This window comes from Chromobacterium piscinae (genome assembly GCF_021129175.1).
Lineage (GTDB): Bacteria > Pseudomonadota > Gammaproteobacteria > Burkholderiales > Chromobacteriaceae > Chromobacterium > Chromobacterium piscinae.
This window is the reverse complement of the sequence record NZ_JAJOHV010000049.1, coordinates 1-55,704: the sequence shown is the minus strand read 5'-3', so window position 1 is coordinate 55,704 and position 55,704 is coordinate 1. Positions and strand designations below refer to the sequence as shown.

At 62.7% G+C, this 55,704-nt stretch carries 46 protein-coding genes and 1 pseudogene; 11 read left to right on the top strand and 36 right to left on the bottom strand.

Going from position 1 to position 55,704, the window contains the following annotated elements; genetic code table 11:
- Nucleotides 1-263: 263 nt before the first annotated feature.
- Complete coding sequence (locus LQR33_RS13285; protein WP_231178842.1) at nucleotides 264-2,834, bottom strand: TonB-dependent receptor; 2,571 nt, start codon at nucleotides 2,832-2,834, stop codon at nucleotides 264-266.
- 733 nt (nucleotides 2,835-3,567) lie between these two features.
- On the opposite strand from LQR33_RS13285, the gene LQR33_RS13280 reads away from it, so the two are divergent.
- The 3 genes from LQR33_RS13280 (at nucleotide 3,568) to LQR33_RS13270 (ending at nucleotide 7,774) form a co-directional block, all read left to right on the top strand.
- Nucleotides 3,568-5,202, top strand: a complete 1,635-nt coding sequence (locus tag LQR33_RS13280) for a S53 family peptidase (RefSeq protein WP_231469292.1) — start codon at nucleotides 3,568-3,570, stop codon at nucleotides 5,200-5,202.
- A gap of 232 nt (nucleotides 5,203-5,434) precedes the next feature.
- Complete coding sequence (locus tag LQR33_RS13275; protein WP_231469290.1) at nucleotides 5,435-7,048, top strand: S53 family peptidase; 1,614 nt, start codon at nucleotides 5,435-5,437, stop codon at nucleotides 7,046-7,048.
- Nucleotides 7,049-7,141: 93 nt separating this feature from the next.
- Nucleotides 7,142-7,774: a CREG family protein gene (locus tag LQR33_RS13270; RefSeq protein WP_231469289.1), complete on the top strand. Its 633-nt coding sequence runs from the start codon at nucleotides 7,142-7,144 to the stop codon at nucleotides 7,772-7,774.
- A gap of 7 nt (nucleotides 7,775-7,781) precedes the next feature.
- On the opposite strand, the gene LQR33_RS13265 is transcribed toward LQR33_RS13270, so the two are convergent.
- The 13 genes from LQR33_RS13265 to LQR33_RS13205 all read right to left on the bottom strand — a co-directional run bounded on the left by LQR33_RS13265 (nucleotide 7,782) and on the right by LQR33_RS13205 (nucleotide 25,754).
- Nucleotides 7,782-9,242 (bottom strand): PhoPQ-activated protein PqaA family protein, encoded by a 1,461-nt coding sequence (locus tag LQR33_RS13265; RefSeq protein ID WP_221667087.1) that lies wholly within the window; start codon nucleotides 9,240-9,242, stop codon nucleotides 7,782-7,784.
- 168 nt (nucleotides 9,243-9,410) lie between these two features.
- The gene (argS, locus tag LQR33_RS13260) at nucleotides 9,411-11,129 is read right to left on the bottom strand and encodes an arginine--tRNA ligase (RefSeq protein ID WP_221664488.1); all 1,719 of its coding nucleotides are present in this window, start codon (nucleotides 11,127-11,129) and stop codon (nucleotides 9,411-9,413) included.
- 279 nt (nucleotides 11,130-11,408) lie between these two features.
- The gene (locus tag LQR33_RS13255) at nucleotides 11,409-12,929 is read right to left on the bottom strand and encodes a DUF3138 family protein (protein ID WP_231469287.1); all 1,521 of its coding nucleotides are present in this window, start codon (nucleotides 12,927-12,929) and stop codon (nucleotides 11,409-11,411) included.
- Between the two features lie 101 nt (nucleotides 12,930-13,030).
- Entirely contained in the window at nucleotides 13,031-13,870 is an 840-nt protein-coding gene (locus LQR33_RS13250) for an ABC transporter permease subunit (protein WP_166440501.1), read from the bottom strand.
- The gene (locus LQR33_RS13245) at nucleotides 13,867-14,775 is read right to left on the bottom strand and encodes an ABC transporter permease subunit (RefSeq protein WP_231150768.1); all 909 of its coding nucleotides are present in this window, start codon (nucleotides 14,773-14,775) and stop codon (nucleotides 13,867-13,869) included. Before LQR33_RS13245 ends, LQR33_RS13250 begins: the two co-directional genes overlap by 4 nt.
- 192 nt (nucleotides 14,776-14,967) lie before the next feature.
- Complete coding sequence (locus LQR33_RS13240; protein ID WP_021477937.1) at nucleotides 14,968-16,068, bottom strand: polyamine ABC transporter substrate-binding protein; 1,101 nt, start codon at nucleotides 16,066-16,068, stop codon at nucleotides 14,968-14,970.
- A 742-nt stretch (nucleotides 16,069-16,810) separates the two neighbouring features.
- Complete coding sequence (trhP, locus tag LQR33_RS13235) at nucleotides 16,811-18,157, bottom strand: prephenate-dependent tRNA uridine(34) hydroxylase TrhP (RefSeq protein ID WP_231469296.1); 1,347 nt, start codon at nucleotides 18,155-18,157, stop codon at nucleotides 16,811-16,813.
- A 24-nt stretch (nucleotides 18,158-18,181) separates the two neighbouring features.
- Nucleotides 18,182-18,601 (bottom strand): hypothetical protein, encoded by a 420-nt coding sequence (locus tag LQR33_RS13230; RefSeq protein WP_021477935.1) that lies wholly within the window; start codon nucleotides 18,599-18,601, stop codon nucleotides 18,182-18,184.
- A gap of 159 nt (nucleotides 18,602-18,760) precedes the next feature.
- Nucleotides 18,761-18,976 carry a hypothetical protein gene (locus LQR33_RS13225; RefSeq protein ID WP_021477934.1) on the bottom strand — a complete coding sequence of 72 codons (216 nt, stop codon included), beginning with the start codon at nucleotides 18,974-18,976 and terminating at the stop codon, nucleotides 18,761-18,763.
- 21 nt (nucleotides 18,977-18,997) lie between these two features.
- Entirely contained in the window at nucleotides 18,998-19,825 is an 828-nt protein-coding gene (locus LQR33_RS13220; protein WP_221667090.1) for a ferritin-like domain-containing protein, read from the bottom strand.
- Nucleotides 19,826-19,900: 75 nt separating this feature from the next.
- Nucleotides 19,901-23,791 (bottom strand): ATP-binding protein, encoded by a 3,891-nt coding sequence (locus tag LQR33_RS13215; protein WP_231469284.1) that lies wholly within the window; start codon nucleotides 23,789-23,791, stop codon nucleotides 19,901-19,903.
- A 2-nt stretch (nucleotides 23,792-23,793) separates the two neighbouring features.
- Nucleotides 23,794-24,528 (bottom strand): response regulator, encoded by a 735-nt coding sequence (locus tag LQR33_RS13210; protein WP_166440497.1) that lies wholly within the window; start codon nucleotides 24,526-24,528, stop codon nucleotides 23,794-23,796.
- Nucleotides 24,525-25,754, bottom strand: a complete 1,230-nt coding sequence (locus LQR33_RS13205) for an EAL domain-containing response regulator (RefSeq protein WP_221664492.1) — start codon at nucleotides 25,752-25,754, stop codon at nucleotides 24,525-24,527. The genes LQR33_RS13210 and LQR33_RS13205 overlap by 4 nt, the downstream gene beginning before the upstream one ends.
- A gap of 279 nt (nucleotides 25,755-26,033) precedes the next feature.
- On the opposite strand from LQR33_RS13205, the gene fliW reads away from it, so the two are divergent.
- The gene (gene fliW, locus LQR33_RS13200; protein ID WP_166440495.1) at nucleotides 26,034-26,477 is read left to right on the top strand and encodes a flagellar assembly protein FliW; all 444 of its coding nucleotides are present in this window, start codon (nucleotides 26,034-26,036) and stop codon (nucleotides 26,475-26,477) included.
- Nucleotides 26,474-27,043: a DNA-3-methyladenine glycosylase I gene (locus LQR33_RS13195; RefSeq protein WP_269326250.1), complete on the top strand. Its 570-nt coding sequence runs from the start codon at nucleotides 26,474-26,476 to the stop codon at nucleotides 27,041-27,043. Before fliW ends, LQR33_RS13195 begins: the two co-directional genes overlap by 4 nt.
- A gap of 73 nt (nucleotides 27,044-27,116) precedes the next feature.
- Here the strand turns inward: LQR33_RS13195 and clpB are convergent, their stop codons facing one another.
- Nucleotides 27,117-29,696 carry an ATP-dependent chaperone ClpB gene (clpB, locus tag LQR33_RS13190; protein WP_166440493.1) on the bottom strand — a complete coding sequence of 860 codons (2,580 nt, stop codon included), beginning with the start codon at nucleotides 29,694-29,696 and terminating at the stop codon, nucleotides 27,117-27,119.
- Between the two features lie 158 nt (nucleotides 29,697-29,854).
- Here clpB and LQR33_RS13185 point away from each other — a divergent pair, with 158 nt between their 5' ends.
- Both LQR33_RS13185 and mnmC read left to right on the top strand, forming a co-directional pair.
- Nucleotides 29,855-30,328 carry a hypothetical protein gene (locus LQR33_RS13185; RefSeq protein ID WP_231469282.1) on the top strand — a complete coding sequence of 158 codons (474 nt, stop codon included), beginning with the start codon at nucleotides 29,855-29,857 and terminating at the stop codon, nucleotides 30,326-30,328.
- Between the two features lie 100 nt (nucleotides 30,329-30,428).
- Nucleotides 30,429-32,408 (top strand): bifunctional tRNA (5-methylaminomethyl-2-thiouridine)(34)-methyltransferase MnmC2/FAD-dependent 5-carboxymethylaminomethyl-2-thiouridine(34) oxidoreductase MnmC1, encoded by a 1,980-nt coding sequence (gene mnmC / locus LQR33_RS13180; RefSeq protein WP_166440491.1) that lies wholly within the window; start codon nucleotides 30,429-30,431, stop codon nucleotides 32,406-32,408.
- Between the two features lie 6 nt (nucleotides 32,409-32,414).
- Here mnmC and LQR33_RS13175 read toward each other — a convergent pair whose 3' ends face one another.
- Complete coding sequence (locus LQR33_RS13175) at nucleotides 32,415-32,840, bottom strand: acyl-CoA thioesterase (RefSeq protein WP_231178833.1); 426 nt, start codon at nucleotides 32,838-32,840, stop codon at nucleotides 32,415-32,417.
- A gap of 377 nt (nucleotides 32,841-33,217) precedes the next feature.
- Here LQR33_RS13175 and crcB point away from each other — a divergent pair, with 377 nt between their 5' ends.
- From crcB to LQR33_RS13160, 3 genes are all read left to right on the top strand, one after another.
- Nucleotides 33,218-33,598: a fluoride efflux transporter CrcB gene (gene crcB, locus LQR33_RS13170; protein WP_166440490.1), complete on the top strand. Its 381-nt coding sequence runs from the start codon at nucleotides 33,218-33,220 to the stop codon at nucleotides 33,596-33,598.
- A gap of 136 nt (nucleotides 33,599-33,734) precedes the next feature.
- The gene (locus tag LQR33_RS13165) at nucleotides 33,735-34,184 is read left to right on the top strand and encodes a hypothetical protein (protein ID WP_221664496.1); all 450 of its coding nucleotides are present in this window, start codon (nucleotides 33,735-33,737) and stop codon (nucleotides 34,182-34,184) included.
- A gap of 70 nt (nucleotides 34,185-34,254) precedes the next feature.
- A complete protein-coding gene (locus tag LQR33_RS13160; protein WP_231469277.1) occupies nucleotides 34,255-35,670 on the top strand; it encodes a Dyp-type peroxidase in 1,416 nt (471 codons plus the stop codon).
- A 66-nt stretch (nucleotides 35,671-35,736) separates the two neighbouring features.
- Here LQR33_RS13160 and gltX read toward each other — a convergent pair whose 3' ends face one another.
- Both gltX and LQR33_RS13150 read right to left on the bottom strand, forming a co-directional pair.
- On the bottom strand, nucleotides 35,737-37,125 hold the full coding sequence (gene gltX, locus LQR33_RS13155; RefSeq protein WP_221664536.1) for a glutamate--tRNA ligase: 1,389 nt from the start codon (nucleotides 37,123-37,125) through the stop codon (nucleotides 35,737-35,739).
- Nucleotides 37,126-37,211: 86 nt separating this feature from the next.
- Complete coding sequence (locus LQR33_RS13150; RefSeq protein ID WP_231469276.1) at nucleotides 37,212-37,838, bottom strand: LysE family translocator; 627 nt, start codon at nucleotides 37,836-37,838, stop codon at nucleotides 37,212-37,214.
- A 224-nt stretch (nucleotides 37,839-38,062) separates the two neighbouring features.
- On the opposite strand from LQR33_RS13150, the gene LQR33_RS13145 reads away from it, so the two are divergent.
- Nucleotides 38,063-39,490 (top strand): aminotransferase-like domain-containing protein, encoded by a 1,428-nt coding sequence (locus LQR33_RS13145; protein ID WP_231469274.1) that lies wholly within the window; start codon nucleotides 38,063-38,065, stop codon nucleotides 39,488-39,490.
- Nucleotides 39,491-39,505: 15 nt separating this feature from the next.
- Here the strand turns inward: LQR33_RS13145 and LQR33_RS13140 are convergent, their stop codons facing one another.
- From LQR33_RS13140 to LQR33_RS13055, 18 genes and pseudogenes are all read right to left on the bottom strand, one after another.
- Complete coding sequence (locus LQR33_RS13140) at nucleotides 39,506-40,189, bottom strand: hypothetical protein (RefSeq protein ID WP_166440484.1); 684 nt, start codon at nucleotides 40,187-40,189, stop codon at nucleotides 39,506-39,508.
- Nucleotides 40,190-40,529: 340 nt separating this feature from the next.
- Nucleotides 40,530-41,447 carry an EAL domain-containing protein gene (locus tag LQR33_RS13135; RefSeq protein ID WP_166440483.1) on the bottom strand — a complete coding sequence of 306 codons (918 nt, stop codon included), beginning with the start codon at nucleotides 41,445-41,447 and terminating at the stop codon, nucleotides 40,530-40,532.
- A 168-nt stretch (nucleotides 41,448-41,615) separates the two neighbouring features.
- Nucleotides 41,616-41,834, bottom strand: coding sequence for a phosphopantetheine-binding protein (locus LQR33_RS13130; RefSeq protein ID WP_231469272.1), 219 nt, complete (start codon nucleotides 41,832-41,834; stop codon nucleotides 41,616-41,618).
- Nucleotides 41,746-42,639 carry a hypothetical protein gene (locus LQR33_RS13125; RefSeq protein WP_231178845.1) on the bottom strand — a complete coding sequence of 298 codons (894 nt, stop codon included), beginning with the start codon at nucleotides 42,637-42,639 and terminating at the stop codon, nucleotides 41,746-41,748. Before LQR33_RS13125 ends, LQR33_RS13130 begins: the two co-directional genes overlap by 89 nt.
- 172 nt (nucleotides 42,640-42,811) lie before the next feature.
- Nucleotides 42,812-43,831, bottom strand: coding sequence for an IpaD/SipD/SspD family type III secretion system needle tip protein (locus LQR33_RS13120; RefSeq protein WP_231469270.1), 1,020 nt, complete (start codon nucleotides 43,829-43,831; stop codon nucleotides 42,812-42,814).
- Between the two features lie 87 nt (nucleotides 43,832-43,918).
- Nucleotides 43,919-44,920 carry an IpaC/SipC family type III secretion system effector gene (locus tag LQR33_RS13115; RefSeq protein WP_221667097.1) on the bottom strand — a complete coding sequence of 334 codons (1,002 nt, stop codon included), beginning with the start codon at nucleotides 44,918-44,920 and terminating at the stop codon, nucleotides 43,919-43,921.
- A gap of 20 nt (nucleotides 44,921-44,940) precedes the next feature.
- Nucleotides 44,941-46,689 carry a type III secretion system translocon subunit SseC family protein gene (gene sctE / locus LQR33_RS13110; RefSeq protein ID WP_231469268.1) on the bottom strand — a complete coding sequence of 583 codons (1,749 nt, stop codon included), beginning with the start codon at nucleotides 46,687-46,689 and terminating at the stop codon, nucleotides 44,941-44,943.
- Entirely contained in the window at nucleotides 46,686-47,189 is a 504-nt protein-coding gene (gene sicA, locus LQR33_RS13105; protein WP_166440477.1) for a type III secretion system translocator chaperone SicA, read from the bottom strand. The genes sctE and sicA overlap by 4 nt, the downstream gene beginning before the upstream one ends.
- Nucleotides 47,190-47,319: 130 nt before the next feature.
- Entirely contained in the window at nucleotides 47,320-48,381 is a 1,062-nt protein-coding gene (locus LQR33_RS13100; protein WP_221664505.1) for an EscU/YscU/HrcU family type III secretion system export apparatus switch protein, read from the bottom strand.
- Nucleotide 48,382: 1 nt separating this feature from the next.
- Nucleotides 48,383-49,156: a type III secretion system export apparatus subunit SctT gene (gene sctT / locus LQR33_RS13095; RefSeq protein WP_231469266.1), complete on the bottom strand. Its 774-nt coding sequence runs from the start codon at nucleotides 49,154-49,156 to the stop codon at nucleotides 48,383-48,385.
- Between the two features lie 4 nt (nucleotides 49,157-49,160).
- On the bottom strand, nucleotides 49,161-49,421 hold the full coding sequence (locus tag LQR33_RS13090) for an EscS/YscS/HrcS family type III secretion system export apparatus protein (RefSeq protein ID WP_166440474.1): 261 nt from the start codon (nucleotides 49,419-49,421) through the stop codon (nucleotides 49,161-49,163).
- 27 nt (nucleotides 49,422-49,448) lie between these two features.
- Nucleotides 49,449-50,108, bottom strand: a complete 660-nt coding sequence (locus tag LQR33_RS13085; protein ID WP_231469264.1) for an EscR/YscR/HrcR family type III secretion system export apparatus protein — start codon at nucleotides 50,106-50,108, stop codon at nucleotides 49,449-49,451.
- Nucleotides 50,098-50,994, bottom strand: coding sequence for a YscQ/HrcQ family type III secretion apparatus protein (locus tag LQR33_RS13080; RefSeq protein ID WP_231469262.1), 897 nt, complete (start codon nucleotides 50,992-50,994; stop codon nucleotides 50,098-50,100). The genes LQR33_RS13085 and LQR33_RS13080 overlap by 11 nt, the downstream gene beginning before the upstream one ends.
- A complete protein-coding gene (locus LQR33_RS13075) occupies nucleotides 50,994-52,517 on the bottom strand; it encodes a SpaN/EivJ family type III secretion system needle length determinant (RefSeq protein WP_231469260.1) in 1,524 nt (507 codons plus the stop codon). The genes LQR33_RS13080 and LQR33_RS13075 overlap by 1 nt, the downstream gene beginning before the upstream one ends.
- A pseudogene (locus LQR33_RS13070) lies at nucleotides 52,505-52,926 on the bottom strand (hypothetical protein). The gene LQR33_RS13075 and the pseudogene LQR33_RS13070 overlap by 13 nt, the downstream one beginning before the upstream one ends.
- Complete coding sequence (gene sctN / locus LQR33_RS13065) at nucleotides 52,910-54,202, bottom strand: type III secretion system ATPase SctN (protein WP_166440469.1); 1,293 nt, start codon at nucleotides 54,200-54,202, stop codon at nucleotides 52,910-52,912. Before sctN ends, LQR33_RS13070 begins: the two are co-directional and overlap by 17 nt.
- Complete coding sequence (locus tag LQR33_RS13060) at nucleotides 54,202-54,603, bottom strand: InvB/SpaK family type III secretion system chaperone (protein WP_166440468.1); 402 nt, start codon at nucleotides 54,601-54,603, stop codon at nucleotides 54,202-54,204. Before LQR33_RS13060 ends, sctN begins: the two co-directional genes overlap by 1 nt.
- 17 nt (nucleotides 54,604-54,620) lie before the next feature.
- Nucleotides 54,621-55,704, bottom strand: a 1,084-nt coding sequence (locus tag LQR33_RS13055; RefSeq protein ID WP_231469258.1) for an FHIPEP family type III secretion protein, incomplete at its 5' end; no start/stop codon positions are given.

Genomic DNA, 55,704 nt, shown 5'->3' with positions numbered 1-55,704 from the left:
CTGTCACCAGCGCGTAGATCAACAAGGCATGGAATACGATGACGCCCGCCAAGCCGGCCGAGCGGCGGCTAAGCATCCCGCTGTTGCGTTTGATGGAAACACTGCTCATTGCGATTACCTTCCCTGCTTGCATGCGCTTGCGAACCGGAAGCCGGCTAGCCGCCAGCCCCGACAACACAAAGTGAACTCCCATAACGGACTTGCCGCAATCCGTAATCACCCCCAGACGCCAGGCGGCGTCCGGGGGCCGCATGCCCTGCGGCTTACATCTTGTAGTTGAACTTCATGAAGTAAGCGCGACCCACCTGGTCAGCGAAGCGCGCATCGTAGTTGCCTTGGAACAGGTATTGCTGATTGCTCCACGGCGGCAGTTGGTCAAACAGGTTGCGCACGCCGGCGGTCAGGGTCAGCTGCTTGTTCACCTCATAACTGCCGGACATGTTCCAGGTGGAATACGGCTTGACCATATGATTGGTAGCAGCGAATGCAGCACCGGAGTTCTGATCGGTGTAACCCGACTTGTAGTTCTGGGACAGCAAGCCGCTCCAGGCGCCGCGGTTCCAATTCAGGGTCAGGTTATGCTGCCAGCGGAAGGTCGGCTCGTTTTGCGTGGCGACGTATTGGCCGAGATTGCTGTAATAAGCGCCGTTCTCCTCGATCTGATAGATATTTTTAGCGAGATAGGTGCCCGCCAGCTCTACCGTGAAGTTGCCGACCGAAGTTTTCGGCAGCGTCCAGCGGAAATCGACATCCAAACCAGCCGAGCTGGAATTGCCCATATTCTGGGTGGTGGAGATCGCCGTCAGGTTGCCGCCATTGTTCGGATCGTAGAACAGCAGGCTGTTGTGGTTGCCGTCAAACAGAGTCGCCTCGGACATCGTGCTGATCTGATGCTTGACCATCACCCACCACAGGTCCGCGCTGGCGGTGATGCTCTTTATCGGCTCGATCACGATGCCAACCGACAGCGAGGAGGACTTCTCCGGCTGCAGCTTGGTATTGCCGCCCACCTTGAGGTAGCGCTGCAGGCTCGGGCAGCTGGACGACAGGCTTGGGCAGCTCAGCGGATCCGCATAGAAGTTGCCGGTCAGCTGGCTCTGGTTGGGCTGGTACATGTCGTACAGCGACGGCGCGCGGAAGCCCGTGCTGGCGGAGGTGCGCAGCAGCACTTGCGGCGACAGTTCATAGCGCAAGGATACTTGCGGGCTGATCGAGTTGCCCACGTCATTGTAGTGGTCATAACGAACAGCTACCTTGCCGTCCAGATGCTTCACGATGGGCACGTCAGCCTCGGCGAACAGCGCCGACACACTCCGGTTTCCCTTGGTGTTCAAGGACTGGTTCATGCCAGGACCGATGGCGTCCTTGGAAATCGGATAGTTGAAGTTATGCTCCAGCGTGTCATGCCGGGTCTCTCCGCCGAATGCGACGGCGAGCGGACCTGCAGGCAACTGCAGCACTTCCTTGCTCAGGCTGAAGTCGGCGCTGGCAACGGTGTACTTGCCATCATCCAGGTGGCCCTTGACGCCGATCTGGCTCCAGACATTCGGATCCGTAGCCAAACCGGACACCAAGCTGATCTGGTTATTCAGATAGGCGTTAGCCACTTCCTTGTCGCCAGTGTAGCCGCTGACCAGCTCCTCGGTCGCATAGCTCTGGGAATATCCCAAGCCAGTCCTATAGTCCCAGCCGCCCAGTTGGCCTTCCAGATTCAGTTGGAGCTTCTGCTGAACATTCACCGCCTCAGTCACGCGATTGCCCAGGGGCATGGTGCGCAGGAAGGGAGAGATGGAAGCGCTGCCGTCAGCTGTGACGATGCCCTGCGTTCCGCTCGGCAGGAAAACCTCAAGTCCGGTCGGAGCAGGCGCCGAGATTGTCGTGTTCTTGTTGCGGGTGATGTTGTAGGTCACCGACAACTCGTGATTGTCGCCAATGCGGAGCGTACCCTTCGCCAGGCCAGACCACTGCTCCGTTTCCGGCTGAATCCCCACCATGGTGCCCGGGTACATTTTACAAGTGCCGCCCTTGGCAGTGGCCGCGCCGCAATTCGGATAACCGCTCGGCCCGATCAGGCTGTTGCCGCCATCGATGGTGTAATTGGCCGGATAGCTGTTGGAGCTGGCCTTCATCGCCGGCGTGATCGCGGATGCGAAGTTCCGCTGGCTGGCCATGATGGGATCAGTCTTGTGGTAGGAAGCTGTGGCGTAGACGTTGAAGCCGTCTTTGGACAAATTGCCGTAGCCATAAGAACCGTTCAGGTTCTTTTCATTGCCGCCGGAACGCTGCGGCGTCATGAAGTCGCCGCCGATGCTCAGGCCTTCGGAGGTCTTTTTCGTGATGAAGTTGATCACGCCGCCGATGGCATCGCTGCCGTAAATGGCCGCCGCGCCATCCGGCAACACATCCACTCGCTCGATGGCTGACAGCGGAATGGCGTTCAGGTCGGCTGCGGTGCCGTCGAAGGGGTGATAAGGCACGCGGCGGCCGTCCAGCAGCACCAGGGTGTATTGCTGGCCCAGGCCGCGCAAGTTGGCAAACGCGGCACCGCCGGTGGAAAGGCCGACGCTGGAGTTGGCGCCGATATTGGACTGGTTGGAAGCCAGAGCATTGACCACCTGCTCAACCGTATTCAGCCCCTGCTTGGCCAGATCGCTTACCTTGATCGTGGTGACCTCGGTAGCCTTTTCGCTTTTCAAGCGCTTGATGTGGGAACCGATCACGTCCACGCGCTGCAAGGAGTTGTCTCCTGAGTCATCGGCGTGGGCAAGCTGCGCGTATCCAACGCTGCCGACTAGCGACAGCGCCACCGCAAGCGCTTTTCTCTTGTAGTTCATCATTTCTCCAAATCCCTTGTAGAGGTACTGCCCGCCGCCTCGTGGGCGGCCGTCTTATCTATTTGTCGTGCCGATTAAAGGCAATTCGAGTGTGAAAGTTTGTAATGACTAACGTCAACAGCCATTTACTTTTGTCTATCGCCCCAAAAAGAAAGCAAACAAACACATTTAGATGTGTCATAGATCGTCACAAATAAATCAAACAAACAAGTAATAATTTCAGCGCAAATTCCATTGGCATGTCACAGTTCGTCACAAAGACAAATTGAGAAATACTTTTCAACACGCATAAATGATGTCTAATTTGTTGCATTTACGCAGTGCATTCATCTTTATGTTGTGCCATTCACACTCCTTGCCTGACAACCGCTTCTTGTTTGATTCATAAAAACTCATCACAGCCATGAGTAATGGTGGAATACAAAAAAACGAGCGAATAGTATAAATGCTCTATTTCGTCATTCATCAGCATTCAAAGACTTCCAAAAGGGGTAAATGTTTGCAAATTTGATTAAGCATCATTTCAAAGTATGAATTTATATTAAATTCATTTGGCATTTTCATTTTGAATGACCTATTGCGGAATAGTCGTATGAAATTACGGCATGCCTCGAACAATTCAGAGGCAACCACCGGCCAAGGGCGCGAACACAATTCGCAATACAAGCCCTGCCGCTATCAGGAAAAGGCATATCGTCTTTTCCTGTACTTAAACCGCAAGAGGAGAAACTGCATGTTTGCAAAACAGCACGCTATAGCACTGATCGTTGCCGGCGTATTCGCCGCCGGCGCCCAAGCAGGAGAAGCCTGGGTCAACACCGCGACCCAAGCCCACCCACTGGTCTCCACCCTGACCAGCGCCGCCGCCAAGAGCGTCGGCGAGCTCGCTGCCGGCCAATCGGTGCATGTAGCCGTGACCCTGAAGCTGCGCAACAAGGCCCAGCTGGACGCGCTGACCGACAGCCTGCTCGCCGGCACCAGCCACAAGACCCTGAGCCACGCCGACTTTATGGCCCAGTACGCGCCGACCCCGGCTCAGGTGCAAAAGGTGGTGGCCCACCTGCAAAAGAACGGCTTCCGCAACATCAAGGTGGCCCCGAACCGCATGCTGATCACCGCGGACGGCAGCGCCGCCACCGCCAAGACCGCATTCAACGCCACCCTCCACCACTTCAACGTCAACGGCCGCACTGCCTTCGCCAACGTGACCGCCGCCCAGGTGCCGCAATCGTTGGGCGACACCGTGCTGGCCGTTCATGGCCTGCAGAACGTCCACACCTTCCACACCACCCTGCAGAAGAGCGGCGTGAAGACCCTGGCCTCGGCCAAGACCAACAGCGTCACCGGCCACAACCCGACCGACTTTCCGCTGATCTACAACGCCAGCAGCCTGCCGGCCGCCAGCAATACCACCGTGGGCATCATCTCGGAAGGCGACCTGACCCAAACCTTGCAAGATCTGCAGCAGTTTGAAGACTCAGCCGGTTACAGCTATGTGCAAACCAACGTGATCAATGCCGGCGACGCTTCGTCCGACACCGATGGCGTAGGCGAATGGAACCTGGACAGCCAGGACATCCTGGCCGCCGCAGGCGGCGCGTTGCAGCAGATGAATTTCTACGTCGCCACCTCGATGACCAACGCCGACATCACTGCCGCCTACAACTCGGCAGTCAGCGACGGCTCGGCCAAGGTGATCAACGTGTCGCTGGGCGAGTGCGAACGCGACGCGCAAAGCGATGGCACCGTCGCCTCCGACGATCAGATCTTCCAGACCGCTGTGGCTCAGGGCCAGACCTTCTCGGTTTCCACCGGCGACTCCGGCTCCGCCGAATGCGGCAGCACCTCGGGCCAGAGCTACCCGGCGACTTCGCCCTACGTGATCGCCATCGGCGGCACCACGCTGAGCACCAGCGGCACCAAGTACTCGTCGGAATCGGTATGGAACGGCGGCGGCGGCGGCCCGAGCGTCATCGAAGCGGCTCCGTCTTGGCAAACCAAGGCCGGCGTGCTGACCACGTCCAAGACCAAGCGCGGCGTGCCGGACGTGTCCTTCGACGCGGATCCGAACAGCGGCGCGCTGGTCGTCGTGAACGGCAGCAATCAGCAAATCGGCGGCACCAGCCTGGCCGCTCCGCTGTTCACCGGTTTCTGGGCCCGCATCCAGTCCGCGCACGGCAATAGCCTGGTTTCCCCGAATCCGGCCATCTATCAGTATTTCAAGGCCAACCCGTCGCTGTACCACGACGTGACCAGCGGCAACAACGGCGGCTACAAAGCCACCGCCAGCTGGGATTACGCCACCGGCTGGGGCAGCCTGAACGTCGCCAACCTGAATACCTTCATCAACAGCCACTCCGGCTTCTAAGAAGGCTTCAGGCAAAAAGGAAAGCCCCGGGCAACCGGGGCTTTTTCTGTTTTAGCGCGACACAAACCTGACCATGCGACGATGACAAATCTATTCAAATCATATAATTACAAATCAACCCGGCAATTAAAGAGTAAATACTTTACAAGCTAGAACAGACCCACTATCAAGGAAAAATGCGCGGACGATCGCCGCTCTGAATGCGCACGACGCGGTTTTCAGGAGAAATGGCATGCGGGTCAACAAACCGACTCTGTCTCTGTTCCTTGGCCTGTTCAGCCTCGCGGCGGACGCCGCCGGCTGGGCAAGCACCGGCACCCAGGCCCATCCCACCCAGCAACTGATCCCCGAGGCCCGCGACGCGGGAGAAGTGGCCGGCGGCGAGTTAGTGCACATCGCGGTCAGCCTGGCCGTGCGCAACAAGGCCGCCCTGGACGCGCTGACCGATAGCATCCAGACCGGACAAGGGCAGCCGATCACCGATGCCCAGTTCATCGCCCAATACGCGCCCACCCAGGCCCAGGTGCAACAGGTGGTCAACCATCTGCGGCAAAACGGTTTCCGCAATATCGCCGTTTCCTCCAATAACCTGCTGCTTACCGCCGATGGCAGCGCCGCCACCGTTTACGGTGCCTTCCAGACCAAGCTGCGTCGATACAACGTCAATGGCCGCCAGGCGGTGGCCAATGCGCAGGACGCCCAGGTGCCGGCGAGCCTGGCCGGCATCGTGCTGGCGGTTCACGGGCTGCAGAGCGCCCACCAATTCCATGCCGCCTTCCACGCCCAAAGCGTCAGCAAGGCCGCCGCCGGCGTCATCGCCCACAAACCGGCCGACTTCGCCTCCATCTACAACGCCGCCAGCCTCCCCTCCGCCAAGAACGGCGTGGCCGGCATCATCGCCGAGGGCAACCTGAGCCAGACGGTTGCGGACCTGAACAGTTACGCCAAGAGCGCGGGCTTCGCCGCGCCCAGCGTGGCCATCGTCAACGCCGGCGCGCCCAGTTCCGACACTTCGGGCATTCTGGAATGGAACCTGGACAGCCAGACCATGCTCGCCGCCAGCGGCGGCGCGCTGAAGCAGCTGCAGTTTTACGTCGCGCCGTCGATGAACAACGCCGACATCGCCGCGGCCATCAACGCAGCGGTAGCCGCCAACAGCGCCAAAGTGATTAATGTGTCGCTGGGCGAATGCGAGTTGGGCGCGAAAGCTTCCGGCATGACCGCCAGCGTAGACCAGATGCTGCAGGCCGCCATCGCGCACGGACAGACCTTCTCCGTCTCGAGCGGCGACTCAGGCTCTTATGAATGCGGCGGCAATACCGCCTATCAAAGCTATCCGGCGGTTTCTCCCTACGTGATCGCGGTGGGCGGCACCACGCTGAACACCAGCGGAACAACGACGTACGGCAGCGAAAAAACCTGGAGCGGCGGCGGCGGCGGCCCCAGCGCCACCGAAGCCGCGCCGTCCTGGCAAACGGCCGCCGGCGTGCTGACCGCGTCCAAGACCAAGCGCGGCGTGCCGGACATCGCCTTCGACGCCGACCCGAACAGCGGCGAGCTGGTGCTGGTGGCCGGCGGCACTTACCAGGTAGGCGGCACCAGCCTGGCCGCGCCGCTGTTCAGCGGATTCTGGATCCGCATCCAGTCGGCCAACGGCAACAAGCTGACTTCGCCGGCCAATGCCATCTACAAGTACTTCAAGGCCAACCCGTCGCTGTACCGCGACGTGGCCAGCGGCAGCAACGGCGCCTACAAGGCCGCGGCAGGCTGGGACTACGCCACTGGCTGGGGCAGCCTGAACATCGCCAACCTCAACGCCTTTATCGCCAAAACCGCCGGCTTCTGAAACGCCAGACGGCAACGCCCCGCCTCGGCGGGGCGTTTGCTTTGGCCCGGCCGCCGCTTAGAATGACAGCATCGCTCCCCATCCCGGCAAGCCATGAAACCCGACCTCGCCATCAGTCTGCTGCACCAGTGCCGCCACGCCACGCTGGCCACCCAGTCGCACGCCTATCCGGGCTATCCCTACGCCAGCGCCATCCAGTTCTTCTGCGACGAGCATCATCGCCCGGTATTCGTGGTCAGCGCGCTGGCCGAGCACAGCAAAAACCTGCTGGCCGATCCGTGCATCAGCCTGTCCCTGCTCGCGCCGGACGGCGACTCGGCGCAGTCGGCCGCCCGGCTGACCATGCTGGGCGACGCCGAGCGCTTCGACGCTTCCGACGCGCTGCGCCGCCGGCTGCTGCGCTATCTGCCCGAGGCGGAAGAATGGCTGGCGCTGGATTTCATGTTTTTCCGCTTGATTCCCAAACGGCAGCGCTTGATCGCCGGCCTGGGAAAGATGGGCTGGATAGAAGACAACGCCTGGGCGGCGCTGCCCTCGCTGGCGCTGGACGAGGAGCAAGCGCTGCTAACCGAGGCGCAGGCGGCGCTGCCATCAACAATCCGGCTGTTGGGCTGCGATTGTTTCGGTGCCGATCTGCTGGACAATGGCCGCTACCGGCGCGCGGACTGGGAGGCGGCGTCGCCCGCCACTTCCCAGATCCGCGAACGGCTGCTGCGGCTGGGTTAAAGGATGATCAACCTCCCAGTTGCAGGCGCGAGGCGGCGAAAGGCGTCTTGGATCCATCCGGATAGCGCTGGGGCCAGATCAGCGGCGGCGTGGTCCAGGTGAAGTCCTTGCCCTCGAATTCGATGAAATAAGCCTGCCAGCCCGGTTGTGCGGCGTCCGGCGTGAATTCAAAGCGGCACTCGCCCTGCCGGCACTTGCCTTCGATCGGCTGATCCTGATAGCGGATGCCGGAACGGAGGCGGAAATCGCGGCTGTCCGGATTGCGCGCCAGCCATAATCTGGCGTGGACCGCCGGCTCCCGGGTGCTCACGCTGATCCGTCCATTGCGCTCGTCCCCCTCCACGCTGGCCTCGGGCAAAGGCTTGCCCGCCAGCCAGCGGCCCATGAACTGGCTCAGCGCCTCGCCCACCTGCTTGCTGCCCACGTAATGGGACTGATTGGGCAGATAGCGCAGCTGCATTGGCCCCTTCAACATCGGCAGGTAGCTCCAGGCGGAGTCCGGCACCGCGAAGTCGTCGCCGGACGCGGAAATCATGTATTTCTTCAAGCGCGGCATGCTTTTCGGGTAATTGACCACATCCTCGAACCGCAGCAAGGCGTCGAAGCCGGGGCTGCCGTTCAGCACCTCGCCAGTGATGCCGTTTCTGTCATAATCGCGCAGCGCCACCGGCCATTGCTTGCCGTAGCTGTTGTACACATGGGTGAAGTTGGCGCGCACGCTCCAGAAATCCGCGACCACCGGCACGATGGCCTGTACCCGTTCGTCGTTCAATCCGGCCAGCCAACTGGTCCAGCCGCGCTTGGAGCTGCCCGACAGCACGAAGGCGCGCGCATCCGGCAAGCTGGCCTGGATCGCGTCCATCGCAGCGACGGCAGCCTGCGTCATCGGCAGATGCAACGAGCTGAAACGATCGGCCTCCGGCTGGTCCACGCTCTTGCGCCAGCTGTAGGCGACCAGCGCGTCCTCGCGGCCAGCCGGCTGTCCGTCCAGCTTCAGGCTCTGGTTGGGAGCGTAATACAGCTCGGCCACCGCGATGCCCAACCCGCGCGCCAACTCCGCGATCGGCAACGGATCCCCCGGCGCTTGCGGGCCCTTGTCGGCATGGTTGCTGCCGCCGCTGACATACAGCAGTACCGGCGAGCCGGGCTTGCGTCCCGGCGGCAACGCCAGCTTCAATTCGTGCTCCCACTGCGGCGCGTCGCTGGCCAGCGTGCTGCCCTTGCCAGGCCAGCGCTGCGACACGAAACCGTAGCTGCGCACCTTGACGCCGCCCTCCTCGCGTTCGCCGAGCAGCTTGGCTGGTTGCTGGCTGGCTTTGGCCTGCTTCAGATACTGCGACACGGTTTGCGGATCGTTTGGCGCCGGAGCTTGCCCCGCTTGCGAAACGGCGGGAAGCGACAGGCAGAGCGCGATGCCGGCGCGGCGCGCGGCGGTGGAAAACGAAGCGTTCATCAGGATGGCATTCATATTATTTGCAAGGTTGATTTTCATTAGCGTGGGTAGAGCAAATGCACTCCCGCCCACGATGGACAGCCTCCGGTCCAATCCGTTCAGGAAATACGCCCCAGCCGCCCATCAATGAAAAAACCCCGCCGGATGCGGCGGGGTTCCTCGCGATGGCCATGGCCTCGGCGTTTACATCGATTCCAGCACCTTGATGCCCAGCAGGTCCAGACCGGTCTTCAGCGTGCGGGCGGTCAGCGCGGACAGCTGTAGGCGGCTGGCGCGGACCTCGCCCTCGCTCTTGAGGATCGGGCAGGCTTCGTAGAAGCGCGAGAACAGCGTGGCGATGTGGTACAGGTACTGGGACAGGTAGTGCGGGTAGCAACCTTCCACCACGGCGTTCAGCGTGTCCTCGAACTGCGCCAGCGCGGCGGCCAGCTGCTTCTCGGCCGGCTCGGTGATCACGATCTTGGCGTTGGCGTCATAGCCCTCGGCCTTGCGGAACACGCTCTGCACGCGGGTATACGCGTACTGCAGATACGGAGCGGTGTTGCCCTCGAAGGCCAGCATGGTGTCCCAGTTGAAGATGTAATCGCTCATCCGGTTCTTGGACAGGTCGGCGTACTTCACCGCGCCGATGCCCACCGCGTTGGCGATCTCGCGCTTCTGCTCTTCGGACAGGTCCGGATTCTTCTCCGCCACCAGCGCGTAGGCGCGCTCCTGCGCCTCGTGCAGCAGTTCGATCAATTTGACCGTGCCGCCGGAGCGAGTCTTGAACGGCTTGCCGTCGTCGCCCATCATCACGCCGAAGCCGACATGCTCCAGCTTCATCGCTTCCGGCGCGAAACCGGCCTTGCGGCAGATGGTGAACATCTGGGCGAAGTGCTGGCTCTGGCGCGCGTCCACCACGTAGATCACGCGGTCCAGCTTCAGCTCGCGGTGGCGGTAGCGCACCGCGCCGATATCGGTGGTGGTGTAGATGAAGCCGCCGTCCTTCTTCTGGACGATCACGCCCATCGGCTGGTCTTCCTGGGTGCGGAACTCCTCCAGGAACACCACCTGGGCGCCGTCGCTCTCGGTGAGCAGGCCGGCCGCGCGCAACTCCTGCACGATCACCGGCAGGTCGTCGTTGTACGACGATTCGCCGCGCACGTGCTCGCGCTTCAGGCCAACGTTCAGCGTCTGATAAACCTCTTCGCAATGCTTCAGCGACACGTCGACGAAACGGCGCCACAGCTTCAGCACTTCCGCATCGCCGCCTTGCAACTTGACCACGTAGTCGCGCGCGGTGTTGGCGAAGTCCTCGCTTTCGTCGAAGCGGATCTTGGCGTTGCGGTAGAAAGTTTCCAGATCGGACAGCTGCAGGTCGGCGTCGCCCGCGTGACTGGTTTCCACCAGGTAGGCCACCAGCATGCCGAACTGAGTGCCCCAGTCGCCTACGTGGTTGGCGCGGACCACGTCGTGGCCGACGTATTCCATCACGCGCGCCAGCGCGTCGCCGATGATGGACGAGCGCAGGTGGCCGACGTGCATTTCCTTGGCCAGGTTGGGCGAGGAATACTCCACCATCACACGCAGCGGCTGCACCGGCGCGATGCCCAGCTTGTCGTCTTTCAGGGCGGCTTCGCTTCGTCGGGCCAGATATTCAGGGGCTAGATGAATATTGATGAAACCCGGACCGGCGATTTCCACCTTGTCGGCGATGCCGGCAAGATCCAGCGCGGCGACGACCTTTTCGGCCAGCGCGCGCGGATTGGTTTTCAGCGCTTTGGCGGCGCCCATTACGCCGTTGGCCTGGTAGTCGCCGAATTCCGGCTTGGAAGCCGGCTGGACCACGGCAGGCGCGTCAGGCGCGCCCGCTGCCGCCAGCGCTGCCTGAACCCGTTCGTTGATCAGTTGATGAATCGTCATTGATAGCCCCACGAAATGCCGCGAAAACGAAAAAATGTCTTCGCTTCTGAAAAATGTGTGTTTGATTGTATGCGCCCGCGCCGATGCGGGCAATGCTTGGCCTCGCCCGATCCGGCTGGAATCGACCATCATTTGATCCCATACGGCATGAGCCGGCCATTTTCGCCGGATGGACGCGCCGGCCAGCATGGAAAGATGGCAATGATAAAGGCATTTTGCGCAGCGCGGCGCAAATAAAAAGGCAGCGGACGACGCCGCTGCCTGCGGGAAGCAAAACATTTAGAAGGTATAAACCGCCTGCGCGCCCAACATGTCGTTGCCCTTCTTCATGCTGCCGTCGTTGCGCTGGAATACCGCCTGGCTGGCCCAGTCGTGCCGGTACTCCAACTTCAGCGTGAACTGATCGGTCGGGAAGAACAGCAGGTCGGCGGTCAGCGCCATGCGGTTGGCGCCCTTGCAATTGGTGGAGCCGCTGGCCAGGCAGGCCGGGTCGACGCCGAAACCATTGACGCCGTCGTAGCCTCCCGCGCCCAGCGCCACGCCGCCGCCGCCGCCGCCATTCTTGCTGTTGTTCAGATAGTCGTAGCGCAGCGTGGCGCCCATCTTGCCCAGCGACTCCGTCATCCACTTGCGGTGGCCCAGCAGCGACACGCCGTACCACTGCGCCGAGCCGCCGTTCCAGGCCGCTTTCTGCTGCTGGCCGTAGTCCAGCTCGGCGTTGTATTGGATGTCGCCCAGCGTGTAGCTGGCGTCGGCCTCGGTGAAGAAGTAATTGGAGTAAGGATCGGCGGACACGCACTGGTAGCCGAAGCCGACATTGCCGCCCAGGCAGCCATTGGTCACCGGAACGGGGCTTGTCGCCGACTGGGCCGCGCTGGTCAGCAAGGTCTGCCGGCCAGCGTTGAACGACCAGCCCAGATCCAGCGCGCTGCTCCAGGTGTAATCGACGCGCGCGGTGAAGGTGGGCGTGTTGTTGCTCTTCACCTGCGGATTGCCGTTAGCGGAATTGGTGCCGGTATTGGCCAAGTTGGCGTGGGTGCGGTATTGCTCGTTAGCCAGCAGGAACTTCCACGCCCACACGTCGTGGCTCCAGTTGAAGCCGGCGCCGACATAGCTGCCCGGGTCGCTGAAGTCGTACAGCAGGCCGTGGGTCAGCGTCACCATCTGATTGGACTGCTGCACCTCGTAGCCGCCGAAGCTGTTCATCAGGCCGGCGTTGAAGGTCCAGGTGTCGGACAGCGGGAAGTTGATCACCGCGGTGTTGACGATGTTGTTGCCGCTGCCGCCGTCCAGCAGCGTGTTGCCGCTGCCGCGGTTGGGCATGATGCTGATTTCGGCGCTGGGCGCGGTGGGGCCGACGCCGAAGGTTTTCTTGATGTCCAGGTAGACGTCGCCGAAGGTGCTGTTGCTGTAAGCGTAGACATTCTGGTGGTTCAGGAACTGGAAGCCGGAGCTGTTGTTGTTGCGGTTGTAGATATAGGTGGGGTCGAGATAGCCGGTGACGCTGAGGCCGGCCAACGGCCCGTCGGTGGATGCGGTGTTGAGCTTGTCCACCTTCAGCTCCATATTCGCCACCCGCTCTTTCAGCTCGGTGTTGGCGTCGTCGCCCCCAGCCACCGCGGCCTCCTTCTGCCCGCCAACCGGCGCCGTTGCCGCCTCCACCGCCTTCTGCAGTTCCGCCATCTGCTGCTGCAGCTTCTGCATCTGCGACTTCAACCTGGCGATCTCGTCCGCCTTGGCGTCGGCCATCGCCATGCCTGGCAAGGCCGCGATCGCCGCGCTGATCAGTAACCTCTTCATCTTCGTTTCTCCTTGTGCCGCACTGCTTGTCGTTGTTTCCATCCGCAACCGCCCGGCACGGCAGGCGCAGCCCTGGCTCTGGGCCGCATCGCCCGCCGTTGTCAACTATTGGCGAAGGCCAAGCGCATCTCCTTTTCCCGCTTGCGCGTCATCGCGCTCATATAGATATTGGCTGCCACCACCCCCAGCGACACCAGCACGATGAACAAGGTGGCCAGCGCGTTCATTTCCGGATTCAGGCCCAGCCGCACGCGGGAGAAGATCACCATCGGCAGCGTGGTGGAGCCCGGGCCGGACAGGAAGGCGGTCAGCACTAGGTCGTCCAGCGACAAGGTGAAAGACAGCAACCAGCCCGATACCAGCGCCTGCGAGATCAAGGGCAGCGTGATGACGAAGAACACCTTCAGCGGCCGCGCGCCCAGGTCCATCGCCGCTTCCTCCAGCGACAGGTTCAGTTCCCTTACCCGCGACTGCACCACGATGGTGACGTAGGACACGCACAGCATCACGTGGCCTATCCAAATGGTGAACACGCCGCGCCCCTCCGGCCAGCCGAAGCTCTGCTCCATCGCCACGAACAACAGCAGCAGCGAGATGCCCTGGATCACTTCCGGAATCACCAGCGGCGCGTTGACCATGCCGGTGAACAGCGCGAACAGCCGGAAGCGGCCGAAGCGCCCCAGCACGAAGCCGGCCCAGGTGCCCATCACCACCGACGCCGTGGCCGTCATCAGCGCGATCTTCAGGCTGAGCCAGGCGGCGCTGATCAGCTCGTCATCGTCCAGCAGCGCCGCGTACCACTTGGTGGAGAAGCCGGACCATACCGTCACCAGCTTGGATTCGTTGAACGAATAGATCACCAGCAGCGCGATGGGCAAGTAGAGAAAGGCGTAGCCCAGCCCCAGCACCAGGATAGACAAGGGTTTGCTCGGCTTGATCATCGCGCCTCCTCCATGCTCTTGACTTGGTAATGCTGGAACAGCGCCATCGGCACCAGCAACAGCACCACCATGCAGCAAGTGACGGTGGCGGCCATCGGCCAGTCCATATTGTTGAAGAACTCATCCCACATCACCCGGCCTATCATCAGCGTGTCCGAGCCGCCGAGCAGCTCCGGGATCACGTACTCGCCCACCGCCGGGATGAACACCAAGAGGCTGCCGGCGATGATGCCGTTCTTGGACAAAGGCAAGGTCACCTGCCAGAACGCGCGCCACGGCTTGGCGCCCAGGTCGTATGCGGCTTCCAGCAGCGTCAGGTCCATTTTCACAAGGTGGGCGTACAAGGGCATGATCATGAACGGCAAGTAGGAAAACACCATGCCGATGTAGACGCCCCAATTGGTGTGGTACAGATGCAGCGGGCTGTCTATCACCCCCAGCCACAGCAGGAACTGGTTGAGGAAGCCGTCGTTCTTCAGGATGCCGATCCAGGCGTAAACGCGGATCAGGTAGGAGGTCCAGAACGGCAGCATCACCATCATCATCAGCGTGTTGCGCGTCGCGCCCTCGGCCCGGGCGATGTAGTAGGCCATCGGGTAGCCGATCAACAGGCACAACACAGTGGAGACGAAGGCCATCTTCACCGAGCTGATGTAGGTGGCGAAGTACAGGTCGTCGCTCAGCATGAACTTGTAGTGGCCGATATTGAGCGCGATGCCGACCACGTCGTTTTCAAACTTGACTAGCGGCGTGTACGGCGGAATGCCCAGCTGCTGCTGGGAGAAGCTGATGCCCACCACCAGCAGGAAGGGCAGCAGGAAAAAGACGAACAGGAACAGGAAAGGCACGCCTATCGCGGCCCCCCTGCCCGTCGGCAGACAGCGTTTCAGATCCGGTAGTTTCATGGCGGCACCACGACGCCCGCGGCGTCAAAGCGTTGCATCTCCATCGGCGGCGCGCGCGCCGATGCCCGTCGTCCGCCAGGATAGGCGGCCGATGTTCCACAGCTGTCCGGCCGTCCCGAAACACCCGGGCGGCGGACGATTGTGCTTATGCGATGAAAGGCCGGGCCGGAGCCTGTCCGGCCCCGGGCTGGCTCAGCGGCCGGTCTTCAGCTGGGTCCACAGCCGGTTCTGCAGCCGCATGATGTCCGGCGGCAGCGGCTTGAGCAGGAACAGCGTTTTCATCACCGGCTCCGGCGGATAGATGGTGGGATCGTTGGCGATCTCGGGCTTGACGAACTTGCGGGCCGCCGCGTTGACGGTGGGATAGAACACCTCGTTGGTGATCTCGGCGTTCACCTCGGGCGTCTCGATGTAGTTGATCCACTTGTGCGCCTCCTCCGGATGCGGCGCGTCTTTCGGAATCACCATCACGTCGAACCAGATCGGCGCGCCGGACTTGGGGATCACGTAGCCCAGCTGATAGGAGCGCTTGGCCTCCGCGGCTCGGTGCTTGGCGATGTTGACGTCGCCGGACCAGCCCAGCGCCAGACAGATGTCACCGTTGGCCAGATCGTTGATGTAGCCGGAAGAGTTGAACTGGGTGATGTAGGGGCGGATCTTCTTCAGGGCCTCGAACGCCGCCTGGTAGTCGGCGGGATTCTTGCTGTTCGGGTCCTTGCCCAGATGGTGCAGCGTGACCGCGAACACGTCGTTGGCCTGGTCCAGCACCGACACGCCGCAGCCCTTCAACTTGGACACATACTTGGGATCGAACAGGATGTCCCAACTGTCCAGCGGCGCGCCGGCTCCCAGCAGCGCCTTGACCTTGGTGTAGTTGTAGCCCAGGCCGTCGGTGCCGTAGGCCCAGGGCACGCCGTGGGCGTTGCCGGGATCGGCGTCGACGATCTTGGCCATCAGCGCCTTGTCCAGATGCGACAGATTGGGGATTTTGGACTTGTCCAGCTTCTGGTAGATGCCGGCCTCGATCTGCTTGGCCATGAAATTGGATGTGGGCACCACGATGTCGTAGCCGGCGCGGCCGGTCAGCATCTTGGCCTGCAAGGTGTCGTCGCTGTCGTAGACATCGTATTTCACCTTGACCCCGGTCTGCTTTTCGAAGCCCGGGATGGTGGTCTTGGCGATGTAGTCGGACCAGTTGTAGACGTTGAGCACCTTGTCCGCCGCCAGCGCGCCGGCGGCCGGCAGCAGCAACAGCAGCGAATACAGCGCGTTGCGAACCAGTTTCTTCTTCATGACAGGCTTCCTAAAGTGGCACGACCATAAACGTCCCCGTCCCGGAGCGGCCTGCGGCGATCCCGACGCGGCGACGCGCGTCATATGGACATGCCGAATATTGACCGGCCACGCCAAGCGGCGGAACTTCGAATCACTGCGTTCCATGCTGTCTAGCCGCTGACAATCCGCCGCAGACGCGCGGCGGCATAATGCCAACATATACCTTGCGGCCCCGGCCGCAATGATTACGGCGTTACAGCATGTAAAACGGCAAACGGATGGTATGGGTTCAGCTGAGCGGGAAGGGACGGGAAGGCGGACCGGCGCGCGGGGCTTCCGCGAACGGACGGGAAGGATGGCTGAAAAGCGCGAAGTCTACTGGACAGCGACAGGCGGCGGGCATCATCGTTTCCTCTCTTGGTCTCCGTACTGCACTGATGCGTTTAATAAAATCAACGCATTCATATTTATGTCACTACTTTTTAACCATATTCCCGAATGCGCGCAAGCGGGCGAAAGGTAAACGTTCAGAGCAACAGCGCGCGACAGCCATACGCGCGCTTGCAATCGTCGGCGCCAGACACCCACCGACTCCCTGCAGCCCTTTGCCAGCCGGCAATGCAAGACATTGGCATTAAAAAACAAATGATCGACCAGCCGCGTGGAAATCGCGCAACACCGACCTTGCAGCCAGGCTACAACCCTCAAAACAAAAAGGCTGCCAAAGGCAGCCTTTCGATACTAAGCGAGCGCTCGGGAATTACAGCAAGCGGGTGATCAGCGCCTTGCCGTCATAGCCGGCCAGCCCCGGGATGCGCACCTGCATGCCGTTGCCCGGCGCGACCTGCACCGCCTCGCCGTTGCGGGTCATCGCGGCCAGCTCAATCATGCGGTTGCCGGACGGATGGATGACTTCCAGCTTGTCGCCGACGGCGAAGCGGTTCTTCACCTCGACCAGCGCCCAGCCTTCGGCATCCACTTCGATCACGTCGCCGACGTATTGGCTCTGCTTGGCCTTGGAATGGCCGGTCAGGTAGTTTTGGTAATCCTGGCTCTGGTGGCGCTCCAGGAAGCCCGGCGTGTAGCCGCGGTTGGCCAGGCCGTCCAGATCGGCCAGCAGGCCGAGGTCGAACGGGCGGCCGGCGACGGCGTCGTCGATCGCCTTGCGATACACCTGCGCGGCGCGCGCCACGTAGTACAGGCTCTTGGTGCGGCCTTCGATTTTCAGCGAGTCCACGCCGATCTTGACCAGCTTCTCCACCTGCTCGACGGCTCGCAGGTCTTTGGAGTTCATGATATAGGTGCCGTGCTCGTCCTCGATGATGGGCATCAGCTCGCCCGGACGGCTGCCCTCTTCGATCAGATAGGTCTTGTCGGCCAGCGGGTGGCGCTGTTGGCTGCCGCAGGACGAGAAGCTCTGGTTGGCTTCTTCCATCGCCTTGTTGAAGTCGAACTGGATCACCTGAACGTCGCCGGCGGCATCACCCTCGGTATCGTGCATCTTGTAATCCCAACGGCAGGCGTTGGTGCAGGTGCCCTGGTTAGGATCGCGGTGATTGAAGTAGCCGGACAGCAGGCAGCGGCCCGAATAGGCGATGCACAAGGCGCCGTGCACGAACACCTCCAGCTCCATGTCCGGACATTCCTGGCGGATTTCCGCGATCTCGTCCAGGCTCAGCTCGCGCGACAGGATGATGCGCGACACGCCCAGCTTCTGCCAGAACTTGACGCCCATGTAGTTGACGGTATTCGCCTGCACCGACAGGTGGATCGGCACTTCCGGCCATTTTTCGCGAACCATCATGATCAGACCCGGATCGGCCATGATCAGCGCGTCCGGCTTCATCGCGATGACCGGCTCCATGTCGGCCATATAGGTCTTGATCTTGCTGTTGTGCGGCAGGATGTTGCTGGCGACGAAGAATAGCTTGCCGCGCGCGTGGGCCTCATCTATGCCCTGCTTCAGCTCTTCCAGCTTGAAGTCGTTGTTGCGGGCGCGCAGACTGTAGCGCGGCTGGCCGGCGTACACGGCGTCGGCGCCGAAATCATAGGCGGCGCGCATCTTGTCCAGCGTGCCGGCGGGCAGCAAGAGTTCGGGTGCTTTGATCATTGCGTGGGAAATTCCGGTGTATCAGTTGAGCAGACAGGAAACCGGCAACGGCTCCCGGTCCGGCTTGACGAAGGCCTTGCGCGCGGAGTCCGTCTGCAGACGCTCCGCTGAATAGTATTGCTCCAGCACGGCGCGGGCGTCGCAGGCCAGATCGCTGCAGCGGTCGAGGAAGGCCGGCCAGTCCTCCATCAGCGAGGGGCAGGACTCGACGCGGCTGTACGCGATGGCCAGCAGCGCCATCGTCAGCGTATGGTTGTACTTGGTGGCCGCGCCATTGGCCATCGCGAAACGCGACAGCGCATGCGCGCAGCGCGCGGCCGCTTCGGGGGCCGGGTATTCCCGGCGATAACCCCAGGCTGCGTACAGGTGGGCTCGATGATTGAAATCCGACGCAGGCAGCGCATTGGCTTCCAGCTGACGCAGGAATACCTGGTGCTCCATTATGCAGACACTCCGCAAGTGCAAAAAACGACAGGCCCCGCACCATAGCGGAGCCTGTTTTGAATTTTATCCGGTCGCGATTATGCGCGGCCGAAAGGACAGCGTCAAGCCCGCCTGACGCATCCCGGCAACTTTAAGCCGCTGTTTTTAAAAGCCGTTTCATTTCCGTGGTTTTTGTAAAAGAGCCAATAGCGAACTTAACTGCCCCGCCAGCGCCAACAACAGCAGCAACGGGCACAGCAGCGCGGCCAGCGCGCCCTCGGCAGCCCCGCCGCGCCAGAACGCGGAGGCCAGCATGAATATCAGGGTGGACAGCAGCAGCGTGGCGACGGCCAGCTTGCGATTGTCGCGCATGCGTTGGAACAGCTTGATCATGAATACCTGCTTCGGTGAGATTCAACGGCCGTCGGAGACGGATTCGGTCAGCCGCGCCAGCGCTTCCAGCTCGTCGGCGAAGAAGCCGGCCTCGGCGCGGGCGGACAGATTATAGTCGCCGGGATGCAGTTGCATCGCGTGCTGCTCCAACAGACCGCGGAAAGTGGCTTGCGGTTCCAGGCCGCGTTCGCGGCACAAACGGACGAACCAGCGATTGCCTATCATCACGTGGCCGACCTCGTCGCGCAGGATCACGTCCAGCACCGCGACGCTGGCGTGATCGCCGATGCCAGCCAGCCGGCGCTGAATGCCCGGCGTCACGTCCAATCCACGCGCCTCCAGCACTCTGGGCACCAACGCCATCCGGACCATCGCGTCGTGATCGGTCTTGCAGCACATGGCCCACAGGCCGTCATGTGCCGGAAAATCGCCGTAGGCGAAACCCAGATCGGCCAAGCGTCCCTGCAGCAGCCGGAAATGCCCGGCCTCCTCCGCCGCCACCGTCAGCCAATCATCGACGAACGCGTCCGGCATATCGCGGAAGCGCCAAGCGGCATCCAGCGCCAGATTGACCGCGTTGAACTCGATGTGGGCGATCGCATGCAGCAAGGCGCCGTGCCCATGACGAGTGGCTAGGCTGCGCTTGGGCACCCGCGCAGGATGCACCAGCTCGGGGCGCAGCGGCCGGCCAGGCTGCGGCAAGGCATAGGCGGCGGGAGACGCCTCCCGGACCAGCAGGCCGCCGCGCCAGCCTCGGAGCAAGCGCTCCGCCAGCGCCAGCTTGTCGTCCACGACCGGACACAGCAGCGCCTGCTCGATCAGCGGATAAAGCGATTGGGCTTGGCTCATGAAAGCGGATTCTAATCCGGCCCCGCAGCCTGGCCAAGCCTGGACGGGATCAACCGGCCAAACGGCGGGCGGGTCCTACTCGGCCATGGTCTCGTTCTGGCTGGCCAGCCAGTGGTCGAATACCGCCAGTTGCTCTTCGAGGAATGCCATTTTTTTCCGGGCCAGCTCCAGATCGCGCGCCTTGCCCGCCTTCTCCACCGCTTCGGCGGCGTCGCCCATGCCGTTGGCTCCCACCATGCGGCTGGCGCCCTTGATGCGGTGGGCGGAAAAACCGACGCGCTCGGCATCCTCCGCCGCCATCCCCGCGCGCAACTCGGCCACATCCTCGTTATTGCCGGTCTGGAATTCGCGCAGGATTTCCAGCTCCACGCTCAGCTCGCCGTTGCTGTACACCTCGAGCACGCTGCGGTCCACGGGAATGCCCGAGGCGTCAAGCGACGGCTCCTTCCCGGCCTCTTCCTTGCTCCCGAGGGCGGGCGGCGCGACATCGGCCGCGAGAAGAGGCTGCTCCAGAGAGGCGCTCATCCATTTACGCAGCGTGGCTTCCAAATCCAGGATGGACAGCGGCTTGGTCAGGAAGTCGTCCATGCCCGCATCCCGCGTCTTGTCCACCTCCTCCTTGGCCGCGTTGGCGGTGCAGGCAACAATGGGAATGCGGCCGCGCTCGGGATGGGACTCCTCATGCGCGCGCACCAGCCTCGCCAGTTGGTAACCATCGATGCCGGGCATGTGGCAGTCGGTCAGAATCAGCGAATAGCGGCCGGACAGCCATTTGCTGAAAGCGCGGTCGCCATCCTCGGCCCAATCCGCCGGATAACCCAGCTTCTCCAATTGCTTCAGCGTCAGCTTGCGGTTGGTGGGATTGTCCTCGGCGAACAGAATGGGGAACAGTCCACTCCCCAATCCAATCTCCTTGTCGGCCTGCGCCGCGGCGACCACGGCCTCCAGCGACACCCGCTGCTCAGGCAACATCACCGGCTCCACCTGCTCGGCCAGCCACTCCACCTCCATCAGCAGCCTGGCGCAGCTGCCCTTGCCTTGCTCGCTCTCCATCTCCACATGCCCGCCCATCAGGCCGGCCAGCCGCCGGCAGATCGCCAGCCCCAGGCCGGTGCCGCCGAAACGGCGGGTGGTTTCGGAGTCTGCCTGGGTGAACGGCTGGAACAGCTTGCTCAACTGTTCCTGCGACATACCGATGCCGGTATCCTCCACCTCAAAGCTCAACACTTGGTAGTTGGAAACGGTATCCATGACCTTGACGCGGATGTCCACCCGGCCGCTGGAAGTGAACTTGATGGCGTTGCTGATGAAATTCTGCAGAATCTGCCGCACCCGCAGCGGATCGATGACCAGCGTCGGCGCCAGCTTGTCGTCCAGCGTCAGCGCCAGCTCCAATCCCTTCTTGCTGGCGTTTTCGTGGTAGAGGCTGCGCACGCTGTCCATGAAGGGACGGATCGCGGTGCGGGCGGGCACGATTTCCAGCCTATCCGCTTCGATCTTGGAAAAGTCCAGAATGTCGTCGATCAACCGCAGCAAGGTATTGGCGGAATCCTGGATGGTGGAGACAGTGTCGTGCTGCTCGGCATCCAGCCGGGTCAGCGCCAGCAGCTCCAGCATGCCCAGCACACCATTCATCGGCGTGCGGATCTCGTGGCTCATCGTGGCGAGGAAGGCGCTCTTGGCGCGGTTGGCCGCATTGGCCTGGTCGCGGGCCATCCTCAGCTCGAACTCGGCCATCTTGCGCTCGGTGATGTCCAGGCAGGCCAGAATGATCACCGACTCGTTGGCGTCCGGGAACAGCAGCTGCCCCTCGAACAATACCCAGATCGGCCGCCCGGTGCCGGTCAGGCATTCCAATTCGCAATGGATGCGGGCATTGTCCTGCTGCATCTTGGACATCTGCTCCGCCAGTTCGTACCAGCCATGCTCGGAGGCCAGCAGCTCCATCAGATGCATGCCCGAGAGACCGTACTCGTCGCCGACGTCGAATATGCTTTCGGCCGTGAGGTTAGCGCGGGTGATCTGGAAATGCTCGTTCAAACGCAACAAGCCAACCGGCGACGCCGAATACACCGCTTCCTCTTCCTGCAACACCGCGCGCAGCTGTGCCTCGGACAGCTTGCGGCGGTCTTCTTCGGCGTAGAAACCCAGGATATTGGCATAGGCGCCCAGCAAAGGCAGGATGCTGATGCCCAGCTGCGACAAGGTGGGCCGCAGCAGGCATACGCCAGCCGTTGCCTCCCCGCCCAGCATCACCGGCAGCGACACCCAGGATGGCTGGGCGGTCAAGCTGCGGAACAGCGCCGCCAGCGGCATTTCCGCCTGGGACAGCTGCTGCGGCAGAGGCAGGAAGGCCGGCCAATCCCCGGCTTGGGGCTGCAAGCCCTCACTGCCGTCTTCCCTCACCGCCCAGGCCACCAGCAAGCATTGTTCGGAGCTGGTGAACTCGAGAAAGGTGTTGTGCAGCCTCTGGAACACTTCGTCGCGCTCGGCCCGCGACAGCAGCATCGCTTCGATTTCCGATATCACGGACAGCAAGGCAACGCTGCGTTCCAGCGAGTTCTCCGCCAACCGCCGCTTGTGCTCGTCGCGCACGATCAGGATGTCGAGCGGCCGGTTGCCCTCCTGGAAACGCCCGACGCTCAGCATCGCGTGAAAGCGCTCGCCGCTGCTGCCCATGCCCTCCACCGGCATCGTCCGCCCCGCCTGCACCTCCAGCGCGGCCAGCACTGACAGCAACTCGTCGTCCACCACGAAAAGTTGCCGGGCGGGGGTGCCAATCAGCGCGTCCATGGAATAGCCGAACATGCGCCCCGCGCCCTCGTTCGCCATGTCGATCACGCCGTTCTGGTCGATCACCAGCATCGCGTCGCCCGACACGTCCAGCATGCGCTGCAAGAAGTCCAGCGGCTTGAGCACCTTGCGCACCACCACATGAAACAAGAAGCCCAGCAGCGCCAGCATCGCCAGCCCAAACACGCCCTCCCGCAGCAGCGTGTTGCGGTAGTTGGAACGATTGCCCTGCAAGGTGCGCAGCGCCCGCTCGCCGATGGCCACCCGGATCTTGTCCATCGAGGCGGACAGTTGCAGCAGATTCCGCCGGTAGTCGGTGGCCTGGCTGAATTGCAGCCGGCCATCCACTTGCTCCAGCTGCAACTGGGTCAGCAGCTGCAGGCGGTTCGCCTGCATGGCCAGCTCTCCGAACTGCCGCGACAGTTCGGCGTCGTCTATGCTGCCCAGCAGCGATTGCGCCCGCCCAAGCAACAATATGCTGGCGCTCAAGCCGTGGGCCAGCTCCAGCTCTGTTCGCCGGTCCAGCCGGCTCTTCAAGCTCGAACGCAGCACCAGCGCCTGCGCGCTGGAATGCAGCCAGTAGCTCAGCATCGCCGCATCCTGCCGCAGCCAGACAAGATTGCTGATGCGGTATTCCCCGCCTGCGGCCATGCTCGCCACTACCTCGTCCAGCAGCAATTGCGTCTGCTGCTGCACATCGCGGGTGCCCTCGTACAGCTTGACGAGTTGAGCCTCCCTCCCCTCGGCGTCGCCCTTCATTGCCTGCCGCGTCGACACCCTCAACTGCTGGAACTGCTTGATCGACCGTCTCAATTGTTCGAGACGCCCGGTCGAGCGAGCCTCGTCCTGGCCGTGCCAGGTGGTGAGCAGCGTCAGGAAATCCTCATCCACTTGCCGCGCCAGGCTGCTCAATTGCGCTTCGTCCGGGCGTTTCTCCAGCAGCCCCTCCATCAGCAGGCCGCTTTCCTTGAGCTGCAGATTGGCGAAATTGCGCAGTCCGTAAGCATCCTGGTTCAGATGCACCAGCAGCTCGGACTGCTGATAGGCGCTCCAGGCGGAAAACTGCAGCACCGCCACCACGCCGGCCTGCAACAGGCCGAGCAGCACCACGATGGCCAGCACGCTTCGGCCTATCGCCATCGCCTGACTGCGGCTGCGTCCCGACAACTGCATGCCTAATGCCTCGCAACAGATGGATTGGCGGCCGCCTCATCGCTGTTCGCGACATAAATCTGCGCGACGCCGTAACGCTCGCTGAAATCGCGCAGCACATTCAACTGGGTGGCCGAGATGCTGGCGCCGCGGGGCAACAGCAGGTGGCCCGCCTTGCTGCGCAGATCGCGGGCTAGCACCGAGCCGGGCTTGACCATGTCCAGCGACAAGCACTTCTCCTCCGGCTCGTCCTGAGATACCGGCGCGCGGGTCTCGAACAGACGGCCGAATACCTTCTTGTCGTACTCCGTGCCGGTGGCGACATGGTAGTAACTGAACGGATCGATTTCTGGCCGGTTGCGGCTCATCGCCACCTGTATCGACTTCTCCACTTCCGCCGGCTTGGGCGGCTTCACGACGAAGCCGTCGGCGTGCAGCTGGCTGGCCAGCACCACATTGCTCCGATCCGCATGCCCGGACAGGAAGACGAAGGGGAGATTGGACACATTGGCCGTATGCCCGCATCGCAGTTCCTTGAGCAGATCCATGCCGTTCATCGGCTGCATCTGCACGTCGCACAGCACAATGTCCACACCCCGGATGTCCAACAGCCGCATCGCCGTGGTGCCATCCGCCGCCTGAAAAATGCGGTCTTGCTTGACGCCCATGCTCTGCAAGGCCTGGGAAATCAATGATCGGACCAGAGTTTGGTCATCGACGATCATGATGCGCAGGCGGTCCAGATCGACAGAGTTCATCTTGCCTCCTCCACAGAACTGCCGTTCGGCGCCGGGCTCCCTCCCGGCACAGCGGCGACTTCCTGCTGCAGCTCCCCCTCCGGTACGATCATGGACACGGCGTCGCCGGCCCCCAATCCGCACCCCATAGCCTTCGCCAGCGCAATGCCCTCCTCATCCTCCAACCCGGTGGCGCACACCGGCGCCTGCGCCAGACCGAAGGATTTCAGCAAACGAAAGGCGCCCGGGTCTTCCCCCAGCAGCGCCTTCATCCACTGCAGCGCCTCCAGCGGCACATTGATCTGATCGAAAGGCAGCCGCAACAGATTGCTGATCGTCAGCGAACCCTGGCCGAACCCATCCGCCAGCAAGCGAAAGCCCAGGTACTTGATCTTGGAGATATTCTCGAAGCACACGGCGTCGGAACGCCGGTTCAGTCCATCGGCCAGTTCGAATCCCAAACAGGCTGGCGAAACCTCGTATTGCTGCAGCGCCATGAAGCAGCGGTCGAATACGTTGTCGGCGCACAAGCAAGCCTCATCGATGCGGATATCCACCCGGCAATCGTCGATTCCGGCTGAGACGCGAAGGTGCTGCAACAGGCGGGCCGCGCGCTCGACCACGATTTCCAGCAGCGCCGCGGAGGCCATCCTCCTTCCCGCCAGCAACGCCAGCAGGCGGTCGAACGCCAGCCTGCGGCCATCCGGCAATCGCAGCGAGCGCAGGGAAAAAGACGCCAGCTTGCGGTTAGCCAGGGAGCGCGCCGGAGCGAACTCCATCACGAAGCTCTCCCCTCCCAACTCCGCCAGCAACTGGGCGACATCGCCTATTTTCGGCGCCGCGCTGCGCTCCATCTCGTTGAATATGCTATTGAGCGAAGCGACGAAAGCTTCAGCGGAGTAAGGTTTGGACAGAAAGCGCGTGCAACCTATGCCCAGGTTGATCGACATATCCGATATGGTCTGCAAAGTCTTGCCGTCATAGCCGGAAATGATGAGCAACGCGGACTGATAGCCCAGCCGGGCCACGTTCTTGATGAAGTCGATCCCGTTCATGCCGGGCATGCCGATGTCGGTGATCACCAGGTGGTAGCCGCCTTCGCCGATGCTGCGCAGCGCTTCGGCCGGATCGCTGAATTCGTCTATCTCCACAGCAAACCGGCTGAAGAAGCTGGCCTGTCGCGAAATCAGCTTGCGCAGCACCAACTGATCATCAAGTATCAGAAAGCGCTTCGGTTTCAGCTCCATGCCACGTTGCCCCTTCCAGACGGGCCGGACCCGGAGCGCCGGGAGCCGGACATGCCGCCTTGCCGATAGATGAACGCTGCGTGAAAACCGCGAGACGCACGCGAAAACGACCCTGTCCACGACTCAACATTTAAGACATTCGCGTAATATCACGTAACGCAATACCATGTATAGGCTGACAAATTTGCCAGCACAAGCGGGGCCTGAGCGCGCCGTCGCGGCAAGCGCCGCGCTCGGGTATCATTCCCGACGGAACCCACTTCCGCACAGGAGATCGCCATGCGCTTCGATTCCAACCAGCTCGGCAACGTCGAGGTCGATGAAACCACCGTCATCACGTTTCCGCAGGGCATTCCCGCGCTGGAAAACTGCACCCGCTTCAAGCTGTTTCACGACATCACCCACCCGGTGCCGCAAATGTACTGGCTGCAATCGCTGGACGATCCCGGCATCACCTTCAGCCTGGCCCAGCCAGAAAGGCTGGGCGTGCGCTTCCAGATCGAGCTGTCTGATGAGGAGGTCGCGCAGCTTCAACTACAGGAGCCGCAGGACGCCGCCATCCTGCTGATGCTGTACCGTCCGCTGGATCAACAGCGCGAATCCCACCCCGCGCTCGGCGCGCTGCAGGCCAATCTGTGCAATCCGCTGGTGATCGGCCTGTCGTCGCGGCGTGGCATCCAGAAAACCGGCCTCAAGATCGACATCCTGCTGCATACGCCATGAACGAAATCCAACGCTGTCCCTGGTGCGGCGACGATCCCTTGTACGTCGCCTACCACGACGAAGAATGGGGCCGCCCCGAGCATGACGACCGCAAGCTGTTCGAGATGCTGATCCTGGAAGGCGCTCAGGCCGGATTGTCTTGGATCACCATCCTGAAAAAACGCGAAGGCTACCGCGCCGCCTTCCACGGCTTCCATCCGGAAAAAGTAGCGGAGATGACCGACGACGACGTGGAGCGGCTGATGCAGAATCCGGCCATTGTCCGCAACCGGCTGAAAATCCACAGCGCCATCCGCAACGCCAAGGTGTTCCTGCGAATGCAGCAGGAGCACGGCAGCTTTTCCGACTGGCTGTGGGCGCACGTCGACGGCAAACCCATCCTGCGGCGGCGCAGCGACGAACGGGTGCCGGCCAGCACCGAATTGTCCGACCTCGTCAGCAAGGCGCTGAAGAAAGCCGGCATGAATTTCGTCGGCAGCACGGTGATCTACGCCTATCTGCAGGCCTGCGGCGTGGTCAACGACCACTTGCCTGGCTGTTTCCTGCACCCTGCCCGCGCCGATTGAGCGCGACGCCATGAAAAACGGCCGCTTGCGCAAGCGGCCGTTTCTTTGCTTCTGGAAAAGGGAGGATCGAGGCTCAGTCGAATGCCAGCCGGCCGTCGCGCGCCTCCACCATCACCGTGGACTTCGGCGGATATTTGCCGGCGAGGATAGCCTTGGCCAGCGGATTCTCCAGCTCCGCCTGTATCGCCCGCTTCAACGGCCGCGCGCCGTAAACCGGGTCGAAACCGGCTTCGGACAGCAGCGCCAGTGCCTCGCCACTGATCTGCAGATTCAGCTCCAGCTTGGCTAGCCGCGCCTCCAGGCTCTTCAGCTGGATGCGAGCGATGGACTGGATGTGCTTCTCATCCAAGCCATGGAACACTACCACCTCGTCGATGCGGTTAATGAATTCCGGCCGGAACTGGGTCTTCACCTCCGCCATCACGGCAAGCTTGATCACCTGATAATCGTCTGTCGCCATCGCCTGGATCTGCTGGCTGCCGATGTTCGACGTCATCACGATCACCGTGTTCTTGAAGTCCACAGTGCGGCCCTGGCCGTCGGTCAGCCGACCGTCGTCCAGCACCTGCAGCAGCACGTTGAACACGTCCGGATGCGCCTTCTCCACCTCGTCCAGCAGGATCACGCTATACGGCTTGCGGCGCACCTGCTCGGTCAGGTAGCCGCCCTCCTCGTAGCCGACATAGCCCGGAGGCGCGCCGATCAGCCGGGCCACCGAATGCTTTTCCATGTATTCGGACATGTCGATGCGGATCAGGTGTTCCTCGCTGTCGAACAGGAAACCAGCCAGCGTCTTGCACAGCTCGGTCTTGCCGACGCCGGTCGGCCCCAGGAATAGGAAGGATCCGTAAGGCTTGTTCGGATCGGCGAGGCCCGAGCGCGAACGGCGGATCGCGTCGGCCACCGCGGTCACCGCCTCGTCCTGGCCCACCACGCGCCGGTGCAGCACATCCTCCATGTGCAACAGCTTCTCGCGCTCGCCGGTCAACATCTTGGACACCGGGATGCCGGTGGCGCGGCTGATCACCTCGGCGATCTCCTCCGCGCCCACCTGGGTGCGCAGCAGGCGGTTGGGCTTGGCTTCGCCCTTGTCGCCGGCGGCCTCAGCCTCCTTCAGCCGCGCTTCCAGCTGCGGCAGCTTGCCGTACTGCAACTCGGCCAGCTTCTGCCAGTCGCCCTTGCGCTTCAGTTCCTCCATGTCCACCTTCAGGCGGTCGATTTCCTCGCGTATGCTCTGCGTGCCCTGCTGGGCGGCCTTTTCGGCCTTCCAGATATCCTCGAGGTCGGCGTATTCGCGCGACAAGCCGGCGATCTCATCCTCGATCAGTTGCAGACGCTTTTGCGAAGCCTCGTCGCTCTCGCGCCTCACCGCCTCGCGCTCGATCTTCAACTGGATCAACCGACGGTCCAGCTTGTCCATCGCCTCTGGCTTGGAATCCAGCTCCATCTTGATCTTGGACGCGGCCTCGTCGATCAGGTCGATCGCCTTGTCCGGCAGGAAGCGGTCGGTGATATAGCGCTGGGAAAGCTCCGCCGCGGCGACGATGGCCGGGTCGGTGATGTCCACGCCGTGGTGGATCTCGTACTTTTCCTGCAGGCCGCGCAGGATGGCGATGGTGTCCTCCACCGACGGCTCGCCGACCAGCACCTTCTGGAAGCGACGCTCCAGCGCGGCGTCCTTCTCGATGTACTTGCGGTACTCGTCCAGCGTGGTGGCGCCCAGGCAGTGCAGCTCGCCGCGCGCCAGCGCCGGCTTCAGCATGTTGCCGGCGTCCATCGCGCCATCGGCCTTGCCCGCGCCCACCAGCGTATGGATTTCATCGATGAAGATCAGCGTCTGGCCGTCGTCCCTGGCCAGATCGTTCAACACGGCCTTCAGCCGCTCCTCGAACTCGCCACGGTACTTGGCGCCGGCGATCAGGGCCGCCAGGTCCAGCACCAGCAGCCGTTTGTTCTTCAGACTTTCCGGCACCTCGCCGTTGACGATGCGCTGCGCCAGCCCTTCGACGATGGCGGTCTTGCCGACGCCCGGCTCGCCGATCAGCACTGGGTTGTTCTTGGTGCGGCGCTGCAGCACCTGGATGGCGCGGCGGATCTCGTCGTCGCGGCCGATCACAGGATCCAGCTTGCCCTGGCGGGCGCGCTCGGTCAGATCCAGCGTGTATTTCTTCAGCGCCTCGCGCTGGCCCTCGGCATCGGCGCTGGAGACGCTCTCGCCGCCGCGCACCGCGTCGATGGCGGCCTGGATGGAAGCGTGGTTGCCGCCATGCTCCTTCAACAAACGGCCGGTCTCGCCCTTGTCCTGGCTCAGCGCCGACAGGAACAACTCGCTAGCGATGAAGTCGTCGCCCAGCTTCATCGCGATCTTGTCGGTCACATTGAGCAGATTGGCCAGGTCCCGCGACACGGTGATCTCGCCGCCATTTCCCTGCACCCGCGGCAAGCGCTCTACCGCCAGCTTGAGGCCGGCCTTCAGCGCCGGCACATTGACGCCGGCGCGCGCCAGCAGGCCGCCGATGCCGGCCTCGGCATCATCTAGCATCGCCAATAGCAGGTGCTGAGGCTCAATGAAAGGATTGTCGCCCGCCACGGCAAGGCTCTGGGCATCCCCCAGCGCTTGCTGGAATTTGGTGGTCAGCTTGTCGAATCGCATGGTGTCGGCTCCCCGGATGATCTGTCGATAACTTACATTTTGGGGAGCCCGATGACCATTTCAAGAGTTGCCAAACGCCCGGAATTGACTACGCTCAAATTAATCAATGACGTTCAAATAAAACAAACGCTACCACCACCGCTCAGCAAGGGGAAGCCATGAAGCGTTTCGCATTGGTCGCCGCAGTTCTACTCGTTTCCGCTCCACTCTCCCAGGCACAGGATTTCTCGCTTCTGCTGTTCGGCGCCTCTCGCCATCATGGCTGCACCACCTGCAATCTCAATCAAGATAATCCTGGAGCGGGCCTAGAGTGGGCATTCGCTGGCGACCAGGCTAATGGCCGCTGGTTCGCCCGGGCCGGCGCCTATCGCGACTCTTTTCGCAAGGAAGCCAATTTCGTCACGCTGGGCTGGCGGCGCGAATGGGAAATCTTCGGCCCTGTCTTCGCAGGCATCGGCTTGCAAGCCGGCTATCTGCACGGATCCGGCCATAACGGCGCGGCCGCGCTGCCCACCATCAGCCTGGGCGGCAAATCCTTCGCGCTGGAGGTCGGCTACTTGCCCAGGGTCAATGTTGGCAGCCACCACCCCAAAACCTCGGTCACCACCTTCAATCTGCGGTGGACCCTATGACCCGTCCAGGCTTGGACGCGCTTGATCGGCATGCGACAATGGCGCCAAATCGACCGATCCTTCCCGCTGGCCCTTCAAGGCCGACGGGCTGACCACATAAATGACCTCTCACGCACAACTCGTCTGGCAGGATGGCCAGCCCATGTCCGCCGCTTTCGGCGACGTGTATTTCTCCCGCGCCTCCGGCCTGGAGGAAACACGCCACGTCTTTCTGCACCACAACCAACTGGAAGCGCGCTTCGCCGCGCTGCGGCCGCATGACTCTTTCACCATCGCTGAAACCGGCTTCGGCACCGGGCTGAATTTCCTCTGCGCCTGGCAATGCTTCCACGCGCGCGCGCCGGCCGGCGCCAGGCTGCATTTCGTCAGCGCGGAGAAATTCCCGCTGACGCCGGCCGATCTGGCCCAGGCGCTGGCCTTGTGGCCGGAGCTGGCTGAATTCTCGGCCCCACTGCTGGCGCAGTACGATGTCCTGACCCCGGGCTGGCACCGTCTCGTGCTGGCCGGCGGCCGAGTGACGCTGACGCTGATGATAGGCGACGTGCTGGACGTGCTGCCGCAGTTGGAGGCGCGCGTCGACGCCTGGTTTCTGGACGGTTTCGCGCCCTCCAAGAACCCCGACATGTGGCAGCAGCCGCTGTTCCAGCAAATGGCGCGCCTGTCCTCTCCGGGCGCCAGCTTCGCCACCTTCACCAGCGCGGGCGCGGTGCGGCGCGGACTGGCAGCAGCCGGCTTCGAAGTCAAAAAAGCGCCAGGGCATGGCGCCAAGCGCCACATCGCCCATGGCGAGATCGCCGTCCCGCCCGACGCCGGCTGGCAGGAACCCTGGTTCGCCCGGCCCGAACCGCGCTGGCGCGAGCGCAGCGTGGTCGTGGTCGGCGGCGGCCTGGCCGGCGCGTCCACCGCCAACAGCCTGGCGCTGCGCGGCTGGCAGGTGACTGTGATTGAAAGAATGCCCCAGCTCGCCAGCGCCGCCTCCGGCAATCCGCAGGGCGTGCTGTACACCAAGCTCTCCCCCCACCTGACGCCGCTGACCCGGCTGGTGCTGTCCGGCTACGCCTACAGCCTGCGCGCGCTGCGCGGCCTGCTGCCGGAAGGCGCCGACTGGCAAGCCTGCGGCGTGCTGCAACTGGCGCACGACGCCAAGGAAGCGGAAAAACAGCAGGGATTGGCCGGACTGGAGCTGCCCGAGACCGTGATGCGGCCGCTCGACCAGGCGGCGGCCAGCGAGCTGGCCGACACCCCGCTGCCGTCCGGCGGGCTGTTTTTCCCCCAGGGCGGCTGGGTGCATCCGCCCGCGCTGGTGCGCAAGCTGGTCGAACACCCGAATATCGTGGTCAAGACCGGCCGCACCGCGCTGACGCTGGATTACGACCCTTCGCAGCGCAGCTGGACCGCAAGCGACGAGCGCGGCCCGCTGGCGGTGGCATCCGTGGTGGTGCTGGCCGGCGCGGCGGAAACCGCGCAGTTCGACAGCACCCGGCATCTGCCGCTGAAAAAGATTCGGGGACAGGTCACCAGCGTCGCCGCCAGCGAGGCCAGCGGCCGGCTGCGCACCGTGCTGTGCGGCGAAGGCTACATCTCGCCCGCCCGCGGCGGCCGCCACTGCCTGGGCGCCACGTTCAAGTTCGATGCAGACGACCTCGCCGTGCACGACGACGAGCATGCGGAAAACCTGGCGATGCTGGCCGGACTGGCGCCGGAGCTGCGCGCCAGCCTGGAAAAGGACGCGCCGGAGCAACTGGAAGGGCGCGCCGCCTTCCGCTGCACCAGCCCGGACTATCTGCCGTTGATCGGCCCCGTGGTGGCCGCCCGCGACTTCGTCCGCGCCTACCGCGAGCTTGCCCGCGACGCCAGCCTGCGGCCCGATGCGGCATGCCCGTGGGCCGATGGCCTGTACGTCAACACCGCTCACGGCTCCCGCGGCCTGATCACCGCGCCGTTGTCGGGAGAAATCCTGGCCTCGCTGCTGGAAGGGGAACCAGCGCCATTGCCGGCTGACCTGATGCGGGCCGTTCATCCGTCCCGCTTCCTGCTGCGCGACCTGATCCGCCGCAAGCTGGACCTGGACGCGCCCTGACCGGGCTCAGGCCGTGACTGTCGAACGCTCTATCGCCTCCCGGATCGCGTCCGGGATAGGCACCGACTGCTCGGCCTTGTAGTCCACCCAGACCAACAGCACCTCGGCGCTGGCATAGACCACGCCGGGATCGTCGCGTCGGTAGAAATGGTGGCGCAGCTTCAGGCTGCTGCGTCCCAGTCTCTCCAGCTCGATGGTGATGTCCAAAGTGGCGGGATAAGTCAGTTGCTTGCGGTAGACGCAGCTGGTGCTGGCCAGCACCGGACCGATTCCCTCCGGTTCGATGCCGAATCCCATCCCCTGCAGCCACTCAATGCGGATCTGCTCAAGGTAGCGGAAATAATAAGTGTTATTGAGATGCCCCACCGCATCCATGTCTCCCCAGCGCATGCTGATGGTGCGCGTGTCCAGCACCGGCAACGGCGTCGTCAAGGCTAGCTCCCGACTGTTTGAAAGACTTCATGATAACGGCAAAAACGGGATGCTAGGCCTATTTGCCGATTCTTTTGCGAAAGTGTTAAATACAGGCCATTTTGATTACACCCCGTCACACAAGCCATCAACAATCATGCTACGGAAAAGATCGGCGCATCGGGATAATGCGTCTTGTCCGGTTCACGATCGCCAACGGGATCGAGAGCGGGACATGATCGATGCCAGGTCTCCGACCGAACCTCGATCACCTGAGCGAAGGTGCAATTCAGAGCCCCCCTGGGGCTCTTTTTTTTGCCCTCGCGCGCCAGGCCGCGCTAGTCGAACCCGCCACGCCGATGCACAATGGCCATCATTGCCATTCATCCCTTGCCGCCATGTGGAAATCCGTTCTCGCCATCGCCATCGGCGCCGCCTCCGGCGCGCTGCTGCGCTGGTTCCTCGGCCTGCGCCTGAACAGCCTGTTCCCCTCCCTGCCTCCCGGCACGCTGGCCGCCAACCTGATCGGCGGCTACATCATCGGCGTGGCCGTGGCGCTGTTCGCCGACATGCCGGCGCTGTCGCCGCTGTGGCGCTTGCTGATCATCACCGGCTTCTGCGGCGGCCTGACCACTTTTTCCACCTTCTCCGCCGAAGTGGTGGATCTGCTGCGCCAGGGCCAGCTGCAGCCCGCATTCGCCGCCATCGCGGCGCATGTCAGCGGCTCTCTGCTGATGACCATGGCCGGCATTGCCAGCTGGCATTGGCTGAGGCGCTGACTTCCCTGATCGAATTTCCCCGCGGCCAGTGCCGACAGCCGCGCCAAATCGCGAGCGCTACGTAGTCAACACCATATCAAACAGACTATCTCCTTCCTATGTTTCAACCTCCAACAAACCTGTCGCGGAGGAAAACATGGCCAATCCCCTTACCCTGCTGATGCCGGTGGCGCCCCACGCGGATCTGATCGCCCTTGCCGCCACCGTCAAGGAAAACCAACCCAAGCTGCACGCGGCCCTCACCGAAATCGGCACCGTGCACTACGCCCGCACCCTGCTGCTGGACCGCGCAGTCACCAATCTGCAGCCGGGCATCAATCCCAGCAAGGCCTATGTCCTCGCCGTCATCACCGAATACGACGGCAGCTTCGATAAGTACATCCAGGACTTCGTGAAAGAGGTCGGCCCCATCTTCGATGCCTTGCTGCGCTTCGTGGACGGAGCAGAGAAGCTGATCCCGGTGGCCAACAACACCTCCGCCTTCACCGCCTTCATCGCCAAGAACGATGCCTCCCAGCACGATCTGAACCAGGGCCTGTACCAAGCCTACGACGCCACCGTGCAAGAGATTCTGGCGTCCCTGTGAGTCCCGTTCCTTCCTGATGCGGCCGTCCGCGCCTATGCCGCGGCAGGCCGCATCCGCTCGCGGAGCAGCCATGAACATATCCTACGACGATGTACAAGGCACCATCCTGCGCGGCTACCGGGTGGAGCGCGCCCGCCACTTCATCCTGCGCATCGACGACAAAGCCGGCGCAGGCGAACTGATCCTCAAACTGGTGGACGGCCAGCTGGGGCTGCCGCCGATCACCACCGCCCAGCGCGGTCAGCAAAAGCCCGTCCACTTCCTGAACATCAGCTTCACCCGCGTCGGCTTGTCCCGATTGGGGCTGAGCGACGCCCAGCTGCAGACCTTCGACGCCTCTTTCTACAAAGGCGCCACCGATCCGGGCGTCGCCGCCGATGTCGGCGACTGCGACGAGAGCGCGCCGCAAAACTGGATAGGAGGCCTGAGCGACGGCAGCCAGGTTCACGCGCTGCTCAGCCTGTGGGTGGACGGCGGCGAAGAGCAGCTGGAGTCGGCGTCGGCAACGCTGCGCCGCGCCTTCTCCGAATACGGCGTGGCCGAGCTGTCGGCGCAGAATGCCGTGGCCCTGCCCGACAACCGGGTGCACTTCGGCTACCGCGACAGCATCGCCCAGCCCACCATAGACGGCGCTCCGCCGCGCAAGCGCAGCATCCCGGACGATCAGCCATCGGTGGCCACCGGCGAGTTCCTGCTCGGCTACCTCAATGAAAGCAACGGCTACTACTCGCTGCAACCGGAGGAACTGTCCCTCAACAGCAGCTTCGCCGCTTTCCGCATTCTGGAACAGGATGTCGCCGGCTTTGAAAGCCTCCTGCAGACCTATGCCGGCCAGTTGGGCATGGACGCCGAAATGCTGGCGGCCAAGGTCTGCGGCCGCTGGCGCAACGGCAACCCGCTGACCTTGATGCCAAATGATGAAGGGTCCACGCTGCCGCCTGACCAGCTCAACGCGTTCCACTATGTCAGCCATGACGCGAAGCAGGACGACACCCTGGGCCTGAAGTGCCCGATAGGCTCCCACATCCGCCGCAGCAACCCGCGCGACGGCGGCGTGGTAGGCGCCGGCAGCCCTTCGCACCGCATCGTGCGGCGCGCCATGCCCTACGGGCCGGAATACGACCCGAACCAGCCGGATCAGCAGAAGCGCGGCCTGGTCGGCTATTTCATCAACGCCAGCCTGAGCAACCAGTTCGAGTTCGTGACCAGCCAGTGGATACTGGACTCCCATTTCGTCAAATCGGCCACCGGCCCCGGCGGCTCGGAACAAGGCAACGCGTTCTTCAACATCAGCGGAGAAGATGTGTTTCTCGGCGTCAACCACGTGGACCAAAGCTCTTTCACCGACGCCCGGCCCGGCCACAAAGGACAAAACAACAAGCTTATCACCGGCTTCCCCCGCCTGATCCATACCCGCGGCGGCGCTTATTGCTTCTTCCCCAGCATCAGCGGCCTGCGCTACCTGGCGCAGCTGGCTTCCGGCTGACGGCAAGCAAAACCCCCGCGGCCCATCAGGGCGGCGGGGGCGGGATGATGCCAGCCTTCCGGAAAATCAGCCGCGGATGCGGCGCAGCACCTCATCCTTGCCGATCAGGGCCAGCACCGCGTCCACCGACGGCGTCTGGGTGGTGCCGCACACCAGCACGCGCAGCGGCATGCCCAGCTGGCCCATCTTGATGCCTTCGTCGGCGCAGAACGGCTTGAACAGCTCGTGGATGGATTCCGCGGTCCAGGCTTCAAGCTCGGCCAGACGGTCGGCGAAACGGCCCATGCGCTCCACGGCGTCGCCGGCCAGATGTTTTTCCACATCGGCGGCGGCCGCTTCGCGCTTCTTGTAGAAGTAATCGACTTCCAGCGCCAGCGCGTTCAGGTCTTGCACGCGCTCCTTGACCAGCGCCAGCACGTCGCCGATAGCCGGGCCGCTGGCGGTGTCGACATGGGCGGCGGCCAGGCGCGGCGCGATCAGCTCGGCCAGGCGGGCATTGTCCGCAGCCTTGATGTGCTGCGCGTTCAGCCACATGAATTTTTCCTGGTTGAAGCGGCTGGCGGATGGGCTCACCGCCTCCAGGCTGAACCACTCGACGAACTGCTCCATGCTGAAGAACTCGTCGTCGCCGTGGCCCCAGCCCAGACGCGCCAGGTAGTTCAGCAGCGCTTCCGGCAGAATGCCCTTGTCGGCGTAATCCACCACGCTGACCGCGTCGCGGCGCTTGGACATCTTCTGGCCGTCCTCATTCAGGATCATCGGCAGGTGGCCGTACACCGGCAGCGGCGCGTTCAGCGCCTGCAGGATGTTGATCTGGCGCGGGGTGTTGTTGACGTGGTCATCGCCGCGGATCACGTGGGTGATCTGCATGTCCCAGTCGTCCACCACCACGCAGAAGTTATAGGTGGGGCTGCCGTCCGGACGGGCGATGATCAGGTCGTCCAGCTCTTCGTTGGAGATCTCGATGCGGCCCTTGACCGCGTCGTCCCAGGCCACCGCGCCGGCGAGCGGCGTCTTGAAGCGCACCACCGGCTGCACGCCTTCCGGGATGGCCGGCAGGGTTTTGCCGGCTTCCGGACGCCAGCGGCGATCGTAGCGCGGCTTGTCGCCGCGGGCTTCCTGCTCGGCGCGCATCGCCTCCAGCTCCTCCTTGCTGCAATAGCAGTGGTAGGCGTGGCCGCTGGCCAGCAGCTGCTGGATCACTTCCTTGTAGCGGTCGAAACGATGGGTCTGGTAGAACGGACCCTCGTCGTAGTCCAGACCCACCCAGTGCATGCCGTCCAGGATCGCCTTCACCGATTCCGGCGTGGAGCGCTCCAGATCAGTGTCTTCGATGCGCAGCACGAACACGCCGTTGTTTTTGCGGGCATAGGCCCAGGAGAACAGCGCGGTGCGCACGCCGCCGATGTGCAGATAACCGGTCGGGCTGGGGGCGAAACGGGTACGGATCATGATGGGTTGGACTCTGAGAAAAACACAAAGGCGTTATTGTACGCCGCCAACAAAAAAGCCCGCAAACGCGGGCTCGGGAAAAATCGGGCTCAAACCATCAAGGCGGACAGCGAATGGGCCGGCAACATCTCCGCCAACAGCCATACCGCGGTCAGCGCCAGCATCGCCGCCATGCCGCAATTGAAGGCCCGCAGCCGCAGCGGCGAGTCCAGGAAACGGCGGATGGCGACGCCGGAGCCGGCCCACACCGCGATGCACGGCAGGCTGGTGACGAAGGACACCAGCGCGAACACGCCGGCCGCGTGCCAGGGGTTCATCTGCGCCGGCAAAAACACCATCACCAGATTGAAACCCATCAGCCATACCTTGGGATTCAGCCAGTTGAACATCAGACCGCCCCAGAAACCCATCGGCCGAGCGCCGGCGTCGCCCGCCTTGGCCTTGCCGGCGCGGGCCAGGTTCCAGGACAGCCACAACAGATAAACGCAGCCGGCGACGGCCAGGTAAAGCTGCAAGGACGCCATCAGCGACATCAGCGCGCCCAGGAACAACGACAGCAGGCCGATCTGCAAAGACAAACCCAGCGCCATGCCCAGCAGGGACGGCAGCGTGCGGGAAAAACCGAAATTGACGCTGGAGGAAGCCAGCACCAAATTGTTGGGGCCAGGGGTGATGGACATCACCAGCAGGTAAGTGACAAGCGCAAGCAGATTCATGACGACTCCCGAAACCGCGGCCGGCAACGCGCCGGATCCTCCGGGGCAGATCCCCGATTCAAGGTCGTCATGTTAGGCGTTTTGACTGGACAATTACAGATTCAGAAAAATAGAATTGAGACCATAACAGTTTTGTATTAACCAAACTGTTATGGTTGGTTTCATTCAAAACTGTACCGACGCCAGGACCACCCTGTACTTCATACCCAGCCGAGGAGCCCCGCATGAGCGGCGAGACGCTTTACCAGCAGTTGGTCAACGAATGGACAGAGCTGATCCAAAACGGCACCGTGCGTCCAGGCGAGCGCCTGCCCTCGGTGCGCAAGGCCTGCGCGATGCACAAGGTCAGTCCGTCTACCATCCTCCAGACCTACCGCATGCTGGAAGACCGCGGCCTGATCGAAGCCCGGCCGCAATCGGGCTTCTATGTCAAAACGGCGGCCAGCCTGCCGCTGCCGCGGATGCGCCGCCAGAGCGCCGTGCACCACACCGGCGAGGTGGTGGACCAGATCGAAGCCGTGATGGGCGTGCAGAACCAGGCCGACTTCATCGACCTGTCGCTGGCCAGCCCGCGGGGCAGCGACTTCTACCCCACCACCCGCTTCAAGCACATCATGGGCCGTCTGCTGCGCCAGCAGCCGGAGCTGACCACCGACTACCCCTTCCCGCCCGGCTCGGAACGGCTGCGGCGGCAGATCGCCCAGCGCGCGGTCAGTTGGGGCTGCGTGCTGGCGGCGGACGAACTGGTGATCAGCAACGGCTGCACCGAGGCGCTGCAACTGGCGCTCCGGGCCGTCTGCAAGCCCGGCGACACTGTCGGCGTGGAGTCGCCGACCTATTTCGCGCTGTTGCCGATGCTGAAGGACCTGGGGCTGTCGGTGATCGAGATCCCCACTCATCCCACCAGCGGCCTGGCGCTGGACGCGCTGGAGCTGTTGTTGTCGGAAAAGCGGCTGAACGCCATTGTCGCGATGCCCACCGTGCACAATCCATTGGGCAGCACCATGCCGCCCGAGGCCAAGCGGCGGCTGGCGCAGCTGGTCAACGACTACCAGGTGCCGCTGATCGAGGACGCGCCGCACGCCGAGCTGTTCTACGGCGCCGCGACGCCGGACGCGGTCAAGGCTTACGACCGCGACGGCTGGGTGCTGCTGTGCTCCAGTTACAGCAAGACGCTGGCGCCGGGCTTCCGCATCGGCTGGATCGCGCCGGGCCGCTTCCTCAGCGAGGTGCGGCGGCTGAAATTCTCCAGCAGCCTGGGCCAGCCGGCGCTGCTGGAGGAGACATTGGCGGAATACCTGGAAAGCGGCGGCTACGACCACCACCTGCGGCTGATCCGCCGCCACTTCATCAGCCAGATGGAAAAACTGCGCGGCGCGGTGGCCCAGCATTTCCCGGACGGCACCCGCGCCACCCTGCCCTCCGGCGGCTGCCTGCTGTGGGTGGAGCTGCCCAGCCACGCCGACACCATGGAGCTGTTCCGCGCCGCGCTGGCCGAACGCATCACCGTGGTGCCGGGCGCGATGTATTCGGCCAAGGGCCGCTACCGCAACTGCCTGCGCCTGTCCTGCTGCTATCCGTGGAACGAGGCCTACCAACGCGCGCTGATCCGGGTTGGGGAACTGGCGGGAGAGCTGGCCGGGCGCGGCTGAGCATCGATCCTGACGCTACGCGTCGCCGGCGGCAGCCGGAGCCGGCTGCACGCTCTTGCGCCGCGGCGCCGGCGCGGGTATCAGCGAAGCGTTCAATGACGCGATATCCATGAACTCATGCAGCATGTCCAGTCCGCGCGTGGACGCATCCTGCTTAAGCTGAATGTTCTTTTCCTCCATGCGCAGCGTCTCGCGCAGAGCGGCCAGAATATCTTCCTTGCGCGTCAAGCCATCGTCCTGCTCCAGCTCCTCCAGCTTGTACAACAAATGCTGCACGATCATGCGCGGCGAGCCGTCCCGTTCGCTCTCGGCCTGATGCTCGTACGACTTCAGCAGGTCATCCACCTCGCGCGCGATGATCTGCACTTGCGGCTCCGGCTTCACCTGCTTGCGCTCCCAATGCGATACCGCCACCTTGCGCCGGCCAAATAATTGCGCGAACGAGTCCTGATTGATCGCCAGACGCAAGCGCAGTGTCGGCATATCCACCTGCCCGAACGGGAACCGTTCCGGATGTGCCGCATACCAGCGCACCAGATTGGCGATGGCGCCGTCAACCGGCCGCTCGGCATTCTTCTTGACTATGGTGGACCAGCGGCCGTGCGTCTGTATGCCCAGCGCAGCCAGCGCCTGCGCCACGGTGGCGCCGAAGTAGTCCTTGAATGCGTCCAGATCGCGCCCCAGAATCGGTCTGTCCATTGGGAAGGAAAGGACTCTCGGCAACCTGGACGCCATAGGCGGCTCCTGCGCCGGGGTATTATGCTCTGCCGGGAGAAGCGATTGTTGTTCAGTCATTTACACCTCAATACGATATGCGATACACCGCTTGGAATGATTGGAGTATACCGCAGCCCCGGCGCCAGCCTCTCCGGGAGCCATGTGATCCTTGCAACGGCCGCGAGAGGAGCGGCTTATCCCGCTCCACGAATGCGTCCGCAACGATGAATAGAAAAAGCCAGTCGACATCCGACTGGCCCAACCGCCCAAGCATGCCCGCTTCAAACCAAGCGCTGCGACACCCTCCATCCATGCGTTTTAGCTAAACAGTCAAGTCATGCGACGCTTCCGCAGCGCAAACCCCAAAAAAACCAATGAAATCCTCTGCCGGCACCGCAGGCGAAGACAAAAAGCCTTGCCAGGAATCCGCGCCCATTTGCCTGAGCGCGGCCAGTTCCTCCGCCGTCTCCACGCCTTCGCACACGCTTTGCATGCCCAGATCCCGAATCATCCCAATCAGACTGCGCATGATGATATGGTCGCGCTCGACGCTCAGCACCTTCCGGGTAAGGCCGCGGTCGATCTTGACCGTGTTGGCGGGGATATGGCGTAGATGAGCCAGGATGGAATAACCGGTGCCGAAGTCGTCGATCGCCAGCCTCAGTCCGAGCCGGCGCAATTGATGGGCGATATCGGCCATCCCCGCCATATCGGGAGAAAAGTGCGACTCGGTGATTTCCAGCTCAATCAACGGGGGAGCAATGCCGGCTTCGCCGAGCAGGCATGCTATCCTCTCCGGCAAGGCGGGCGTCAACTGCCTCGCCGACAGATTGATCGCCATCTTGAAGCCAGCCGGCAAACGCCCCGCATCCTGCCAGAGGCGCAATGTCCGCATGACGTGCGCCATGCTCCAGTCGCCCAGTTCGACAATGAAGCCATCCCGCTCAGCCAGCGGAATGAAGTCTACCGGGCTCACCCATCTCCCCAAAGCGCTGCTGTTCCAGCGCATCAAGGCCTCGGCGCCGATCACGCGCCCGCTGCGGCAATCCAGCTGCGGCTGGTAGTGCATGCGGAACTCGCCGTCGCGCAGCGCGCGGGCAAGCCCCTCTGCGGACGACTGCTCATAGCCGGCCCCCGCGCGCCCGGAGCCGCTGCAGCCGATCGACTGCGCGCTCACGCCGCTCATCCGGCCAGCGACCCCGAGCCTGCCGACGACTCCTATGCCTTGATGCTCAACCATCCCAGCGCCCCAGCTCAAATGATGCTCACGTTGAAAATCCAGCCTTGAGGGGACTTCATACTTTTATCGGACTCCCAACCCGACAACACAGGCGATATCAGATCAATCGACACGCCCCCTCCTTTCCCATCAAACTGCGCAGTCTCTCTTCGCATAGCCGCCTCGTTTTTACTTAGCCGCCATCATCCCGAGGCCCAGCGTCGGCGCTTTCTTCACATGCCTGGCGACTGCTTCGCCCACATCCGCCACCGTACGCATGCCGACGACATCCGCCGCGCCGATTTCGATGCCAAACTCGTCATTCAGCAGCATCACCATTTCCAACAGCTCCATCGAGTCGGCGTACAAATCGTCGATCAGCCTCGCCGCGGGCTGGATCTGCTCCATCGCCGCCCCCAGCGTGAGGTACAGCACGGCTCTTACCCGCTCCTCCAATGCCATGCGCTCCCTGCTTGGATGATTCATTTCTAGCCTCATCTTTCATCACCTCCTGCTTCAAATCGCTCGATGGCGCAAGGCCGCTGTCTGCATCGAGCGCGGTCTCAGTCCGCGCCAACTCCGCTCGCAGCAGCCATGGCAGCACGGCCATCAAATCCAGATCCCGCGCCAGCTTGCCGACGCCGGCGCCATGGATCTCCATCGACTCCCGCCTTGCCTGGCTCAGGCTTTCAAAGACCTGGCGGGCCGCCCGTTCAAACTGTTTCAGCCCATCGCGCACGGCGTCCGAATCCAGGCGGACGCCCAGTTGATGCGCCAGATACTCGCCCGCCAGCGGCAGCACTTCGCGCGCCAGGAATGATTCGCTCAGTTGGCCGACGCCTCCCTTCAGCGAAACGGCATGTTGCGCCAGCTTATGCTCCAACTGACTGCGCAACTGGTAGCCCTTATCGGTTTTCGGCGTCCAGGGACCAAAAGCGGACTCCTCCCCCAAGCCATCCTTCAGAATCAGCGCCGCATATTGCCGCGCCTGCTCTTGCAATTGCGACTTGCTCTCCTCATCCAGGTTCGGCTGCTGAGACAGTTGATGAAACACCTTGGCGAACTCGGCCACCTCCATCCTGGCGTAAAAGTTGCTGGAGCCTTGGTACACATCCAGCAATCGGTCCGGAGGCTCTCCCAAGCAGGACAGAGCCTTCAGGCTCTGCGTAGCGAGGCCTTCGGACAAACTACTCAAGTCCGGCTCAGGCCGCATCGGCTTGGACGGGCAATTGCTCGCACCCTTCAGCTCTTTGAGCAATTCTGGGTATACGGAGCAAGAACGCGCTCTGCTAGAATCGGCCTTCTTCAGCAAGCTGACGGATCGAAGATCTGGCAGCGACACGGATCGAGAAAGTCCTCCGGGCGGCATCACTCCCTCCTCCGCCTCAAATCTGCAGGAAGGATTTGGCGGTTTCCTGGCACGCGCTGATGGTGCTGCTCAGCACCTTGACCAAGTTGTCGAACAAGGAATTGGCATTGCTGTACTTCTGCGTCAGTGTCTGCAGCGTGTTCTTCATTTTTTCTTCTTCGGCGTCGAAACCCGCCTTCCAGGCCTGGAACTTGGCGCTGTCCATGGTCTTTTCTTTTGGAAGATCCTCAATCATCTTGTCGATGGCGCTCATATCGATCACCACCTTATCCCCCTTGGCGCAGGTATCCGGCAACCCCAGTTGCTTGGCCCACTCGACGGCGCTCTGATGATTCTTGCCATTCGGGGTCGCGCTCCATAGCGCGACGTCCTGGTACTTGGATTTCAGCGCGGTGAGCGCGTTGCGCAAGGAATCCGTGTCCAACGTGATCTGCTCGCCCTTCTTTTCGTCGTTGGCGGTAGTGATCCAATTGCTCAACGGCGACATGACGGTATCGCTGAATTCGCTGTAGAACTTGACGTACTTGCTGGTGGCGTCTTGAAACACGCCCAGATAATCCGTATTGACCTGGCCGATATACTGCGAAATCGTGTCCCATAACGCGAAATCGTCATGGCCATTGGAAAGACTGGACCCGGTAGCCATTCGCGCCACTTGGGAACGGACGAAGGGCGACTCCGAACGGAGAACGCGCTCGGAGCCCACTGCAAACGATTCTGCCAACGGCGCCGGCAACGCGACCTTTCCGGCAGCCAGGCTGCGCAAGCGGCCGTCCAGCTGATGCCACGCCAGCTGATTGTCATCCCCCACCGAGGTTTTGCCGGTCGTGACTGCTCGAAACAGCGGCGCCAGCGTGTCGCTGAAGCGCTGGCTTGCCGTCAGCGCATGCTGCAAGGGTTTGGGATCGCCAGCCGGACGGCTGTTGTTGTTCGGCGCAGTCTTGACCGAAGGCGTCGGTGCCGGGGCCTCTTCGTTGTTCGGAGCCTGCAAATTCGGCAACCCCGCCGACGCGATGTGGTGATGGATATCAAGCATTCAAACCTCCCGATGGCAGGCCAAGCGGCATGGGCGAAAAGCGCCGCGCCGGATGCCGGCGCGGTCGAACGGATTGAGCGAATAGACTCACGCCCGGATATTGCCGGCCACCGTTCCCATCGCCGCCATATTGGATTGGCTGACGCCATCCAACACCTTGAGCACATCCTGGATGATTCCATCGGTGCTGCGGCTGCGATCGCGCGCCTCGCCCGATGCGTTGGACGCCACCTGGCTGGATGCCTGGGAAATCTGCTGGTTCGCCTGTTCGGTGGACGCCGCATAGCGGCCGGCCGAGCCAGCCACGTTGCCGACGGCGGCGGATGTATCCATCACAAACTGGCCGCTGGTTTTCTTCTTCTCCGCGGCAAGCCTGGTGTCTTCTCCGGTCCGGTGCTCCTCCTGACGCTTGAACTCCAATTTGCCGTTGTGCTCCATCAGCTCTTGCCGATCGGAAGACTTCACATTCGGCGACTCGAGCTTGATCTTGTTCGTGTTGATTTCGCTGTCAAGCTTTGCCACTTTGACGGAATTGGTCTTCAAGACGCCGCGTTCGGCCGACAAGCCGCCATTCCTCATCCTGGCGCCGGTGGCGCTCATGCCGACCTGCAGCGTGCTCTGCGCCACGCTGCCGAGAAGCTCGTCCTGGCCGGCCCTCTCCGTCGCCGCCGCACCGGCCTTGGCCGCGTCGAAGCTGACGATCGACATCTTGCCGTTGAGCTTGCTATCCGCCGTTCTCACCCTGACCAACGCATGCATCAGCTCGGTCTGGGTATCCGCAAACTTTGTCGACATATGGCTGATGTCGAGACCGCTGCCATCCGGCTTTTTATCGTCATCCTTCACCGGCTGCTCTTCGCTTTTCAGCTGGATGAAATTTTTCAGCTTGCGGGTGCCTTCCTCTGTCACCACTGTTTTGGGCTGGGTCAGGTGAGGCTTCCCTCCATCATTCTTTTCTTTGTTGTCGATATCGCTAGGCAACGGCATCGACACCGTCTGCACGCCGCCGCCGCGGCCCACCGGCGCGCCGGTGGGAGCCACAACCTGGTTAAGATTGGGATTGAAAACAGTGTTGTTGTGAACCGTCATATTCTTAAACTCCCTTTAGCTCAGGCGCGGGTGTGCCCTAGGACGAAACGCCCCGCATCCGTGGTTTGCTCGAACACGTTGGACATGTTCACAGTCAGATCCTGGGTAATCTTCAGATTGCTGCCGAAAGTCTCCACCGCCTGCTGCAGCCACTTTTCGAGCTGCTCCATGCTGGCCCGGGCAAGCGAAAAACCCGCCAGCGCTTCGGCGGCCTTCTTCCTGAAAACCCCCTGCTCCACCCCGCCGATCCCCTGAATGGTGGAGTTTATGAACGACCCGGCCGTCACCACCCGATCCAGCGTATTGGCTACCAGTTTCTGAGACGCCTCGTCGCTGCCCAAGCCCAACCCTTTGGTCAAACGCTCCATGCCTTGGGAAAACAGCTTGCCGGTGCCGCTGGCCAAATCCTTCAAGACCTGCGGCACGATGTCCTTTACCGCGTCGCCGATCAGTTTGCCCAGCATGTCGCCCATCTTGCTGGCGGCGTTCTTTCCCACGGTCGCCACCGCCACCATGGCCACCACCATCACCACCGCCGCAATCACGGCGCCGACCACGGCTCCCACCATTTCCGCAGTGCCTTTATCTACGCCCAATCCTTCCAGCGCCTTGGTGATCGCCTTGCTCAACATCTCCATCAAGGGCTTGAGGATCTTGTCCATCAGCGGCTTCAAGGCTTCTTCTATGAACGACTTCCCGGTAACGGCCTTGCAGATTTCGTCCGCCACCATCAGCCCCACCCCGACAGCCGCCAACGCCAGACTGGCCCCGCCGGTAAAGGCGGCCGACACCACGCTGACCACCGTCAGGATCGCGCCCAGGATCTTGCCGAGACAGCCCATGACCGTATTGAGGGTTTCCGCCTTTTTCACCTCTTTCTGGTACTCGTCGGCCTTCTTTTCCATCTCCTTCTGCCGGCTGTCTTGCATGGCTTCGAACAAAGACAATTCGTTTTTCAGGCTTCTCTCGCTGTTGTTGCCGAGGAGCTTGGAAAACCTGGCCATCACTTCGGTCAATTTGGCGAGATTGTTCAAATTGTCCTTATCGGCCTGTTTTGCGGTTTCGCTGTCTATGCCGGCGTTGTGTATCTTGTCGACCACGCCATCGGTGACGGCAGCCTTCTGCGTCGCCACTTGCTGAGCCTGGGCGGCCGCGTCGGCGGCATTGCTTGCCGCGGTCTTGGCTTGGGCCAGCGTGGTGTTCGCCGCATCCAGGGCGGCCTTGGCGTCGGCGTAGCCCGAGTCATTCGGCGACATCTTGTCCAGCTTGCTCTTCGCCTCATCCGCCTTGCTCTGCGCGGCGGCCACCGCCGCATTCGCCGTTTCGCTGTTCTGCGTCGCCGTTTTGAATGCAGCGGTGGCCGCCTCTGACTCGCCCAAGGCCTTCTCGAACTCCTTCGACAACTCGGTGCTCATCGCCTTTTCCGATTCGCGCATCGCTCGCCAAGTCGCCAGGCGGGCTTCCAGCTCCTTCAGGCTGCTCTCGCCCAACAGAACTATCAGCTTTCCCACCACGTAAGTGAACGCGCCGTCCTTGTTCAAGCCAGGCAATGAACTGTCCGTAGGCGGAGTCAACTCCGGCGAACCCGTTTCGCTCTCACGCAAAACTGTCACGCCGCCCGTTTCACCGGCATGAAAGGCCAACATTTTCTTATGCGCCTCGTGCGCCACATTCAGAAACGGACCTCCCTGGCGCACGCTGTCCGTCACCGCCTTGATGAGATCGGGGTTTAGCGGCCGGCGACCGCCTACCGTGCCCACATCGCTCATGCCTGCTCCTTTTCCAGGCTTCGGGACCGCTCATCCTCAGCCTCCTGCAAAGTATCCAGATACACTTGGGCCTTGACGCGCAGCGCTTCATCGTCGCTGCGTTCCAGCACCAGCTCGAAACATTGCCTGGCCTTGGCTGCTTTACGCATGAACAACTGGCACTGTCCGGTGAAAAACACCGGCCGGTAATCGTTCTTGCCCAGCGCGAAAGCCACCGCGTACAGATCGGCCGCCTTCTGGAACTGCTTCTTCAACTGGGATACCGCGGCCAAGCCGATGATGTAGTCCGGGTTGTAAAAGTCGTAGATGCACAGAAAACGGAAGAATGTCTCGGCATCGTCTAACCTTCCCTTGTTGTAAAAATCGTAAGCGTGGGCATATAGGCCATCCATCAGGTCCTGCGGAATGCCTTGCACGTCTTTCAAGGTGGCGCCCTCGCTCACGGCTTGCCAGATCACCTCCGCCAGGCGATCGTCATCGGCGCTGTCCATAAAACTCATCAATCTGCTCCCAAGTAACGGTCGCCAACTCGGCTAAGCTGGCAGGAGACGATCGCCGGACAACGATGGCCGGCAAGCATCATCCCGGCCATTAAACCCGGGTCGGCGAAGATAAACATTCAAGAATCGCTCATTGCGGCTCAACCTCGGCATCCCGCTCCGGCAAGCCCGCGTTTTCCACCTGCTCCAGCCACGCCAGCAGCCGCAGCACTTCGTCCACTTCATCCAGACTGATGAAGGAATAGCGCCGATGGCTGGCATAAATGCGCCGCGCCAGCGGCACGTCGCGGACCACCGGCACGCCCATCTTCCTGGCGTAGGCGCGGACAGCCAGCGCGCGCTGATTGGTTTCCATCACGGAGATGAACGGCGCCGGCGACAGCTCCGGCCTGAAGTAAATGCCGATGGCGATATGGGTGGGATTGGCGACGATCAAGCGCGAGTTCGCCACATCGGACTTAATCTGCTCGGACAGAATTTCCATATGCACCTCGCGCCGGCGCGACTTGACTTCCGGATTGCCCTCTTGCTCCTTCATCTCGCGCTTGACCTCTTCCTTTTCCATTTTCATGTCCTTCATGAACAGGAAATATTCGGCCAGCGCATCCAGGATCAGGATCAGCGCGATGCACCCCAGACAGGTCAAGACCAGCGACAGCAGCAACTCGCGCCAGATGGCGGCCAGATCCAGCGGGCCGCCATACAGCTGGGCGAACAGCAGCGTCTTGTGCTTGTGCCAAACCACGATTGCGGCCACGACGAAGCTGGCCAGGTACAGCAAAGCCTTCACCACCTCCTTTACCGTGCGCAGGCTGAACAGCTTCTTGAAGCCGTTCACTGGATTAAGCGCGTCCAGATTCAGCTTCAACGCCTCGCTGGCCAGCACAAAACCGCTCTGCAGCAGGGACGGCAGCGCCGACGCCAGCGCGCACAACAGGAAAATAGGCAAAAACAGCCTCAGCCCCAGCCATGCCAGCGCCTTGGCGTAACCCTGCATGTCCAGTCGGAAACCGCTGGCGATCGTCTGGCGGAACACGCCCATCAACTCGGCAAGTGAGGCAAACGACACCAGATAAGCGACTCCGCACAGGGTCAGGCAGGCGACGACCAGATCGCGGCTCTTGAACGACTGCCCTTTTTTGGCCGAATCTCTCAGCCGCTTGTGTGTGGGCTTTTCGGTTTTCTCGGCCATCTCAGCGCGGCGCCGCCAGCCAATTCGCTAGCGCCGCGGGCTTCAGCGCCAGCTGCCCGACCGTACCCGGCAGCACCGGCGCGAAATACAGCAGCAGGATCAACAACGCCACCGCGCTCTTGACTGTCATCGCCACCGAGAAAGCGTTCAATTGCTGGGCAAAGCGCGACAGCAGGCCCAACGCGGCCTCGGACAACAGCAAGGCCGCCACCACCGGGCTGGCCAGCACCAAGGCCTTGGCCATCACCCGGTTGATCAGGCTCAGCAGAGGCGCCAACGGCGGAACGCAATCATGCAGGGGGTCGCACAACTGATAGCTCTGCCCGATCAATTCCAGCGCCAGCTGGATGCCGCCGCTTTGCAGATAGACAGCCGCCGCGAAAAGATTGAAGAAATTGGCCAGCTCGGACGTATCCACGCCGTTGGCTGGGTCAACGCTGCTGCTGAAAGTCGCGCCGCGCTGGTTGTCTATGACGCTGCCCAAGGCATGGAAAACCCAGAACGGCCAGGCCAGCAGACAGCCCAGCAACAGGCCGACCGCAGCCTCCCGCCCCAGCAGCGCCAGGAACGGCAGCGAATCGGCGGCCATCGGCTCATCCATCCCGTGCGGCCACACTCCCTGCGCAACCAGCATGGAAACCGCGGTGCGCGCCACCCCGTTCAATACATTGCTGTTGAAGAAAGGCAGAATGAAGAAGATCGGCGCCACCCTGGCAAATCCAAGCGCCGCGGTGGCTGCCCAGCCATGGATATCGAAAAACAGAGAAGCCGGCATCGCCTCACCCATGCCTCAGCGCCAGACGCATCACCTCGCGGCCAAAGCCCAGCAAAGTTTCTCCATACCAGCCAGACAGCATGAACAGGCATAGACTGACGCCGAACAACTTGATGCCGAACGGCAGCGTCTGCTCCTGCAGCTGGGTCACGGTCTGGAACAGGCCCACCAACAGGCCGATGACGGTGGCGACGATGATGGGCCAGGCCGACATCATCAGCACCAGATACAGCGCCTTGTTGCTGGCGAATATCATTTCATTCATGGCGGAGCGCCTCTTTGCCGCGTCGCATCAACTGGCGAGCTCCAGATACTGCTGCACCAGTCCCTTGGCCAACAAAGACCAGCCATCCAGCGTCACGAACAACACCAGCTTGACCGGCACCGATATCGTCACCGGGCTCATCATCATCATCCCCAGCGCCAGCAGCACGCTTGAAATAACCAGATCCACCACCACGAACGGCAGATACAGATAGAAGCCGATCTTGAACGCGCTCTTGATCTCGCTGAGCGCATAAGCCGGCAGCAAGGCGAAGATGGACGGCTGCTCGTCGGCTGCCGCGTTGCCCGCGGCCTCTCCCATCCGCTGCGCTTGCGCCTTCTCGAAGAAGCGCGTCAATTCCGGGTCAGAATATTTCTGCAGATAGCCGCGGTAGCCATCCAAGCCGTTCTCGACGAAATTGCGCACCGACTCGATGTTGGAAAAGCTGACATGCTCGTCCTGGTAGTAATCGCAGGCCTGCCGCGCGATGGGCAGCATCACGAACATCGACAGCAGCAACGCGACGCCGTTAAGCGTCATATTGGAAGGCACTTGTTGCAGACCCAGCGCATTGCGCACCATCACGAACACAATGGAAAACTTGATGTAGCACGTTCCGGAAGCGATCAGGAAAGGCAGCAGCGTGGCAAACGCCATCAGCGCTATCAGGGAAATATCATTCGACATCCGCGACCTCGCCCTGCCACTGCGCTATTTCCACCCCCAAATGCCCATCCAGTTGCACAAGTTCGCCGCGCCCCAGCAACGCCCCGTTGGCGCGAACCTCCACTCGCAGCTCCGCTCCCGTCTGCACAGGCAGCAACCGCCCTTGGCACAACTGCTGCAATTCGGCCAGCGTCACCATGCTCTGTTGCAATACAAACTCCAGCCTCACCGGCAACTGGCGGACATCCGCCGCCGCCGGGACGTCCTCGGGACGCTCCTCTTCCGTCTGCCACTCCATCTCGATTCCCTCGTCACTCCGTTGATAACGCCCTAATACCCGCCCATGACAACTCACCCGCGGCACGGCCTCCTGGATCAGCAGCATGTCGCCCAGGCGAACGCTCCGCAGCAAAGACAGGCTGATGAGGCTTCTTCCCAACTCGAAGCGCAGCGGCAACGGCAGCGTCCCCAGCCGCGTCGACGCGGAATCAGGACTGGCCATGGCCGGCACCTTGGCCAGCCACACGGGGCCGAGATCCGTCGCTACTCTCAACAAGGCCTGCGCAGGCAGTTCGCTTCCGTCGATCAAACCGCCCAGGCGCAGCCCTCGATAAGCCAACTCCGGCATAGGCCAGCGCAGCGGTTGCTCGCTCGCGGCGATCAGCCGAACCGCCTGCTCCTCCACCCCGGACACGCTCGCCAGCGCCGCCAGCTCCGGCGCCATCTTCTCCAGCCAGACTCGCGGCTGCAGCCACCCCTGCCAGCGCCACTCTTCGTCGCTCAGCGCCAGCCATCTGCCGGCGCGGGCCGGATAACAGATTTCGGCCTCCCAACCTTGTTGTTTCCATGCATCCCCCGCCTGGCGCAAGGCTTGGAACTGCCGGTCCACATGCCGCAGTTTCAGCATCAGCCCTCCTCCTCGCACTCATCCGACGCCTGCCTCGGCGATTGTCTTTCTCCGCCGTCGCGATCCAAGATCCAATACTGTGGATTGCCCGACGGCCACTGTTCGCTCAAGCGTTGCTGCACCAGGCTGTCGGATGGCTGTAGCGACAATCTGCCATTCCGGCTCTGAATCCTCACCGCGTGTTCTCCGCCCCAGCGCAGAAAACGGTAGCCGATGCCCGACGCTTGCCCTGGCTCGCTCTGCGGGGATGATTGCGGCGTCCCATCGGTCCAATTGCGAGGACGCGGAGCAGACGCCCCATCGCTTGCCGCCATAGGCTGCGCAGGCGCGGGCGCGGGCGCGTCCTGTCGTCCGGCCGCCATGGCAGCCGCGGCATCCTCATGTTGTTTGCGGCTGCGGCCGGGGGGCCCCGAAAGCGGATTCGCCGCCGCGTCTCCCGCCGCTCCAGGCGACATCAACCCAGTCGATGCGGAAGCGAGCTTGATCCGGCTCGAGTTGTCCGATGCCGGAACGGCCGGCTCGCGCGGGATGCCGGCATTGGCGCTGCCCGCCGCCCCCGGCGCGCCCTGCCCGCTGACGTGGCCCGCATGTCTGGCCACGTCGGTCGGCGGATTCGCCGGCACGCCCGCCGCCATGCCGATGGCAGCGGCTGACGATGGGCTTGCGGCGGTGATCTTTCCGTCAGCCGGCGGGAAGAGCGCGACAGCCGCTGGCAGACTGTCCTCGCGGCGCGCCTCCGGCCATGTCCGCGCCAGGCTGGAACGAATAGCGGCGGCGCTTGGGCTTCGTCCTGCATCCCGCCTCTCAGATCCGGTCTCCAGGCGAGCCGCATCCGACAATGGCGGAGCCGACGTCTGGCGCGAAGCCATCGCCGCAGTTGGCGATTGACTTGGTGCGGCCGCTCTCCCGCCCGCCAACACTGTCTTCGACGGCGAGGAGCGGGACGGCTCTACGCGCGCCCTCGGCAAATCCACGGAAACACTCGTCTCCGCTCGCGCGGAAGAACGGCTCTCAGGCGCCGCCGCGCGGGTTGTCCCGCCCTCCCCGTGTCGATGGTATTGCGACAGCCGCTGCGGCAAGGGCGGCAACCAGACCGGCGGCGGAAATTCGCCGAAGGCCGCGCGGAAATTCGGGCCCGATTCCAACCGGTTATCTTTTCCCAGCCGGCCGGAAAACCAGTCGCGGCGATTCCGCTCCGACTCGTCGTCCACCGAAGGAAACGCATCCTGCTGGATCGCCGGCGATGGTCCCGCGCTTTCCGGCCAGCCATCCGTTCCGATCCGGCCTGCATTCGACGGGCTTGATCCACCGTCCGCCGATGCCGCGGCCATCGAATCCGCCATCGCGTCCTTAACGCGCCCGGCGCGACATGGCAGCGGCGAAATCGGCTGCGGCTTGTCGATGCCTGGAGGCTGATGCGCATCGGGATTGGAGAGCAGTTTGGCGAAACTGCTTGCCGCTCCCTCGGCCTCCTCGGGCTTGAGCGCGGCCAGCCATCTGCCCGCCCCGGTCACGGTTTCCATTTCGTTCGCTCCTCCAGTTCGCCTTCTTCCTGCCGCAGCCGAACCAACCGCCTTTGCTTGCGGACCCGTTGCGCCCATCGCTGATATTTGTCTTCTTTGCGCAGCCATTGCCGGCTCAGCCCGCTTTGTCGTTCTCTTTCCTGCTGCAGCTGCTGGCGCTGCTCCTGCAACTGTTCGCCTTGCAGCGCCAGCGCTGCAAGGCGAACAGTTGGCCGCGATCGACGACCGCGCCGGCCAATTGCTGAGCTTGCAATAGCTGGCGCATGCCCTGCCCCTGTGCCTCAAGCGCCCGCAGTTCCCGCTGCAGGCCATCGTCTTGCCGCGTCAGTTGCGCCAGCGCCTGCTGGCATCGAGATTGCGCGAACTGACAGCGCCGCAACAGCGCGCCGATCTTAGGCAATAAGCTCATGCATGCCCCGCAACGTAGAGTCGAACGGCGAGTTCTGCGCCAAAGGCTGGCGCAGCCATTGCCGCAGCGCTTCGCGGGCTTGCATGGCGCGGTCGTTGTCGGCGTTCTCCCCCTGGCGGTATTCGCCCAAGTCGATGAAGACCTGCAGCTCCTCCAGCCTCGCCATCAAGCCCCGCACCCCTGATGCCGCCTGTAGATGCGCGTCGGCGCAGACCTGGCCCGCCACCCGGCTAGCGCTCTTCAGCACGTCGACGGCCGGGTAATGTCCCTGCCCGGCCAGCTTGCGGCTCAGATAGATGTGGCCGTCCAGAATGGATCGGATCTCATCCGCCATCGGGTCGGGCTCGTCGTCGCCTTCCAGCAGCACCGTGTAAAAAGCCGTGATGCTGCCCTCGCGGGTCGCGCCGGGCCGTTCCAGCAGGCGCGGCAGGCTGTCGAACACCGATGCCGGATAACCGCGCCGGGCCGGCGGCTCCCCCGCCGCCAGCGCCACGTCGCGCAAGGCGCGGGCGTAACGCGTCATCGAATCGACGAACAACACCACCCGCTTGCCCTGATCGCGGAAGTATTCCGCCACCGTGGTCGCCAGCAAGGCCGCGTTGCAGCGATCCACCGACGCGTAGTCGGAAGTGGCATACACCAGCACGCAGCGGTCGCGCTTGGGCGACTGCCGCAATGACTCGGCGAACTCGGTCACTTCGCGGCCGCGTTCGCCGATCAGGCCGATCACGAACACGTCGGCCTCGGCCTGGTCGATCAACATATGCATCAACATGGTTTTGCCGCAGCCCGCGGAAGCGAAAATGCCCACCCGCTGGCCGATGCCGCAGGTCAACAGGCCATCGATGACCCGCACGCCGGTGACCAGCGGCTCGCGCACTCCGACCCGCTGCGAATACGGCGGCGGATCGACATCGATGCCGCGCTCGCCGCCGGCATGGCCGGCAGGCTGGCTGGCGAATCGCTCCACCACCTGGCCGGTGGGGTCCAGCATCGCGCCCAGCGCGGCATCGCCGATCCAGGCCGACAACGCCCGCCCAGTCGGCTGCAGCACCGCTTCGCGCGACAAGCCGCGCGCGTTGCCGATCAGGCTCAAGACCGCGCGCTCCTGCTGAAAACCCACCACCTGGGCGCGCGCCACCACCTCGCGGTCTTGCCAGCTGCGCCGGATTTCGCATAACTCCCCTATCGACACATCCGGCAGGGCCGCCTCCAGGATCGGACCGGACAAGCGCTGCGGATAAGCGAGGCGGCGCAACAAGCGCGGGGGTTTCATCACAGCAGCAGCTCCCGAAAATGATTCAGCGCGTCGAAAAACCCGTTCAACGCCGCAGCGAAACGAGGCCCATCCTCCAGGCAATCCGGATGCAACAGTACCCTGAGCTCCAACTCGCCCTCGCTCTGAGCCAGCTGCAGCTGGCCGCTGCGGGCAAAGCCGCAGCCCGCCATCAGCGACTTGAGCAAACTGCCGCCGAAACGGTCCAGCGCCGCATCGCCCAGGCTCCCCAGGCGCGACCAAAGCCATACCTCGCCTTCTTGCTCGGTGATGTGCATGTTGGGCAAATCGCACAACTCGAGCGCGATGGTGCAGCCGCCGTCCAGCATCGCCAGCCTCTCCGGCGCATAGCCGCCTTTCAAGGCGGCATTCAACAGTTGCGCGATATCGATTGACTGCATGGCGCTCCCGCCTCCCCTCAGATGGTTTTGATCACATTCACCGACACGCTGTCGGTGATTTCCCCGAACGAAATCACCTCCAAATCATGGAAGCGGGTTTCCACCAGCTTCTTGATGAAGCGGCGCACATCCACCGACGCCAACAACACCATATCCTTGTGGGCGATGCTCAAGCTGCCCAGCCCCACCGCAAACAAATCCATCAACTCTTCCGAGGCGGACGGCTCCAGATTGAGGAAGGCTCCGGCCGAAGTCTGGCGCACGCCCTTGCGCACCACATCCTCCACCTCCGCCGACACCATCACCGCGCGCAATTCGTTGCCGTTGGCGAATTTGTGGCAGATGTAGCGCGCCAGCGCGCCGCGCACGTGCTCCACCAGATTGATCACGTCCTTCTCGCGCGGTGCCCACAACGCCAGCGCCTCCATGATCAACTTCATGTTCCGTACTGAGATCCGCTCGGTCAGCAGCCGCTGCAGCACTTCGGCGATGCGCTGCACGGTGGCGTGGCGCAGCACTTCCTTGAGCAGGTCCGGATATTTGCCTTCCAGCTGATCCAGCATGTGCTTGGCTTCCTGTATGCCGAAGTATTCGCTTACATGGCGCGCCAGCAGCGCCGACAGGCACTGGTAGAGTTCGTCCAGCGCCGGCCGCAGCTGATAGCCAAGCTTGGCCAGCTTTTCCCCCTCGGCCGGCGCGACCCATGCGCACCGCCCAGCCCCCTGCCCAGCCCATGTCGGCTGGATGCCCAGGGCCTCCACCTCGTCCGAGTAGTTGACCACCCGCGCCAGATCGAAATGCAAAGCGAACTCCTCCGCGCGGATCTCGTTGATCAACACCGCCGCGCGGTTATCCTGCATCGAGGAGGAATCGCTCAACATCATCTGCGGCAGGCGAACGCCGTAATCGATGAAAAACTGGCTGCGCAGACGCTCCGCCAGCTGCATGCGCTCCAGTTCGGCGCGGCGCGCCTTGGGCACCAGCAGGATCAGCGGCACCGTCTCGGTGGCCACGCGGTCCAGATTGCTGATCAGCCCCAGCGAGCCATCCGAGCCCGGCTTGCCTGATTCGGCCGCCGCGCCGCCCTGAGCCGTGCGGCCG

Excerpts from the sequence above, each read along its gene's own strand:
- fliW (WP_166440495.1), top strand. The coding sequence starts at position 26,034 with ATGCGCTTCGATTCCAACCAGCTCGGCAACGTCGAGGTCGATGAAACC.
- LQR33_RS13250 (WP_166440501.1), bottom strand. The coding sequence starts at position 13,870 with ATGATCAAGCCGAGCAAACCCTTGTCTATCCTGGTGCTGGGGCTGGGC.
- LQR33_RS13145 (WP_231469274.1), top strand. The coding sequence starts at position 38,063 with ATGAGCGGCGAGACGCTTTACCAGCAGTTGGTCAACGAATGGACAGAG.
- sctN (WP_166440469.1), bottom strand. The coding sequence starts at position 54,202 with ATGAAACCCCCGCGCTTGTTGCGCCGCCTCGCTTATCCGCAGCGCTTG.
- LQR33_RS13245 (WP_231150768.1), bottom strand. The coding sequence starts at position 14,775 with ATGAAACTACCGGATCTGAAACGCTGTCTGCCGACGGGCAGGGGGGCC.
- sicA (WP_166440477.1), bottom strand. The coding sequence starts at position 47,189 with ATGAGTTTTATGGACAGCGCCGATGACGATCGCCTGGCGGAGGTGATC.
- LQR33_RS13280 (WP_231469292.1), top strand. The coding sequence starts at position 3,568 with ATGTTTGCAAAACAGCACGCTATAGCACTGATCGTTGCCGGCGTATTC.
- LQR33_RS13100 (WP_221664505.1), bottom strand. The coding sequence starts at position 48,381 with ATGGCCGAGAAAACCGAAAAGCCCACACACAAGCGGCTGAGAGATTCG.
- clpB (WP_166440493.1), bottom strand. The coding sequence starts at position 29,696 with ATGCGATTCGACAAGCTGACCACCAAATTCCAGCAAGCGCTGGGGGAT.
- sctT (WP_231469266.1), bottom strand. The coding sequence starts at position 49,156 with ATGCCGGCTTCTCTGTTTTTCGATATCCATGGCTGGGCAGCCACCGCG.
- argS (WP_221664488.1), bottom strand. The coding sequence starts at position 11,129 with ATGACGATTCATCAACTGATCAACGAACGGGTTCAGGCAGCGCTGGCG.
- LQR33_RS13215 (WP_231469284.1), bottom strand. The coding sequence starts at position 23,791 with ATGCAGTTGTCGGGACGCAGCCGCAGTCAGGCGATGGCGATAGGCCGA.
- LQR33_RS13210 (WP_166440497.1), bottom strand. The coding sequence starts at position 24,528 with ATGAACTCTGTCGATCTGGACCGCCTGCGCATCATGATCGTCGATGAC.
- LQR33_RS13285 (WP_231178842.1), bottom strand. The coding sequence starts at position 2,834 with ATGAACTACAAGAGAAAAGCGCTTGCGGTGGCGCTGTCGCTAGTCGGC.
- LQR33_RS13120 (WP_231469270.1), bottom strand. The coding sequence starts at position 43,831 with ATGCTTGATATCCATCACCACATCGCGTCGGCGGGGTTGCCGAATTTG.
- LQR33_RS13265 (WP_221667087.1), bottom strand. The coding sequence starts at position 9,242 with ATGAATGCCATCCTGATGAACGCTTCGTTTTCCACCGCCGCGCGCCGC.
- LQR33_RS13230 (WP_021477935.1), bottom strand. The coding sequence starts at position 18,601 with ATGGAGCACCAGGTATTCCTGCGTCAGCTGGAAGCCAATGCGCTGCCT.
- LQR33_RS13075 (WP_231469260.1), bottom strand. The coding sequence starts at position 52,517 with ATGGAAACCGTGACCGGGGCGGGCAGATGGCTGGCCGCGCTCAAGCCC.
- LQR33_RS13195 (WP_269326250.1), top strand. The coding sequence starts at position 26,474 with ATGAACGAAATCCAACGCTGTCCCTGGTGCGGCGACGATCCCTTGTAC.
- LQR33_RS13220 (WP_221667090.1), bottom strand. The coding sequence starts at position 19,825 with ATGAGCCAAGCCCAATCGCTTTATCCGCTGATCGAGCAGGCGCTGCTG.
- LQR33_RS13160 (WP_231469277.1), top strand. The coding sequence starts at position 34,255 with ATGAACATATCCTACGACGATGTACAAGGCACCATCCTGCGCGGCTAC.
- LQR33_RS13205 (WP_221664492.1), bottom strand. The coding sequence starts at position 25,754 with ATGGAGCTGAAACCGAAGCGCTTTCTGATACTTGATGATCAGTTGGTG.
- LQR33_RS13165 (WP_221664496.1), top strand. The coding sequence starts at position 33,735 with ATGGCCAATCCCCTTACCCTGCTGATGCCGGTGGCGCCCCACGCGGAT.
- LQR33_RS13240 (WP_021477937.1), bottom strand. The coding sequence starts at position 16,068 with ATGAAGAAGAAACTGGTTCGCAACGCGCTGTATTCGCTGCTGTTGCTG.
- LQR33_RS13135 (WP_166440483.1), bottom strand. The coding sequence starts at position 41,447 with ATGGTTGAGCATCAAGGCATAGGAGTCGTCGGCAGGCTCGGGGTCGCT.
- LQR33_RS13130 (WP_231469272.1), bottom strand. The coding sequence starts at position 41,834 with ATGGAGCAGATCCAGCCCGCGGCGAGGCTGATCGACGATTTGTACGCC.
- crcB (WP_166440490.1), top strand. The coding sequence starts at position 33,218 with ATGTGGAAATCCGTTCTCGCCATCGCCATCGGCGCCGCCTCCGGCGCG.
- sctE (WP_231469268.1), bottom strand. The coding sequence starts at position 46,689 with ATGAGCGATGTGGGCACGGTAGGCGGTCGCCGGCCGCTAAACCCCGAT.
- LQR33_RS13115 (WP_221667097.1), bottom strand. The coding sequence starts at position 44,920 with ATGACGGTTCACAACAACACTGTTTTCAATCCCAATCTTAACCAGGTT.
- LQR33_RS13150 (WP_231469276.1), bottom strand. The coding sequence starts at position 37,838 with ATGAATCTGCTTGCGCTTGTCACTTACCTGCTGGTGATGTCCATCACC.
- LQR33_RS13140 (WP_166440484.1), bottom strand. The coding sequence starts at position 40,189 with ATGGACAGACCGATTCTGGGGCGCGATCTGGACGCATTCAAGGACTAC.
- LQR33_RS13085 (WP_231469264.1), bottom strand. The coding sequence starts at position 50,108 with ATGTCGAATGATATTTCCCTGATAGCGCTGATGGCGTTTGCCACGCTG.
- LQR33_RS13255 (WP_231469287.1), bottom strand. The coding sequence starts at position 12,929 with ATGAAGAGGTTACTGATCAGCGCGGCGATCGCGGCCTTGCCAGGCATG.
- LQR33_RS13185 (WP_231469282.1), top strand. The coding sequence starts at position 29,855 with ATGAAGCGTTTCGCATTGGTCGCCGCAGTTCTACTCGTTTCCGCTCCA.
- LQR33_RS13125 (WP_231178845.1), bottom strand. The coding sequence starts at position 42,639 with ATGCGGCCTGAGCCGGACTTGAGTAGTTTGTCCGAAGGCCTCGCTACG.
- LQR33_RS13270 (WP_231469289.1), top strand. The coding sequence starts at position 7,142 with ATGAAACCCGACCTCGCCATCAGTCTGCTGCACCAGTGCCGCCACGCC.
- LQR33_RS13090 (WP_166440474.1), bottom strand. The coding sequence starts at position 49,421 with ATGAATGAAATGATATTCGCCAGCAACAAGGCGCTGTATCTGGTGCTG.
- mnmC (WP_166440491.1), top strand. The coding sequence starts at position 30,429 with ATGACCTCTCACGCACAACTCGTCTGGCAGGATGGCCAGCCCATGTCC.
- LQR33_RS13275 (WP_231469290.1), top strand. The coding sequence starts at position 5,435 with ATGCGGGTCAACAAACCGACTCTGTCTCTGTTCCTTGGCCTGTTCAGC.
- LQR33_RS13225 (WP_021477934.1), bottom strand. The coding sequence starts at position 18,976 with ATGATCAAGCTGTTCCAACGCATGCGCGACAATCGCAAGCTGGCCGTC.
- LQR33_RS13060 (WP_166440468.1), bottom strand. The coding sequence starts at position 54,603 with ATGCAGTCAATCGATATCGCGCAACTGTTGAATGCCGCCTTGAAAGGC.
- LQR33_RS13080 (WP_231469262.1), bottom strand. The coding sequence starts at position 50,994 with ATGCTGAAACTGCGGCATGTGGACCGGCAGTTCCAAGCCTTGCGCCAG.